The 57,671-nt window shown below is 32.1% G+C and carries 53 protein-coding genes and 1 pseudogene (2 of these 54 running past the window's edge); 8 read left to right on the top strand and 46 right to left on the bottom strand.

What is annotated here, in order from left to right; all coding sequences use genetic code 11:
• The 7 genes from ACRHNM_RS02040 to ACRHNM_RS02010 all read right to left on the bottom strand — a co-directional run.
• Positions 1–86, bottom strand: the 5' end (the start) of a protein-coding gene (locus ACRHNM_RS02040) for an AtpZ/AtpI family protein (RefSeq protein ID WP_431133142.1). Its footprint begins 187 nt before the window's first position; the window shows 86 of its 273 coding nt (coding positions 1–86); it begins with the start codon at positions 84–86; its stop codon lies beyond the left edge, outside the window.
• Positions 4–465: a bactofilin family protein gene (locus ACRHNM_RS02035; RefSeq protein ID WP_431133139.1), complete on the bottom strand. Its 462-nt coding sequence runs from the start codon at positions 463–465 to the stop codon at positions 4–6. The genes ACRHNM_RS02040 and ACRHNM_RS02035 overlap by 83 nt, the downstream gene beginning before the upstream one ends.
• Before the next feature lie 12 nt (positions 466–477).
• Positions 478–3,027, bottom strand: a complete 2,550-nt coding sequence (locus tag ACRHNM_RS02030; protein WP_431133137.1) for a tetratricopeptide repeat protein — start codon at positions 3,025–3,027, stop codon at positions 478–480.
• Between the two features lie 208 nt (positions 3,028–3,235).
• Complete coding sequence (locus tag ACRHNM_RS02025) at positions 3,236–3,943, bottom strand: ABC transporter ATP-binding protein (protein ID WP_431133135.1); 708 nt, start codon at positions 3,941–3,943, stop codon at positions 3,236–3,238.
• Between the two features lie 24 nt (positions 3,944–3,967).
• Positions 3,968–5,440 (bottom strand): DUF5687 family protein, encoded by a 1,473-nt coding sequence (locus ACRHNM_RS02020; protein WP_431133133.1) that lies wholly within the window; start codon positions 5,438–5,440, stop codon positions 3,968–3,970.
• A gap of 84 nt (positions 5,441–5,524) precedes the next feature.
• Complete coding sequence (locus ACRHNM_RS02015; RefSeq protein ID WP_431133131.1) at positions 5,525–6,184, bottom strand: hypothetical protein; 660 nt, start codon at positions 6,182–6,184, stop codon at positions 5,525–5,527.
• Positions 6,184–6,522 (bottom strand): PadR family transcriptional regulator, encoded by a 339-nt coding sequence (locus tag ACRHNM_RS02010; RefSeq protein WP_431133129.1) that lies wholly within the window; start codon positions 6,520–6,522, stop codon positions 6,184–6,186. The genes ACRHNM_RS02015 and ACRHNM_RS02010 overlap by 1 nt, the downstream gene beginning before the upstream one ends.
• Positions 6,523–6,683: 161 nt before the next feature.
• On the opposite strand from ACRHNM_RS02010, the gene ACRHNM_RS02005 reads away from it, so the two are divergent.
• Positions 6,684–7,739 (top strand): 2Fe-2S iron-sulfur cluster-binding protein, encoded by a 1,056-nt coding sequence (locus tag ACRHNM_RS02005; protein WP_431133127.1) that lies wholly within the window; start codon positions 6,684–6,686, stop codon positions 7,737–7,739.
• 207 nt (positions 7,740–7,946) lie between these two features.
• Here the strand turns inward: ACRHNM_RS02005 and ACRHNM_RS02000 are convergent, their stop codons facing one another.
• Together ACRHNM_RS02000 and ACRHNM_RS01995 are read right to left on the bottom strand one after the other, a co-directional pair.
• Positions 7,947–8,966 carry a glycosyltransferase family 9 protein gene (locus tag ACRHNM_RS02000; protein WP_431133125.1) on the bottom strand — a complete coding sequence of 340 codons (1,020 nt, stop codon included), beginning with the start codon at positions 8,964–8,966 and terminating at the stop codon, positions 7,947–7,949.
• Between the two features lie 89 nt (positions 8,967–9,055).
• Complete coding sequence (locus ACRHNM_RS01995) at positions 9,056–9,664, bottom strand: DUF4254 domain-containing protein (protein WP_431133123.1); 609 nt, start codon at positions 9,662–9,664, stop codon at positions 9,056–9,058.
• A 70-nt stretch (positions 9,665–9,734) separates the two neighbouring features.
• Here ACRHNM_RS01995 and upp point away from each other — a divergent pair, with 70 nt between their 5' ends.
• Positions 9,735–10,394: a uracil phosphoribosyltransferase gene (upp, locus tag ACRHNM_RS01990; protein ID WP_431133121.1), complete on the top strand. Its 660-nt coding sequence runs from the start codon at positions 9,735–9,737 to the stop codon at positions 10,392–10,394.
• Here upp and ACRHNM_RS01985 read toward each other — a convergent pair.
• Positions 10,383–11,306: a DUF6427 family protein gene (locus tag ACRHNM_RS01985; RefSeq protein ID WP_431133119.1), complete on the bottom strand. Its 924-nt coding sequence runs from the start codon at positions 11,304–11,306 to the stop codon at positions 10,383–10,385. The genes upp and ACRHNM_RS01985 overlap by 12 nt on opposite strands.
• A gap of 127 nt (positions 11,307–11,433) precedes the next feature.
• Between ACRHNM_RS01985 and ACRHNM_RS01980 the strand changes: the two genes are divergently transcribed.
• Positions 11,434–11,661: a DUF6341 family protein gene (locus ACRHNM_RS01980; protein WP_431133117.1), complete on the top strand. Its 228-nt coding sequence runs from the start codon at positions 11,434–11,436 to the stop codon at positions 11,659–11,661.
• Here ACRHNM_RS01980 and purD read toward each other — a convergent pair.
• Positions 11,656–12,927, bottom strand: coding sequence for a phosphoribosylamine--glycine ligase (gene purD, locus ACRHNM_RS01975; protein WP_431133115.1), 1,272 nt, complete (start codon positions 12,925–12,927; stop codon positions 11,656–11,658). The genes ACRHNM_RS01980 and purD overlap by 6 nt on opposite strands.
• Before the next feature lie 69 nt (positions 12,928–12,996).
• On the opposite strand from purD, the gene ACRHNM_RS01970 reads away from it, so the two are divergent.
• Entirely contained in the window at positions 12,997–14,313 is a 1,317-nt protein-coding gene (locus ACRHNM_RS01970) for a hypothetical protein (RefSeq protein ID WP_431133113.1), read from the top strand.
• Positions 14,314–15,474: a glycosyltransferase family 4 protein gene (locus ACRHNM_RS01965; protein WP_431133111.1), complete on the top strand. Its 1,161-nt coding sequence runs from the start codon at positions 14,314–14,316 to the stop codon at positions 15,472–15,474.
• Here ACRHNM_RS01965 and ACRHNM_RS01960 read toward each other — a convergent pair.
• The 5 genes from ACRHNM_RS01960 to ACRHNM_RS01940 all read right to left on the bottom strand — a co-directional run bounded on the left by ACRHNM_RS01960 (position 15,471) and on the right by ACRHNM_RS01940 (position 21,248).
• On the bottom strand, positions 15,471–16,829 hold the full coding sequence (locus tag ACRHNM_RS01960) for an undecaprenyl-phosphate glucose phosphotransferase (RefSeq protein ID WP_431133109.1): 1,359 nt from the start codon (positions 16,827–16,829) through the stop codon (positions 15,471–15,473). The genes ACRHNM_RS01965 and ACRHNM_RS01960 overlap by 4 nt on opposite strands.
• A gap of 1 nt (position 16,830) precedes the next feature.
• Complete coding sequence (locus ACRHNM_RS01955) at positions 16,831–17,820, bottom strand: UDP-glucuronic acid decarboxylase family protein (protein WP_431133107.1); 990 nt, start codon at positions 17,818–17,820, stop codon at positions 16,831–16,833.
• On the bottom strand, positions 17,817–19,130 hold the full coding sequence (locus ACRHNM_RS01950; protein WP_431133104.1) for a UDP-glucose dehydrogenase family protein: 1,314 nt from the start codon (positions 19,128–19,130) through the stop codon (positions 17,817–17,819). The genes ACRHNM_RS01955 and ACRHNM_RS01950 overlap by 4 nt, the downstream gene beginning before the upstream one ends.
• 78 nt (positions 19,131–19,208) lie before the next feature.
• Positions 19,209–20,321, bottom strand: coding sequence for a DUF1972 domain-containing protein (locus ACRHNM_RS01945; protein WP_431133102.1), 1,113 nt, complete (start codon positions 20,319–20,321; stop codon positions 19,209–19,211).
• A gap of 9 nt (positions 20,322–20,330) precedes the next feature.
• Positions 20,331–21,248, bottom strand: coding sequence for an SDR family oxidoreductase (locus ACRHNM_RS01940; protein ID WP_431133100.1), 918 nt, complete (start codon positions 21,246–21,248; stop codon positions 20,331–20,333).
• 264 nt (positions 21,249–21,512) lie between these two features.
• Between ACRHNM_RS01940 and ACRHNM_RS01935 the strand changes: the two genes are divergently transcribed.
• The gene (locus tag ACRHNM_RS01935; protein ID WP_431133098.1) at positions 21,513–22,511 is read left to right on the top strand and encodes a hypothetical protein; all 999 of its coding nucleotides are present in this window, start codon (positions 21,513–21,515) and stop codon (positions 22,509–22,511) included.
• On the opposite strand, the gene ACRHNM_RS01930 is transcribed toward ACRHNM_RS01935, so the two are convergent.
• The 22 genes and pseudogenes from ACRHNM_RS01930 to ACRHNM_RS01825 form a co-directional block, all read right to left on the bottom strand.
• Positions 22,463–23,671 (bottom strand): oligosaccharide flippase family protein, encoded by a 1,209-nt coding sequence (locus tag ACRHNM_RS01930; RefSeq protein WP_431133096.1) that lies wholly within the window; start codon positions 23,669–23,671, stop codon positions 22,463–22,465. The two genes, ACRHNM_RS01935 and ACRHNM_RS01930, sit on opposite strands and share 49 nt — an antisense overlap.
• Before the next feature lie 56 nt (positions 23,672–23,727).
• Positions 23,728–23,928 (bottom strand): annotated as a pseudogene (locus ACRHNM_RS01925) (DapH/DapD/GlmU-related protein); the annotation flags it as partial.
• A 497-nt stretch (positions 23,929–24,425) separates the two neighbouring features.
• A complete protein-coding gene (locus ACRHNM_RS01920) occupies positions 24,426–25,622 on the bottom strand; it encodes a glycosyltransferase family 4 protein (protein ID WP_431133094.1) in 1,197 nt (398 codons plus the stop codon).
• An 11-nt stretch (positions 25,623–25,633) separates the two neighbouring features.
• Positions 25,634–26,743, bottom strand: coding sequence for a glycosyltransferase (locus ACRHNM_RS01915; RefSeq protein ID WP_431133092.1), 1,110 nt, complete (start codon positions 26,741–26,743; stop codon positions 25,634–25,636).
• 7 nt (positions 26,744–26,750) lie between these two features.
• Positions 26,751–27,857, bottom strand: a complete 1,107-nt coding sequence (locus tag ACRHNM_RS01910) for an O-antigen ligase family protein (protein WP_431133090.1) — start codon at positions 27,855–27,857, stop codon at positions 26,751–26,753.
• Between the two features lie 73 nt (positions 27,858–27,930).
• Positions 27,931–29,238, bottom strand: a complete 1,308-nt coding sequence (locus tag ACRHNM_RS01905; RefSeq protein ID WP_431133088.1) for an O-antigen polymerase — start codon at positions 29,236–29,238, stop codon at positions 27,931–27,933.
• A 38-nt stretch (positions 29,239–29,276) separates the two neighbouring features.
• A complete protein-coding gene (wecC, locus tag ACRHNM_RS01900) occupies positions 29,277–30,488 on the bottom strand; it encodes a UDP-N-acetyl-D-mannosamine dehydrogenase (RefSeq protein WP_431133086.1) in 1,212 nt (403 codons plus the stop codon).
• Between the two features lie 21 nt (positions 30,489–30,509).
• Entirely contained in the window at positions 30,510–31,661 is a 1,152-nt protein-coding gene (wecB, locus tag ACRHNM_RS01895) for a non-hydrolyzing UDP-N-acetylglucosamine 2-epimerase (RefSeq protein ID WP_431133084.1), read from the bottom strand.
• Between the two features lie 3 nt (positions 31,662–31,664).
• On the bottom strand, positions 31,665–32,210 hold the full coding sequence (locus ACRHNM_RS01890) for a hypothetical protein (protein WP_431133082.1): 546 nt from the start codon (positions 32,208–32,210) through the stop codon (positions 31,665–31,667).
• Between the two features lie 21 nt (positions 32,211–32,231).
• Positions 32,232–33,485, bottom strand: coding sequence for a sulfate adenylyltransferase subunit CysN (gene cysN, locus ACRHNM_RS01885; RefSeq protein WP_431133080.1), 1,254 nt, complete (start codon positions 33,483–33,485; stop codon positions 32,232–32,234).
• 16 nt (positions 33,486–33,501) lie between these two features.
• A complete protein-coding gene (gene cysD / locus ACRHNM_RS01880; RefSeq protein WP_431133078.1) occupies positions 33,502–34,407 on the bottom strand; it encodes a sulfate adenylyltransferase subunit CysD in 906 nt (301 codons plus the stop codon).
• Entirely contained in the window at positions 34,404–35,003 is a 600-nt protein-coding gene (gene cysC / locus ACRHNM_RS01875; RefSeq protein ID WP_431133076.1) for an adenylyl-sulfate kinase, read from the bottom strand. The genes cysD and cysC overlap by 4 nt, the downstream gene beginning before the upstream one ends.
• A gap of 9 nt (positions 35,004–35,012) precedes the next feature.
• A complete protein-coding gene (locus tag ACRHNM_RS01870; protein ID WP_431133073.1) occupies positions 35,013–35,465 on the bottom strand; it encodes a DUF2061 domain-containing protein in 453 nt (150 codons plus the stop codon).
• A 1-nt stretch (position 35,466) separates the two neighbouring features.
• Positions 35,467–36,267: a 3'(2'),5'-bisphosphate nucleotidase CysQ gene (cysQ, locus tag ACRHNM_RS01865; RefSeq protein WP_431134005.1), complete on the bottom strand. Its 801-nt coding sequence runs from the start codon at positions 36,265–36,267 to the stop codon at positions 35,467–35,469.
• Positions 36,267–37,115: a dTDP-4-dehydrorhamnose reductase gene (gene rfbD, locus ACRHNM_RS01860; RefSeq protein WP_431133071.1), complete on the bottom strand. Its 849-nt coding sequence runs from the start codon at positions 37,113–37,115 to the stop codon at positions 36,267–36,269. Before rfbD ends, cysQ begins: the two co-directional genes overlap by 1 nt.
• A complete protein-coding gene (rfbC, locus tag ACRHNM_RS01855; protein WP_431133069.1) occupies positions 37,112–37,657 on the bottom strand; it encodes a dTDP-4-dehydrorhamnose 3,5-epimerase in 546 nt (181 codons plus the stop codon). The genes rfbD and rfbC overlap by 4 nt, the downstream gene beginning before the upstream one ends.
• Positions 37,654–38,523 carry a glucose-1-phosphate thymidylyltransferase RfbA gene (gene rfbA, locus ACRHNM_RS01850; RefSeq protein WP_431133067.1) on the bottom strand — a complete coding sequence of 290 codons (870 nt, stop codon included), beginning with the start codon at positions 38,521–38,523 and terminating at the stop codon, positions 37,654–37,656. The genes rfbC and rfbA overlap by 4 nt, the downstream gene beginning before the upstream one ends.
• Positions 38,524–38,526: 3 nt before the next feature.
• Entirely contained in the window at positions 38,527–39,573 is a 1,047-nt protein-coding gene (rfbB, locus tag ACRHNM_RS01845) for a dTDP-glucose 4,6-dehydratase (RefSeq protein ID WP_431133065.1), read from the bottom strand.
• On the bottom strand, positions 39,570–40,697 hold the full coding sequence (locus tag ACRHNM_RS01840) for a hypothetical protein (protein WP_431133063.1): 1,128 nt from the start codon (positions 40,695–40,697) through the stop codon (positions 39,570–39,572). The genes rfbB and ACRHNM_RS01840 overlap by 4 nt, the downstream gene beginning before the upstream one ends.
• Before the next feature lie 8 nt (positions 40,698–40,705).
• Positions 40,706–42,394: a DUF6909 family protein gene (locus ACRHNM_RS01835; protein ID WP_431133061.1), complete on the bottom strand. Its 1,689-nt coding sequence runs from the start codon at positions 42,392–42,394 to the stop codon at positions 40,706–40,708.
• Positions 42,395–42,422: 28 nt separating this feature from the next.
• Complete coding sequence (locus ACRHNM_RS01830) at positions 42,423–43,925, bottom strand: GH3 auxin-responsive promoter family protein (protein WP_431133059.1); 1,503 nt, start codon at positions 43,923–43,925, stop codon at positions 42,423–42,425.
• On the bottom strand, positions 43,925–44,791 hold the full coding sequence (locus ACRHNM_RS01825) for a M23 family metallopeptidase (RefSeq protein WP_431133058.1): 867 nt from the start codon (positions 44,789–44,791) through the stop codon (positions 43,925–43,927). The genes ACRHNM_RS01830 and ACRHNM_RS01825 overlap by 1 nt, the downstream gene beginning before the upstream one ends.
• 116 nt (positions 44,792–44,907) lie before the next feature.
• Between ACRHNM_RS01825 and ACRHNM_RS01820 the strand changes: the two genes are divergently transcribed.
• A complete protein-coding gene (locus ACRHNM_RS01820) occupies positions 44,908–45,096 on the top strand; it encodes a twin-arginine translocase TatA/TatE family subunit (protein WP_431133056.1) in 189 nt (62 codons plus the stop codon).
• 50 nt (positions 45,097–45,146) lie between these two features.
• Here ACRHNM_RS01820 and ACRHNM_RS01815 read toward each other — a convergent pair whose 3' ends face one another.
• The 3 genes from ACRHNM_RS01815 to ACRHNM_RS01805 form a co-directional block, all read right to left on the bottom strand.
• Entirely contained in the window at positions 45,147–46,121 is a 975-nt protein-coding gene (locus ACRHNM_RS01815) for a DUF4837 family protein (protein ID WP_431133054.1), read from the bottom strand.
• A gap of 17 nt (positions 46,122–46,138) precedes the next feature.
• A complete protein-coding gene (locus ACRHNM_RS01810; protein WP_431133052.1) occupies positions 46,139–47,731 on the bottom strand; it encodes a LysM peptidoglycan-binding domain-containing protein in 1,593 nt (530 codons plus the stop codon).
• 133 nt (positions 47,732–47,864) lie between these two features.
• Positions 47,865–49,052 carry a phosphoglycerate kinase gene (locus ACRHNM_RS01805; protein ID WP_431133050.1) on the bottom strand — a complete coding sequence of 396 codons (1,188 nt, stop codon included), beginning with the start codon at positions 49,050–49,052 and terminating at the stop codon, positions 47,865–47,867.
• A 116-nt stretch (positions 49,053–49,168) separates the two neighbouring features.
• Here ACRHNM_RS01805 and ACRHNM_RS01800 point away from each other — a divergent pair, with 116 nt between their 5' ends.
• Positions 49,169–50,320: an ATP-binding protein gene (locus ACRHNM_RS01800; RefSeq protein WP_431133048.1), complete on the top strand. Its 1,152-nt coding sequence runs from the start codon at positions 49,169–49,171 to the stop codon at positions 50,318–50,320.
• A 38-nt stretch (positions 50,321–50,358) separates the two neighbouring features.
• Here the strand turns inward: ACRHNM_RS01800 and ACRHNM_RS01795 are convergent, their stop codons facing one another.
• From ACRHNM_RS01795 to ACRHNM_RS01775, 5 genes are all read right to left on the bottom strand, one after another.
• On the bottom strand, positions 50,359–50,874 hold the full coding sequence (locus ACRHNM_RS01795) for an OmpH family outer membrane protein (protein WP_431133046.1): 516 nt from the start codon (positions 50,872–50,874) through the stop codon (positions 50,359–50,361).
• Between the two features lie 216 nt (positions 50,875–51,090).
• The gene (locus ACRHNM_RS01790) at positions 51,091–51,942 is read right to left on the bottom strand and encodes a class I SAM-dependent methyltransferase (protein ID WP_431133044.1); all 852 of its coding nucleotides are present in this window, start codon (positions 51,940–51,942) and stop codon (positions 51,091–51,093) included.
• Positions 51,943–52,044: 102 nt separating this feature from the next.
• Entirely contained in the window at positions 52,045–53,916 is a 1,872-nt protein-coding gene (gene mnmG / locus ACRHNM_RS01785; protein ID WP_431133042.1) for a tRNA uridine-5-carboxymethylaminomethyl(34) synthesis enzyme MnmG, read from the bottom strand.
• Between the two features lie 171 nt (positions 53,917–54,087).
• Complete coding sequence (gene ybeY, locus ACRHNM_RS01780) at positions 54,088–54,498, bottom strand: rRNA maturation RNase YbeY (protein ID WP_431133040.1); 411 nt, start codon at positions 54,496–54,498, stop codon at positions 54,088–54,090.
• Positions 54,485–57,671: the 3' portion of an ATP-binding protein gene (locus ACRHNM_RS01775; RefSeq protein WP_431133038.1), read on the bottom strand. It continues 290 nt past the right edge of the window; 3,187 of the gene's 3,477 nt are visible here — the last part of the coding sequence; its start codon lies off the right edge, out of view — the gene reads right to left on this strand; it ends in the stop codon at positions 54,485–54,487. Before ACRHNM_RS01775 ends, ybeY begins: the two co-directional genes overlap by 14 nt.

Raw genomic sequence — 57,671 nt, 5'->3', positions numbered from 1 at the left:
TGTTTAAGCGGACTGACCTTTTTCTGGTTGTCCTCCTGTTTGTTCTGGTCTTTGGATTGTAGATTGTTGTCCTGTTCTTGAGCCATTATTAAGTTCTTTTAAAGCACCTTTCATTGAGCAAGTAGCATTAAATGTGGCACCAGGTTCGACTGCTAATTTTCCAACAATGACTTCGCCTTCAACGTGAGCAGAAGATTTTAAAGACAAGGTATCTGATAGAAATAATTTACCGGTAAATTTACCTTCAATATCTGCATTAGCACTTTTAAGAGTTCCGTTTATGATTCCGGTTTTACCAATAACAACTTTTCCTGGTGTTTTGATATTGCCTTGAACCGAACCTTCAATTCTAAAGTCGCCTTCACTTATAATATCACCTGTAATGGTTGTTCCTTTAGCAATAGTGTTTTGTTGTGAGATAGTTTCTGTTGCCATTTTTCCTGTTTTTTTATCTGAAGAAAACATAGGTTTTAAGTTTTATTGAGATGCTAAATAATCATTTAAGTTTTTATGTCTTTGAATAATTTCATAGTTAGGCGATGAAATTGAATAGAAATCACGAACAATTTTGTGTTTATTCTCCTCTAGTATTTCTGCAAAACCAGAAGCACCTTCTGCGCTTTTTAATCCGTGAACTACCACAAAAACCGTGTTGGCATCATAGACATCTACAGAGGTTGTTAAATCAAAATAGGTTACCTTAGAAACAGCATCATTTAATTTTTTGACAAAAGCATCTATCTCGTCGGTTTCATTCGAAGCAAAAGGATACAATACATTAAAATGCGACGCATCATTATTGTCAACAAATTCTTTATTAGCTAAGACAGGGATGACTTCATTGATTATAATTTCGGCTCTTTTCCCTTCTTCAGAATTTGGATAGGTTAATGCAATGTAATTGACACCTTCCTTGTATGCTTCAAAACCAAGCAAACGTCCTTTAGCTGAAGCTTTTAATATTTCAAATTTAGGAACGATAGGGTCGCCTTCAAAATTAAGAATATTAGCTTCTGCCTCAGTAATTACCTCAGCGTAATCTTGATTATTGAATTTTTCATAAAGCCCTTCATAGATTCGCTCAGGACTGTTCTCATCCTTAGAAAATTCGGAAGAAGGATTTAATAAAATTTGAGCATATCTCGAATCTGGATGATTAGAGATGATTTCGTTTTTCATCTCTTCTGCTTTAACATCTAAACCAAGTTCAACATATATTTTATATAGGTTATACTTTGAAGGAAGCACTAAACGCTCCTCTGGATTATTCAAGAGTAATTTCTCTAATTTATCTTGAGCCAGTCTATATTCTTTAAATTTTTCCTTGTAAATAGAACCTAATTGGTAGTATGCAAAATTTCGATCTTTACTTATGCTATCTATAACTTTTTGATCTGTAGGAATCTGTGAAATGTAATACTCTGGCTCAAATAATTCACTATTTGAAGCATCAGCCATGATAGCACCATCTTTTAAATTCTGAGCTTTGTTTATAGCACTACTTGAAAGTCTCCAATTGTCTTTAAGTTCACGATCTCCCCAAATTTTAACAAATTCATTTTTACCAAAAGATAGTGTGGTTTGATTGTAGAAGTAAAAGTTTTGCTTTCCGTTTTTAGCGTTTGGATCAGCTCTTTGAGATTTACCAACTTTGTTGTTATCAACTGTTGCCATTCCGGAATTAATTCGTTCTGCAGCCTCAGCCTTTTCTTGCTCTTCTTCTGCTTTGATTTTTAAGGCATTGGTATATTCTGTAAAAATTGCCAATCGATCAGCATCAGATAAACTTACTAAATTTAAAATACTATCATTGACCTGAGCAACTTCTTCATAATAGATGACATCATCTAGATTTTCTCGTTTCCTTTTTATAACTCTATAAGGTTTTGAGTTTAACTTCAAATTAATCATCGTACTGTCGTAATACGCACCTGCAGCTCTATAATTAGCTTTATCGAAATTCATGTCTCCAAGCGTTGTATAATCAAACGCTTTTAATTGCTTATCTCCTGTATTAGTTCTAAGCGACTTATTGTAATATACTACAGCTAATGAATCTGAATCATTTGCTCTGTGATATTCTGCGATACGATAATATATTTTATCAAGAAACGGACGATTTTCACGGTTCTCTTCTAAATCTGTTAGGTATTCTTCAAATTCCAGTTTATTACCAGTGTTTATATCAAAGTTTGTCACTTTTGCCAGATGTGCATTTACGTAATATGGTCTTGGGATTTTACGATGCATATCTATAACCTTATCAAAGGCTATGTTGGCACTATCTTTATATCCAAACTCATTATGTAGTTGTCCGATTATAAAATTGTAGCGAGCTTTTTCTCTGTTTTTTTTGGTGTGCTTGGCAGCAACTTTTAAATGAGGTAAGGCACTATCTTTAGCCTTGATATTAATATAAGCCTGAGCCATCATTGCTGTGGCATCTGCCAAATCTTGGTCTTCTAACTCCTCCTGGTCTAAAAGACGCTTTAAGTTTTTGAGGGCCAATTCATTATTTTCTAATCTAATATTCGTTTTTTCCCTCCAGACTTTGGCTGTGTTAATTTTATCACTTGTAGGATAGCTACTAAGTATTTTATTAAAAGCAGCAAGTGCAGGTACAAAACGTTGATCAAAATAACGTGCTTCACCTAAAAGTATGTAAGCTTCATCAATTTGAGGATTGTGCTCTCGACCTTTAATGTTCATACCATGCTTCTGGACAGCTTTTATGGCTTTTTCTTCAGCGCGTTCGAAGTCTTGATTTCTGCTTTGTCCTGGCAGAAACACATCTTCCTCAAGCTGCATTCGTTCCACTGGCAAAAGCTCCCAAAAGTTATCAGTGGCAGCATTGTCGACAGTTTCACGTCCTTGTTCCAAAGCAATATAACCGTTATATAAAATGTTATATTTGGTTCCTAATGCGTGAAAATTTCTATTTATAAACGTATCGTTTTTACGCGAACAACTAGTAACAAGAATGGTCACGCAAAAGATAGAAATAATGATTTTAAACGATGTATTCAACGTGGTTGTATTTGGTTTAGGTATAACTAAAAACGACTACAAATATTATGTAATGCTGTAAAAATAAGCATCTTTTTGAATTATCGGTATGTTGTAGTGGTGTTTTTTGTGGAGTTGTATAGTTGCTCACTTTTATAGGAAAATAATAAAACGCTCTTTTGAATATCAATTTTACACCTCAACAACAAACAACTTAACAGAAAACACCTTACACCAGCTCAGAGCCTGAAAAATGTGCTTCCAGTTCTTTTAGCGTTGCTGTACTTGTTGCTAAATCTTTTACGATTTCTCCTTTTTCTAAAACCACAATACGCTCACAAACGTCTGTGACATGAAGTAAATCGTGACTCGAAATTAACACAGTAACACCTTGCTTTTCGGCTAAGTTTTTAATAATAGATTTGAGTCTAATTTGAGTGGTTGGATCTAAATTAGCAAAGGGTTCATCCAGAATAATAACTTCAGGATTACCGATAAGTGCCGCAACAATTCCTGCTTTTTTCTGGTTTCCCTTACTTAAATCGCGTAGGTATTTTTTTTGATTCAAAATTTCACCATGAAAAAAATCTGAAAACTGAGCCACTAAAGCATCCACGTCAGCTTTATTTTGTCCGCGAAGCTCACCAATGAAGTAAAAGTATTCTTCAGCCGTTAAATAACCTATCAAGAAACTTTCATCAATAAAGGAAGAGGTGAAAGGTTTCCAGTCTTCACTTTCATGAACCAGAACATTATTATTTTTAATGTGTCCTGTTGTTGGCTGAATTAGGTCTAATAATAAACTAAAATACGTTGTTTTTCCTGCGCCATTATTGCCTACTAATCCAAAACTTTGCCCTTTTGGAATCTCAAGGTTTTCGATATGTAATACGGTTGTGTCGTTATATGCTTTTGATAGGTTTGATGTCGTTATCATGATTTGTTGAGATTAAATTTCTATTTAACTTTTTTCAGCAAAAGCTGCAATGGTTTTATATTTTCCTTTTTGATAAATCTTTTCAATATATGCGAAAATCTGGTTTTTAAACACAATCCCTAAAACACCACTTAAGGCTATAGCGATTAAACCTGCTTCAAAATTTATAAGTTTGTATGGAATGTAAAACAATAGTATTGGCAGTAAAATTTTAGGCATTGCAATAAGCATTTGCGTTGGATTGAAGCCATTGGTATTGCTAAATGCTTTTGCTTTCACATTTAATTCAATAGGAACTCTATTAAGTGCACCTCCAAACAAGGTGATAAATGAATTTAGTCCTACATTAAAAATTGCTCCAGCAGCTATCATTCCGAAGATTTTCCATCCAAAATATAAATACGGAATGCTCAAAACAAATGATATGGAAACAGCAAATACCATCAAATACCATTTAGATTCCAGATATTGTCTGTAAGGAATATTTTGACTCATTAGCAGTTTATAATATTCACTATCCCAAGATGGCACTAGTTGACCGAAACTCATCAAAAATCCTCCTGTAACAAACATAGATGCAAATGCTAAAAAAGCTGGCATGTCTTTATAGGCATCTTGTGTATAAAATATTAATCCGTAAAAAAGAAACATAAAAGACATCATCATTACTTGTTTTGGCCTTGCATTTCTCCAAATTAGTTTTACATCATTTTTTAGGAAAGGTGCTACATTACCAAAACGATCCATCCAGGATAAATCGCTAGCATTAACTTCTTTTATTTTTTTAGACACTGCATCATCTAAGTAAAATCCTTTTCTGATATAAATAAAGTTTACATAGTACAATCCAACCATCAATAATAAAGGGATAATGATTAAATATGGCTGACTGTAAAGTGTGTTAAATGCAGTTCCAATAGGTTGTGATATCGCAAATATGCCATAATATTCTAATCCTATAAGTGCTAAAAGTGTAATTGCAATAATGTAAAAAACAGCATTATTTTTATTGATTAAAAAATTGAGATAATTAACCGATAACGTTAAAAACACGATCGACAAAAACCAACACAATACATTAACCACAGCATAACCTTCAACTAAAAGCACTACACAAAATGGTAAAAAGAGAAAAATGGCCAAAAAATTAAAAAAAGAAAAGCTGGTTTTTCCTAATAAGTAATGAATAACCGTATTTCGTTTAATTGGAATTGTCATTAATGGCTTGACGTTCATGACAGGGAGTTGCTGCATGAAAAACCTAAAGACCATTTCAAACAAAAACCAATAAACTATAAAGTTGTTTACTGTAACAACTGGATCTATATCTGGAAATGCTTTTCTAGCAATAAAAAATAAGCCTACTCCAAGCATTAAAGCAGCTCCACCAAAATTTAAAGCAGCAAAAACCAATAAGATTTTTATGGCTATTCCTTTTTGAAAATAAGAAGCTCTAAAAAATTGCTTCCATTCTAAACGAATAAAATGTTTGATCATGGTTGTGTTAAAAGGGTTTGTTCATATATGTAGTATAGTAGCAGAAAACGTTACAAAAAAATTATGGTTTCGAACGTATATATTCTATTGAGCTAAAAATTTGTAATCTGTTCTGTACTGTTTTATAATCCTGTATGAAAGCTCTAAAAGTGCTATCGTAAAAGTAATCATTAACGCAGACGTAATAGCCATAGCAAGGTAATTTATTGTTTCAGATTGCAAGTTCTTGTGTAAGAATATTGTAAAAAGATTTAGCAACTGATAAAAAAAGACATACACAAAACCCAAGCGTTCAACTCCAGAAAAACGAGACAATCGGAATACCTTTAGTGTGACTCCATACAATATAAAAACCGGAACAATACTCAGTACTGGAAGCCAAGAAATAATACTTATTAATTGGTCTTTTTCAATATCTCTTAAAAGATTAAAACACACATAACACATTAGAATGGTTATTACTATTGTTGAGGGTTTTATTAAAATTTTAAATAGCCTCTTTGATATAGACTTATCGACATCTTTTAAAAACTTTCTATTATTCTCTAACAGATTGGCTTTATTTTCAACCATGTAATTTTTAAAAATGATATAAAAATCATCATTAGTGTCGAGCTCCATTTTTGATTCTATAGCTGAAGCGACATGGTCTGTCATTTCCATGCGAATATCTGCATAGTATACATCTGAGTTTTCTAAATAATTTTCAATAAACTGAATATGTTCTTTTGTCAACTTTTTCATTACTCAAAGCTCAGTTTAGGATTAACTAATGCTTGCATGGTTGTAATATAATCTTGAAGTTCTTGAAGTTTATGCACTGTTTCGTGATTCCCTTTTTCAGTTAATTTATAGTACTTTCTAAGTCTGTTATCGACGTTTTTAATCTCAACATTCAATAACCCTTCTGCTTCTAATTTATGTAAAGCAGGATATAAGGCACCTTCAGTAATATTCAACTCTCCTTTTGTTAATACTTTTACTTTTTGTGTAATTTCATAACCATACATTTTGTCACTCTCTTTTAAAAGTTTCAAAATAATAGTCACCAAACTACCCTTAAAAAGTTTTGCATTTGCCATAAATCAAATATACATAATATTCTTATGTATGTAATTTTTGTATAATTTTTATTACTTATACCTAGACTGTTCTTATTTTTGAAAAACCATTTTACAGACTGCTGTAATTTATTTTATAAATAACGGTTTGTAAATTTTAAATCTGCTTAAAACACAATAAAATGTCAAATTTTCACTCACTTAAAATACAAAGCTTAGAACGAATAACAGAAAAGTCTGTTGCTATTAGTTTTGAAGTACCTCAACATTTAAAAACAGAGTTCACTTTTAAAGCTGGACAATATATAACATTAAAAACAACAATAAACGGTATTGAGATCAGACGTGATTATTCATTGTGCTCCTCTCCAAAAAGTGGTGAATTAACAGTTGCTGTAAAAGAAGTTGAAGATGGTACATTTTCATCTTATGCTAACAACGAGCTTAAAATTGGAGATGTGTTAGATGTTGCTCCACCCAAAGGTCGTTTTGTATTTGAGCCTAATGATTCTAAAACTAAACATATTGCTGCATTTGCTGCTGGAAGTGGTATTACACCTGTTTTAAGCATTATAAAATGTGCTTTAGAAGAAGAAGTAAAAAGTAATGTGGTTCTTGTTTATGGAAATAAATCAACAGAAGACACCATGTTCTTAGAACAATTATTAAAATTACAACATCAATATAGTAATCGATTTGCCATCCAGTTTGTGTTTAGTCAGGCACAAGAAGATGATGCTATTTTTGGACGAATTGAGAAAAGCACAGTTAACCTTGTACTTAAAAACAAATACAAACACCTTGATATTGATGCCTTTTACCTTTGTGGACCAGAAGGTATGATTAACACTGTAAAAGGTGTTTTAGAAGAACACCAAATCGATAAAAGCACTGTTTTTTATGAACTTTTTAAGGCTTCGAAATCTGAACCTATAACTACTGAAAACATCACAACTGGAAACACAAAAGTGACTGTAATTTTAGATGAGGAAACTACGACTTTTGAAATGCCTCAAAAGCAAACCATTCTCGAAGCTGCATTAGATAAAGATATTGATGCACCTTATTCTTGTCAAGGTGGTATCTGTAGTAGTTGTATTGCAAGAGTTACAGATGGCGAAGCTAAAATGAGACAAAACAACATTCTTACAGATGGTGAATTAGCTGAAGGGTTAGTTTTAACATGCCAGGCTCAACCAACTACAGAAAAAATTACAGTAGATTATGACGATGTATAATTCATATAAAAATGAATTTCGTCTGATTAATTTGTTTTTAGTCTATTAAAAATAGCCTTTCGTCGAATATTCGGAAGTTATTCTTACAAACATTTGATGCTAAAACTTAAACAAAATACATTAGCTGAAAATTAAGATGCTATTTTCATTTGGGATTATCTAAAAGCTCTTAATTAGAGCCTTACTCTTTTTGAGTGAGGCTTTTTTTTATTTGAGAATTGATTTTACTTTTTCAAGTATATCTTTGGGAAGAATTGTACTGAACACCTCTTCATAACCGTCTGGAAGTACATTACCATAAATAGAAGTAGGTATTTTTGAAAATGTTGTGCGATCTGCCAAAAGAGCATTAGTCTCATCCTGATAAAACGGATAAAATCCTGCATATGGATGTGTAATTCCCCAAATGGTTAAAACTTTTACACCTTGCATAGCTGCTAAATGCGCGTTACCTGAGTCCATTGAAATCATTAACCTTAAGTTTGAAATAACATCCAATTCATCATGAAGACTTAATTTGCCTGCAAGATTAATGACATTTTTGTTTTTGTTAGCAATATCTTCAAGTTGATTTGCTTCGGTTCCTTGAGCTCCAAATAAGACTACTTTATACTCTTTTGAAAGCTTTTCAATAACGGTTTGCATTTGAGACAAAGGATACGTTTTTCCTTTAAATGCAGCAAAAGGTGCAATACCAATAAGTGGTGTTGAATCGTCACCAATAACCTGAACGCTTTTGGTATTTAGTTTTGAAGGTTTTGGAACTATTGGATTCGATAAATCAATTGGATATCCTAAGTGTTCAAAAACATCAGCATATCGTTGGTGTGTTGTTTTTAGTTGCTGAAATAATTTTCCAGAAGTTAAGGCCTTTTTTTCAGCTCTACCTTTATCAATTTGTACGACCTTCTTTCCGAAGAAAAAGAACTTCAAAATATTACTTCGCAATACATTATGTAAGTCTGCAACACCATCAAAACCTGTTTTCTTTAGTAACTTTGAAAGCTTATAAAGACCCAAAATTCCTTTATGTTTGCCTTTTATATCTGCTGTAACAACAGAAATATGAGGTATGTCTCTAAATAAAGGTTTAAAGAAGGCTTTAGTGACAACCGTAAGTTTGACGTTTGGATATTGTTTGACAAACAGTCTTAACACAGGAACAGTCATAGCAACGTCGCCCATTGCAGAGAGACGAATGACCAGAATGTGTTTGGGTTTTGACATGGTATGACTCTTGTCATTCTGAGCACAGCCAAATTGTATTACAGCGTCTTTACTTAAAGGGCTTTATTGCATTCAGACTGACACTCAATTTATTTTTGTGAACGCAGCACAGGGTTAAGCTCATCGTCATTATACATTTTCATCTGCTTGTATACTTTCATGTATTTTTCTCCTTTACTGATATCTTCCAAAAGTGTATCAATAGCAGTAGATAAATCTACGCGTTGTTCTAGTAAAACATCCAACTTTTTCTGGCAGGTAGCTCTGTGTGCATCTGAAGCATTTTCACGAGTTGCTTCCTCGTTCATATGATACACTTTAAGAGCTAAAATTGATAATCTATCAATTCCCCAAGCAGGACTTTCAGTATTAATCGTTGCATCTGGTTTCACAGTTACATCTTTATATTTTTCGAGAAAATAACTGTCTATAAATTCGACCATATCCGTTCTGTCTTGATTTGAAGCATCTATTTGACGCTTTAATTTTAAAGCAGCAACTGGATCTATTTGAGGATCACGAATTATATCTTCATAATGCCATTGTACAGTATCAATCCAACATTTTCTGTACAATAAATGTTCTAATAAATTAGAGTCTTTATCATATACATTTGTAAATGGTTGGTCTACGGTATTGATAATGTGGTATTTTTCTATAACCTCCTGAAATATCTTATTTGCCTTATCTGAAAACATAATCTGTAAATTTAAAGTGCAAATATATAAGTAATTATTAACTTTATTCCCTCAAAAGTTAAGACACACTATGCATATTCACAATCTATCTGAAAAAAATTCTATTTTAAATTCCTTTATTGCTGAAATCAGAGACGTTACTGTTCAGCAAGATCGCATGCGTTTTAGAAGAAATATAGAACGTATTGGAGAAGTTTTAGGTTATGAGATGAGTAAAACTTTAGATTTCAAATCTAAATCCATTCAAACACCTTTGGGACAAAAGCCTACAGAACTATATCAAAACGACATTGTGTTGTGTTCTATTTTAAGAGCAGGTGTCCCTTTGCACAACGGATTATTGAATTATTTTGATGATGCTGAAAATGCTTTTATTTCTGCGTATAGACACCATAAGCACAATCCTGAAACATTTGAGATAATAGTTGAGTATCTGGCTTGTCCTGATTTAGAGGGCAAAACGTTGATACTTGCAGATCCAATGTTAGCTACAGGACAATCTATGGTAGCTACTTTTGAAGCTTTAAAACCTTTTGGAACACCTAAAGAAATTCACCTAGTAAGTGTTATTGGTGCTCAAGCTGGAGTCGATTTTGTTGATTCACATTTTAATAGTGATTCACATTTATGGATTGCAACTATTGATGAACAACTTAACGACAAAGGTTATATTATTCCCGGACTTGGAGATGCTGGTGACTTAGCTTTTGGAAAGAAGCTACAGCAATAATGTAATCATTGGTGTTAAAATTAATACCCAGAGCAAACTCTCTTTAAACCATTTTTCGGAAATTACTTCTAAATAATTTGTCATAATTATAGCTAAAGGTGCGAAAAGAAAGATGAATTCACTTCCATCTTTTACTGGAGACACTACAATAATAACCAGACCAATAATAGCTGCGATAACGATTAATGAAAATGAAGGTCTAGAGTTTTTGGTTTTAGATTTTAGGTTCTTGATATAATAAAAGAGTGACCAGACTCCAAAAGACAATAAAATTGTAGCACCTATAATAATTCGTTTGGAATTCAATGAACTAAAATCAAAACTTACATCGACAAGATTAGTAAAGAAATTATAGATATCAATATTCATGACAATCATGTAAGATGCTCCTATTATGGCAACAGTTAAAGTACCTATTACTGGAATTAACCAGTTTTTTACATCTGTGATAACATACACAATTAATGCCGCTAAAATCAAAATAAAAAACAATATTGACCAAAAGTAAAACAATGAAGCAATTGTTACCCAAAACGCAGCATCAAAAAGTTTCTTTTTTATCTCTTTTTTTGATCTTAAACTAATAATACGTCTGAGTGCAAATAGGATAAATAAATTAGCTATAAGCACATTAGGGTTTAATAATGTTTCAGGTAAGATTGCAAAAAACAAAACATACACTAAAATTTTATAACTATTTTTTTTAGTAAGATTGTTTTTATTTACAAGAAAATCAAAGATAAAAACTGAAAACAAACAGACTCCAAAAAGAAGGGTTTGTTTCGTAATTGAAAAAGTGTCTGTTGGTGTATCAAGCATCATAAACCTTGTGATGCCAAATACCATAAAAAGTATGATACTAACTACTACGAAGTTAATAGGTTTTGATTGGCTAAAAAAACTTGATATCATTAATTAAGTTAAAACGTAAAAATACAGCATTAATATTTTTAGATTTTTTCAATTTTAAATGGAAAAAACGTAATTTTGTACTGTAAAGATATAATTTAAACCTACAACAGTATTAATTTTTAGACTAATGAAAGACTTTTTTTACGCTATAGAGGATTTATTTGTGGATATATTATTCGCTCCGTTTGATGCTTTAAGAGCACTTGAACTTGAAAACTGGTGGTCTGCAAATTTTATATCTTGGATATTTATTATTGTAGGTTTTGTAGCCTTTGTTTACTGGATGCTCGAGTTGAAAAAATACAATGCAAGTGGAGAGGAAGATAAAAGTATTACATCACACTCTTACTTATAAATCGAACCCAATATCCTTTCGGTAATACATCTTATCAAAATGTAATTGATTTATATTTTGATAGGATTTTTTTATGGCTTCTTCGTATGTGTTACCATAAGATGTAATAGCCATCACACGACCTCCTGACGTCACTACTTTGTCGTTTACTATCGTTGATCCAGCATGAAATACCAGAGAGTCTTCTACCTGTTCTAAACCTGTTATTTCTTTACCTTTTTCATAAGTTTCCGGATAACCTCCAGAAACCAACATCACTGTTGTAGCAGTTCTTTCATCTATTTCCAGATTAATTTTATCGAGACGTTCTTTAGAAATAGCTTTAAAAATTTCAACTAAATCTGTTTTTAATCTAGGCAATACGACTTCGGTTTCAGGATCTCCCATTCTAACATTATATTCTATGACTTTTGGGTCATCTCCTACTTTTATTAACCCGATAAACACAAAGCCTTTGTATGGTAAACTGTCTTTCTGGAGTCCTTGAATAGTTGGTTTAACGATGCGTTCTTCAATTTTATTCAAAAAAGTTTCTGTCGCAAATGGCACTGGAGAAACTGCTCCCATTCCACCAGTATTTAAACCCGTATCACCTTCACCAATTCGTTTATAATCTTTAGCTGTTGGAAGTATTTTATAGTGTTTACCATCTGTTAAAACAAAGCAGCTAAGTTCAATTCCATCTAAAAACTCTTCAATAACAACCTTAGAGCTTGCCTCTCCAAACTTAGCATCAACCAACATGTTTTTAAGTTCGGCTTTTGCTTCATTGATATCATTTATAATTAAAACACCCTTACCTGCTGCTAATCCATCAGCTTTTAAAACATAAGGCGGTTTTAAAGTTTCTAAAAAAGCATAACCTTCTTCTACATTTGAAGCACTAAAACTTTGATATGCAGCAGTGGGAATGTTATGTCTGTATAGAAATTCTTTGGCAAACTCTTTACTTCCTTCTAATGCTGCAGCCGCTTTTTGAGGTCCGATAACTGCAACGTGTTTCAACTGGATATCGTTTAAAAAGAAATCATGAATGCCCTGAACTAATGGGTCTTCAGGACCAACAACAACCATGTCTATTGTATTTGTTAAAACTGCTGTTTTAATCGCTTCAAAATCAGTAACCTTAATGTTTAAGTTTTTAGCAATTTGTGATGTTCCCGAATTACCTGGAGCTACATAAAGTGAATTGCATAAAGGACTTTGAGCAATTTTCCAAGCGAAGGTATGTTCTCTTCCACCAGAACCAAGAATTAAAATATTCATGTAATTTATTGTTTGCACAAAAATAATTGCTTTTACGCTTAAAAAATAATTAGTTTTGAAAAAACGTATATGAGATTTTATAACTGGCTATTAAATAGTGTGGTATTACCTATTGGTGACACGGTTTTAGGTGGTAATTATTTAAAGTACATAAAACAATGGCAGGATTTTGACCAAAAAAATGAAGTTGAATTAGAAATCATTCAACAAAATCGACTTAAAAGCATGTTGGATCATGCTATTAAAAATGTGCCTTATTATGATAAAATAACTGAATCAGACTTAAAATCCTTTCCGATACTTACTAAATCTAATTTAAGACATCACGCTCAAGATTTAGTTTCGAAAACTCATCAGATATCTAAACTTGACAAGCATCATAGTAGTGGAAGTTCTGGCATACAATCTTTTACCTACATGACTCACGACCACAAGTTTTTTTTGCGTGCCTTACAAACACATTGGTGGACTTGGAGTGGTTATCATATTGGTGATCCTTTATTGCAATTTGGAATTTCACAACAACGCAACTTTGTAAAACGCTTAAAAGATTTATTTTATCGTTGCACCTATGTAAAAGCTTTTGGTCTTTCTGAAGAAGAATTAAAAGAAACACTTGTTAAGGTTTCAAATAAAAAAAATTTGGTAGTGGCTGGATATCCTTCTGTTATAAATCAACTGGCTATATCCAGTCTTCGGGAAAACATACAACCAAACCTAAAAAGCATCATTTGTTTTGGCGACAAACTATTTGATCATTATCAAGAAACTATGGTTTCTGCTTTTGGTAAAAGTGTCAAAATAGTTGATACCTACGGCTGTGCAGAAGGACTTCTTATGGCATGTAAACAAGACTTAGAGTATTATTACATCATGTCTCCTCACGTATTTATTGAGATTGTTGATGACAATGGAGCTCCTGTTGAAGATGGTAAAATGGGTCATGTTTTAGTTACAAGTCTAACGAATAAAGCAATGCCTTTAATCAGGTATCAATTGGGTGATTTGGCTATTAAATTACCTAAAGAATTATATCCTAAACACCGATTAAAACAATACCCTTTACTTCAAAAAGTTGTAGGTCGAGAAACAGATATAGTGAAAACCACTAAAGGTATTACACTAAATGTGCACAGTTTTACAGGTGTATTAGAATACTTCCAGGACATAAAACAATATAAAATCATTCAAAACAACCTAAATAACATCATTATAGAATACATTGTTGATGAAGCATCACGTTTTAATCCTTCTGTATTAGAGACTATAAAACACAAATTAAATACACTTACACACCATAGTTTAGAGATAACATTCAGAAAAGTTCAAGTTATTAAGCCAACAAAATCTGGTAAACCTCAAATAATCGAATCTAATATTGTTTAAATGAAAGATGTTCTGATTATAACAAGTTATTTTCCACCTGAAACTGGAGCAGCTTCAAATAGAATTTTTCACTTAGCTGAAGGTCTTAAAGAACACCGTTTTAATGTTTCAGTATTAACACCTTTACCAAATTATCCAACAGGTGAAATCTTTAAAGCCTACAAAGGCAAGTTTCAACACACCTCAACTGAGAATAGTATTCTAATTAACAGGCTTTGGATTTATGCGAGCAATTCAAAAAACAAACTCTTACGATTAATTGCTATGTTATCTTACAGTTTTAGTTTGGTTTGGTTTTTTATTTGGAACAAGATTCCGAAAACCGTTATTGTGCAATCTCCTCCATTAATAGTTGCTTTTACTTGCATGCTTTTTCTTAAGTCTAAGAAACGTCACCTCATTTTAAATGTAAGTGACCTCTGGCCTATAGCTGGATTAGAATTAGGTGCCTTTAAAAAGAATTTTAGTTATCAATTATTAGAGCGTATTGAACGTTTTAATTATAAGAGAGCAGACTTGGTCTTGGGTCAAAGTGAAGAAATATTAGCACATGTGAGGTCTGTAGTTATGGAAAAGAATACTTTTTTATATCGCAATTATCCCGAGTTTGAAAGTCCAGACTTAAATTACAGTCCTTCAAATGGGAACATAAAAATGGTTTATGCAGGATTGCTTGGTATAGCGCAAGGTATTTATAGGCTATGTCAGGAACTAGATTATACACATATTGAATTTCACATCTATGGTTCTGGAGCTGAACAAGAAAAAATTGAAACCTATATTTTAAATCATCCTGAGTTACCAATTACATATCATGGTCATGTTTCAAGACGTGAGTTACATAATGTTCTTTTACAATATGACCTTACAATTATTCCACTTTTAAAGCGAATTTATGGTTCGGTTCCATCCAAGATTTTTGAATATGCCAAACTAGGACTGCCTATGTTGTATTTTGGAGGTGGAGAAGGTGAAACTATAATTAAAAAGCATGACTTAGGTTGGGTTGCAGAAGCTGGAAATTATGAAGAATTAAATAGGGTTTTAGCTTCTATTGAAAATGAAATGCTTTCACGAACAATGCGACAAAACATCATTGAAAACGGGAGAAAGGAATTTGATTTTAAATCGCAACTCAAACGATTAAAAGATATCATCTAGTAAGCTTTATCTTCTCCTTTAATCGCATTTACAAATGTTTTAATAATAATTTTGAGGTCTAAGAGTAAAGACCAGTTTTCTATATAAAATATATCATATTTAACACGACCAATAATATCTTTATCTGATTCTACCTCTCCTCTAAAGCCGCTTATTTGTGCCAAACCAGTAATACCTGGTTTCACAAAATGACGTACCATAAATTTATCTATTTTTTTAGCATACATGTTTGTATGGCTTACCATATGAGGTCTAGGGCCAACTACAGACATGTCTCCAAAAAGCACATTAAAAAATTGCGGCAATTCATCAATACTGGTTTTTCTAATAAAACGACCAATTTTAGTAATTCTATTATCGCCTCTGGTTGCCTGATATAAATGTGCATCTTTATTAGGCGTCATAGACCGAAATTTATAACAGTCAAATTCTTTGTAATTAAACCCATTTCTGGATTGTTTAAAAAACACAGGGCCTTTAGATTCTAACTTAATTAAGATGGCTATTAAAGGTGTTAACCATGATAACAAAAATATAATAACTAAACTTGAGAATATAATATCAAAAGTTCGTTTTAAAACCATATTAATTGGTTCTTCTAAAGGAATATCTCTTAATGTTAAAATAGGTATGTAATCATAGTACTCATATTTTAACTTTTTGGAGTATATCTCTTTATTATCAGGTAAGAATTTTAATATTTTTAAGTTGTTATCTGCAAAATCTGCAACTTCATTAATTTGACTGTTTGTGAGTTCTGATATTGAGCAGTAAATTTCATCAATCCCTTCTTTTTGAATATATTCAAAACAGGTATTGAGGTCAGATGTTTTCTTGTCTTTAAAATTAAATGTTTTTTTATGAACATATCCATATTCAGGGTTTTTAGTAAAGAAATTTTCTAAAGCTAAGGTTTTCTTATTGACACCAAAAATGACTGTTTTTCTGTAATTACCACCAAAAGAAACTCTATACTTTTGGAGTAAATAATATAATGTGAATTTAAAAAAGATAATGCCTAAAAAACTAACCAAAACATAATTAAAAACTGTTACTGGATATATATTTAGATCGTGATAAAATCCTGCAAAAGCAAAAATGATTAACGTAAAGAGCACCATCTGTCTTAGCGCTAAAGAAAAAACAGTGACCTCTCTGGTGTACCTGTAAACTTCATAAAATCTTGAATAAATGGAAAGTATAATCCATGATAATGAAATAAAAAAAACAAACATCTTAGGATCAATATCCTTAAAAAAGTATAAGATGGCCAGACCATTAATAATACTTAAATCAATTAAGTATGAAATTGGTCTCAAATAACCCGAATATCTTCCTTGTTTAAATAAGCTCAACTTATGTCTTTATGTGTTTTGAAAAATCTCTATGTTCACTCCTGTAAAGCTCATCATGAGATAACCCCTTAAAGTATTCGAATGTTATTTTCATTCCCTCTGCTCTCTCAACCTTAGGCTCCCAGTTTAGCATTTTTTTTGCTAAAGTAATGTCTGGTTGTCTTTGCATAGGATCATTAACCGGTAAGTCTTTGTAGATGATTTTTTGATTGGTATTGGTTAATTTGATGATTTCTTCGGCAAAATCCTTTATAGAAATTTCATTAGGATTACCAATATTAACAGGATATGCGTAATCGCTCAAGAGTAATTTATAAATCCCATCAACCTGATCATCAACATAGCAAAAAGAACGTGTTTGTGAACCATCTCCAAATATTGTAAGGTCTTCTCCTCTTAAAGCTTGTCCCATGAATGCAGGAATAACTCTTCCGTCATTTAATCGCATACGTGGTCCATATGTATTAAAAATACGTACGATTCTTGTTTCAACACCATGAAATCTATGATAAGCCATGGTAATAGATTCTTGAAAACGTTTAGCCTCATCGTACACACCTCTTGGACCAATGGTATTCACATTACCATAGTAGTCTTCGGTTTGAGGATGCACCAGTGGATCACCATAAACTTCAGAAGTTGAAGCAATTAACAATCTTGCTTTTTTGGCTTTAGCCAGACCTAAAAGATTATGTGTTCCTAAAGAACCTACTTTAAGTGTTTGAATTGGTATTTTTAAATAATCTATTGGACTTGCAGGTGATGCAAAATGCAGTATATAATCTAATTCCCCATCAATAGTGATGTGTTCTGTAACATCATGTTTAACGAACTCGAAATTTGGATTATTACTTAAATGCTTCATGTTTTTAGGATCTCCTGTTATAAAGTTATCCATTCCAATGACATGATAATCTTCAGCCAAAAATTTATCACATAAATGTGAACCTAAAAAACCTGCTGCTCCAGTGATGAGTACCTTTTTTTTCATTTTCTAACACGTTTTCGTCCTATTGATATATAATTGAACCCTTCATTTTCAATGTCTTTTATATCATAAAGATTACGACCATCAAAAATTATTGGCTCTTTCATATTATCCTTTAGTTTTGAAAAATTTGGTGTTCTAAATATACTCCATTCTGTACAAATAATCAATGCTTCTACTTCAAGTGCTGCATCATACATACTGGTTTTATAATGTAATTGATCTCCATATTTCTTTTTAACATTAGGCATTGCCTCTGGATCAAAAACATTAATTTTTGCGCCACGATTTAATAGCTCATCAATCATATATAATGCAGGAGCCTCTCTAATATCATCTGTTTCAGGTTTAAATGCTAGTCCCCAAATTCCAAAAGTTTTACCTTCTAAATCATTATTGAAATAAGATACAATTTTTGGAATTAAAATTGTTTTCTGTTTACTATTAACTTTTATAACAGAACTTAAAATTTCAAAATCGTGATTGTGCTCTTTTCCTGATTTATGCAAAGCTTTGACGTCTTTTGGGAAACATGAGCCACCATAGCCTATTCCAGGAAATAAAAAACGTTTTCCTATTCTAGAATCTGTTCCCATTCCTATTCTAACCATATCTACATCTGCGCCAACTTTTTCACAAAAATTCGCAATCTCATTCATAAATGTGATTTTAGCTGCCAAAAAAGAATTTGAAGCATACTTAGTGAGTTCTGCAGAACGTTCATCCATGATTAAAATTGGATTTCCAGATCTCACAAACGGTTTGTATAACTTGTACATCAGCTTTGTCGCTTTTTCAGAGCTAGAGCCTATAACAATACGTTCGGGTTTTAGAAAGTCATCAACAGCAAATCCTTCACGTAAAAACTCAGGGTTTGAAACAACATCAAAATCTACATCAGTTTCATTAGATATTGTAGCTTTTACTTTATCTGAGGTTCCAACAGGAACTGTACTTTTATCGACTATGACTTTATATTCTTTTAAGTGTTTTCCGATGTCTTTTGCAACTCCCAACACATATGATAAATCTGCAGAACCATCATCATCTTCAGGCGTTGGTAGGGCCAAAAATATAATTTCACCATGTTCTAAACCTTCCGTTAAAGAGGTAGAAAACTTAAGCCTGTTAGCTTTTATATTTCTTTCAAACAAAACATCTAAATGCGGTTCATAAATAGGAACCTTCCCATTTTGCATTTGTTCAACTTTATTTGCATCAATGTCTATACATAAAACTTCATTACCTGTTTCTGCTAAACAGGTTCCTGTAACTAAACCCACATACCCTGTTCCTATTACTGATATTTTCATTTATATTTGATTTTGAAACAAAAATAGGAAAGTAAATAATATTCTTCGTTATTTAAAAGCTAAATAACTCTTGTATGCTTATTTTGTTAAATGGTTTAGAATCTGAATATATTCCTGAGAGATTGTTTCCCATCTGTAATTGCTCTGGACATGTTGATAGCCTTTCATAGCCATGTCATCAACAAACTGGGAGTGGTCTTCGCAATATTGCCATTTATTCAGTAAATCTTCATAGTTGAGTTTATCAAAGGCAATGGCAGCCGACTGTATAGTTTCTAGATTTTCTTCTATTCCATTAACTAAAGCACATACTTTTGCTCCCATAGCAGCTAAAAGTGAAGGTGATGTTCCTTCTAATTCACTTGCAGAAACATAAAGGTAGGCATTTGACAAAAGGGCTTCATATTCATCATTGTATAAGAAACCAGGCATGATGATATTTGAGTCTTTTTCTCCTTTTTTAAATATTTCGTTTCGATAGTGAGTATTGGCAGTATCATCTCCAATAATGACCAGGCGTTTTTTTGTATTTAGTTTTTGGTAAGCTGCAATTAAATGGTGTAATCCTTTTTCTTGTACAAACCGACCAATGAAAATATAATACTCTTTAGGTTTGAGGTTATACTTTTTTAGATAATCATCATTAATATTGGATTTTTCAATAAATTTAGCTCCATACTTAATTATTGAAGACCCTTTACCAAATTGGCTTTTATAAAAATCGTGAACTTCTTTGTTATCTGTAATAACTTTGTCAGAAAATTTTACGGCCATTCTCGCTCCAACTTTATGAATTGTCTTTGCTATTAAACCCCATTTTTCTCTTTTCCATTCGATACCATCAACAGATATAATGACTTTCTTGTTAAACAGTTTAAGTAATGGTATAAAGATACCGTTACCAGAATTATACAAATGAACATGTTTGTAATCGGACTCAAAAAAAATCAGGTTTAAAATTGAAAAAAAAGCGTGTGTTAAGGTATCTACTCCTTTAATATTAATGGAGTTAATGTATTTTAATTTAACACCATTTACTTGATCAAGATGTGTTTTATAATGAGATTTTCTGCAGTATACGAGAACATCATGTCCGTTTTCAGCCCAATACTTGGTGGTATGTTCTGCACAGGTTTCAAATCCTCCATAATTAGCAGGAAGCCCTCTAATACCTATAACGGCTATTCTCATGTAATCTGATTATGAGTTTTTTAAATCCTCAACAAACACTTGTGCATAATCTTTTAGTGCATCTTTCCAGTGTGGCATAAAATTAATCCCTCTTGCATTAAGTTTCATGTTTACGAGTTTTTCTGAAGCAGGTCTAGGAGCGAAATATTCCGTTTTAAAGTAGTCTGAACTCACTTTTGTTATTTTCAACTCATCTTTAAGTCCGAGAAGATCAACAAGTTCAACTGCAACTTCATATCTACTGCAATCACCTTCGCATACTTGATTGTAAACACCATAAAGTTCAGTTTCAACGACTTTAAAGATTCCTTCAGCAAAGCTATGAGTATAGGTTGGTGTTCCTAATTTGTCATCTACAATAAACAGTTCTTTTTGTCCTGACTTTATCTGCTGATATATTTTATTAATAAATTTCTTATCTTTATTAGGTCCTCCTCCCATCATCCAACCTGCTCTAAACACGAAAAATTTTTCTAAATAACTTTTTACAAACACCTCTCCATGATACTTAGATTTTGCATAAATCCCTAATGGATTAGGTGTGTCGAAATCATTGTAAAGATCTTGTTCACCATCTACAATTCCTGCGGTACTAATATATACCATAGGAACATTAAGTTTTTTTGAGATTAAGGCAATATTTTCTGCTCCTAAAGCATTAGTTAACCAGGAATTTTCAGCGTTGTTTTCACAGAACTCTAAATCGGTAAGAGCTGCCAGATTGATTATAAGGTCTGGTTGAAATTCATGTATAGATTCCTCCATGTTTTTATAATCTCTAACATCTGCATACTCTAACCATTCAATATTAAGATCAATATCAGTAGCTTTAACAAGAGTTCTCTCAGAAAAATAAGCATAAACCGCTCTACCTAACATTCCGCCACAGCCAGCAATGTATACCTTCGAGGTTTTATCTAATTTCATAATCTATTTAATTATTGTAGATTTAGCGGCAAATATAATTTAAAAAATATCTATCACTAATTTTTATCTTATAAATTTATGGTTTCTCCCGTATTTACTAAGTCTTTTTGGTGCATAAAAAAAACAAATATTTTACTATATATTCTTGTTTTATTTTATGCTTCAGAATTTCTAACAAAACTACTGGACTTTTACGGAGTGGAAAATTATAGGGTAGGTGTCATTTTTAAAGTGTGTTTTATTGCTTTTGTTTTTATAAAAAAATTGATTCCTTTTTCTTTAATAAAAGGCTTATTTGTTTTAGGTAGCTTATTTGTTTTATCTCAATTTTTTATAAACACAGATATCCCTTTTAAATATAAATTACTGGATAACAGTTTATACTTCGCAAAGTATGTTTTTATATTTCTGATGGCTGTTTATGTGACAGGTATTGAAGATAGTAAAGAAACAATACATAAAGCAATTACATTAATTCTTGTTTTTTTGAAAATAAACTTTGTCGCTATCTTGTTGGGAGTTGTTTTTAAAATAGATTTATTTCTCACTTATGGTCATAACAGGTTTGGATATGACGGACTAATTCAAATTAATAGTCATGCTTCTTATATTTATTGTTTTGCAACAATTTACGTTATTTATAATTTTATTAAAACTAAAAAAACCACATTAGATTTTTGGGTTATTATATTGAGTAGTTTACTGATTGGAACTAAAACACTGTATCTCTTTTATGCATTAATTGGGTGTTATCTATTCTTCTATTTTAAGCTTTATAAAAAACTGGTTTTTTATATTTTTAGTTTTGGACTGATAAGCTTTATTATTTTTTATAATGAAAATGTAATTACTTTTTTGAACACTCATTTTAGAGCTTTTTTTAAACTCTATTATGAGTGTGGTTTTTTTACAGCCATTACATCTACCAGAAATTTATTACTAGTTGAAACCCTCTCTTTGGCTTTTAATGAGTATTGGGTGCCATTAAATTATGTTATAGGTGGTAGCTTTTTTGCCGAACTAAGAACCGAAATGGCTTTTATAGATTTGCTTTTATTTTGGGGAATACTTGGAACAATCCTGTACTTGTACTTATACTACAAACACATCATTAGATATTACATGCATCATTCTTTTTTAAAATATGCCATTGTAAGTGTTATGGTCACTGCGTTTCTAGGAGGTAATTTTTTTACTAATGCTGTTATTGCGATTTACATTGTTGTTTTTACTTCTTTTTTTAAATTAAACAGCAAAGTATAGACTATAAGTATTATAAAATCTACCAAAACAACTAAGTAGCTAAACATATAAATGTCTTTAGAAAACATTAATAGTATAACCTTTAGAATAAATAAAGAACCTAAAACTATAGCATTCGTTTTTACTCTATGGTGGTAATTATTGTTTAAGATGAAAAAATATATAAAAGGCGTAAATAAAAGAGACATTGAAATTATACTTAAGATTTCTGAGCCATTAGCATAACTGTCTTTATAAAAAATTGAATAAATAATATCTGAAAACAGATATAAAAAAACAACACTTGCCAGACATAGTATGACAATCATTAATACATTTTTTTGTTTTACTTTAATACTTGAAGCATAGTGTTTTTTTATTCCTACTAATATTAAAGATGTAAAAAATAAATAGGCGGAATTATAAAAATTGTCCGCTGAAGAATATAGCCCAGAATCGAATTCACTGAACCTGAAATCTGCAATAATGATTTCAACTCTTTTCAAACCAACCAGAAACAAATACATGACTAAATAGTTTTTAGTTTCTTTTAAGATGTCAAACATCTCCTTGAACGTAATTGAGCTTTTTATTTTTAAAGGTATTTGCTTTTTGAAATAAATAAATGACAGAAAAAAGGCTGTAAATGCAGTGATAAGCAACACGATGAAAATATTGCTTAAATCAATTTTAGATACAAAAAAGTATAACACCAATAGTATTAAAACTCTTATTGATGGTTCTAAAATAATGGTTACAATATCAAGTTTAATTCTTCCTTGTGTTCTTGCGACAATTTTGAAGAATGCTGTCAACAGAATAAATAAGAACGAAAAAGAATAGAGCAAAACATATATTATGTTTTCTGGCTTAAAAACACCTACAATGCTACAAAGAATGAGTATTGTTATTATTGAAAAAGCGACTCTGCTCGTTAAGTAATAACCAAGGTTGTCTAGTTCGTCTTTTACACTTTTATTGATAATGAAATAACTTATTCCTCCATCCATAAAAACAGATGCCCAAGCCACAATAGAGACCACATAATAGTAAACACCAAAATCTTCAACACTTAAAATTCGGGTAATAATAATAACACCTATAAAACTTAAGGCTTTGGTAAAAAGCTCTATAAAAGGCACTATTTTGTTTATATGTTTAAATAGACTTTCTCTACCCATTTATTGGTAATTAATTATTTATTTAAGACTATTTAAAACACATCTGTTTATTCATTGCGATACTTAATAACCTTAGCTGGTACACCACCAACAATTGCTAAAGATGGAACATCTTTACTTACCACTGCTCCAGCTGCAATTATAGCACCATCACCTATTGTAACTCCAGATAAAATTACGGAGTTTGCTCCAATCCAAACATCATTTCCAATTGTAGTGCTATTTCTAGTTTCTCCTTGATCTTTAATTGGAATGTCGAACCGATTGGAATTGTGGTTCTCAGAAAACACACTCACTCTTGGTCCAAAAATAACATTATCACCAATCTTAACTGGACCTCTTACACCAATGAAGCAATAATGATTAATTCCAACATTATTTCCAATTTGCAATGATTCACCAATTGATCTCAAAACACCTGTGCATTCTATAATAGCAAACTCCCCTAAAGAAAAATTATCACCTATAACTATACCTTTATTTGATAATGCATAAATATGACTATTTCGTTTTAAAAGTAAATTTTTACCACAGGTTATTTTATTTTTAAAAGATATTTTCGCTCCTTTTTCTTTAAAAACAAATCCGTTTGAAGATTTTAAAAAAGGTTTTATAAAAATCATGCCTTTTACTAATGCAACAGATTTTTTAGAGAGAATTAAAATAGTGTCCCAAGTAGAAAAACTTTGATTTACATCATATTTTTCTCCTTTAATTTTTGAAATAATTTTTGTGAGTAAGCTTTGGCTCATACTTAAGTTAGTAACGATTCATAAATCTTAACAACTTTACTCAAATGTTGTTGTTTTGATAAGGTATCAACGTAAAAATCAAATGCTTGTTGTCTCAAATTTTGTGTGTAAATTGAATCAACTCTCAATAGTTCGTTTTCTAATGTCTCTTTATTTGTGAAATCAAGTATAAAACCTGTTTTACCGTCTTGTATTAGCTCTTTAAAACCACTATGATTTGCGCCAATCACTGGAACACCAAGTGAAAAGGACTCGACAATTGTCATTGGACAGTTTTCAAACCATTTTGAAGGCTGTATCACATACTTGGCATTAGCTATTACAGAAAATAATTCTTCTCCATATTTAGGACCAAGGTAGGTAATATATTCTGATTGCTGTATTTGTGAAACTTCATTTCCGTTACCAACAATATAGAGCTTTAGTTTTAACTTTTCAAATGTTGGAATGATATCAATAATTCCTTTTTCTTTAGAAACCCTTCCGTAGTATAAATAATAAGAATCTTTGTTATTGTTAAGGCCTTCTTGATTCAGTAAAACGTCAACAAAATTAGGTATTACTTCAATTGGTTGATCTACTCTTTTACTTACCAGATTTTTTAAGAACTGACTTGGACTGATGTAATAGTCAATATATTTGTTATAATAATCTAAACCATGGTAAAGGTAAGATTCTATTGCTCCAACGGTACTTTTAAATAATGAATTATCAAAACACCTGTCTTTAATACAATTAGAAAAACTACCTTCAACACACTTTACACATGTTGATTCTCTTTGGAAATTATATAACCGATGATACGGACAAACCATTTGGCTATCATGAATAGTTTGAACTACTCTAATATTTCTTTTATGGAATACTTTAAGAATCGAAGGAGTAAGCTGAAAATTATAATTATGAATATGTACAATATCAGGTAGCCATTGATCTAAAAAATGATTTATTTTCTTAATATTCTTCTTAGAATAAATCGTATTGTAGGTAGAGCTTATTTTTTGAATATTTGAAAGCTCATAAAACTCAATGCACTCTGCAAAACAATCAAATTCATCTTCAATTATATTTTTTGAATGTTTCATTCCCCAAAACTTAACATCATGGCCAAGTTCTTCAAGAGCTTCTGATAGTTTAAACATATAGGTTTCTGCGCCACCCATATTATATAAAAACTTATTAATTTGTAAAACTCTCATTACGGCTGTGTTTATTGATTTGGAAATGCTTTAATTAACTTTTCAATCCAAAATTTTGAAGATACTTTATCTACATAGTCTAAATAGTGTGTCCTATCAATGTTTTCAATATTTTTTAGAAACTCGTAAATATCTTCAGTCTTTTGCAATAAAAACGTTTTATCTTGAATATAATCTTCCTCTGTTCCATCAGCTCCATAAAGGCAAAGTACTGGTAAGCCATATAACAAGGATTGCAGTATCGCTAAGCCTCCATCTCCAGGTAGCACAAACAAATCACTTTTAAAGTAAAATTGTTTTAATGTTTCCTTGTCGTATATTGGTCCATGAAAATGTATCAGATTACTTTGATATTGACTTTTTAATTCTTCCAACTGATTTCCTCCTCCAACAACATCTAAAGTGTATTGTCGATTACTATTCTCGGAGTTTAAGCTGTTGACTTGATCAATTAATTCTTGTATTTTTTTTCTCTTTTCTACTACGCCAACATATAATAATTTAACCAAATTAGAGTTAAAGCTATAGTTCAAGATGGATGTTTTAACCTCGTTTCTAATGTTCTCAAAATATGCTGTATCAATCGTATTTAGATTTGTAAAAGCATTCTTTCCTCCCATATGCGCTCTTAAATATTTCTCGCCTTTTGAAGAGTAGGCCATTTGTTTATCTGTCAACAAAACCAACGGTTTGATAACCGTATCAATAAATTTTCTTCGAAGTGTTCTCTTTGATGGAGAATATCCCGAATCCCACCAGATTATATGTTTATTCATTGCTTTTGCAATTGGAATAATATAACTATTATTTATAATATTTGTTGTGCCTTCTATAATTAAGAAATCATATGCCTTTATTAATTTAACAACACTCGGGTAAACAAAAAGACTTGTAGATCTTGATTCTCCTGTATAATTTATTTTCAATGATTTAAGTTCATGTATCTTTAAATTATCAAAACCATCAAGATTAAGATGAGCTTTTTTTAAAGTTCCTTTTTCTTCTCCAGACGAAGTTACAATTCCCACTTCTAAAAAATGATCACAGAGTCCTTTCAGAAGCTCAAGTCTGTAAGACGTAATAACCCGCTGAACAATTAAAATTTTTTTTGAATGTAACATGAATTAACTACTGCTTTTTGGTTGCCAATATTAAAGAAACTGGCAGGAAAAATGAATATAATTGAATACCAAATTGACGATTAAAGATACATTCTGTAAAGGAAAAAACAGAAATAATTAAAACTATCATTACTGTATATACCGTTTTTGATCTGTAACTGATGTAAAGCAAATATAACATTGTAAACACATATAATAAACCAAATATTCCATTAGTGATTAAAAACTCCAGATATTGATTATGAGGATTATAGCCATAAGTTCCTCTTTGAGAATGAATGAATTTTTCTGGGCTTCTTTTAATTCGATAAAAATCACCTATTCCTGTGCCTGTTAGCTTATGGTTTGAATATTTAATGACTTTATACGAATTATCCCATAACCAGGCTCTTGGAGAATCCCAATACGAAAGTGTATTTATTATTTTTGTTTTTAAAACTGTATTAGAAACACTTAAAAAAACAATTACGCCCAAACTTCCTAAGACAAGTAGTCTATAGGTTTTATGGTTTTTAAAAAATGAAAAAATAGTATACACTAAAAAAAGTAACAAGAGAAGAATGGCTGTTCTGGACGTAGAAAGAACAACTCCTACACTAAAGAAAACCAATAAAAAAACTCTAACTTTTTTTTGCTTGATAATACTTCCATAAAAATACAATGTTATAATAGCCACCAAGGTAAAAATCCCATAATAAGGATGTTGAATTGGAGTGATGTAGTCTCTGGTTAAGTTTGGGTCTAAGAAAAGGCCATGTTCAAAGTATATTTTAATGGCATTAACATAGGAAATAACCGTTGCTAAAAAAGCAGCAAACACGTACAAAAGAAAAGCGTAATCAATATCCTTTTTCTCTATGTTATTTAAATTTAAAATCATTAGTGGAAGCACAAAAAGAGGTGCTCTTAACCATAAAAAATCTAACGAATAGATGGTATCGTAAGAGTTTAAAAACGATATAAAAGTTAATAAAAAAGGGGTGCAAATAAGGAGGTATATTTTTAATGTTTTCTTAGAAAAACTAAAGCTAATCTTTCTTGAAATTAGTCCGCTTACAAAAATAAGAATGCTTAATCCTAAGCAAATATTTGAAATGGCTGGCGAAAAGAACACAAAACAAACATATAATACTGATAGGAAAAAAAAAGTCCTGTTAAAATTTAATTCCGTTTGCTTAAACATATATTTAGTTTGTTACAGAGGTATCTGTACTTGGCTTAAAGTTATTTATAAGGTTGATAAAAACAAATACTATTATTACAGTAAGTAATACCTTACCAAAACCAAATTGAATAATTGATTCTGTTCTATTTAAAAAATACAAGAATAGAAAATAAAACCCATAAGAATAGCTTCTGTGATTAAATAAAACAGCTAGTATAAGTCCTAGAACAAAAAAATTAACCATAACACCAATTAAGCCATACTCCATAAAACCTTCACCTATCAAAGACATTGACGCTCCTCCAACATGTACGTTAATAGGTGAAATATCTTTTATCCAGATTTCAAAACCTACCTGATGACCTGGTAATAAAATAGCCAGAGCCATTGTTAATGGTTTTAATCCAAAATAACCCGTTTCTTCTGTCATTCCTATATAATGGGATAAATTCCAAGTATGAATTCCTATTTCGTTTCTCAGAATTTCTATAAAATCACGGTTAATACCTCTTACTGCTGGAATTATCGAACCAAATAACAATACTGAAACAGACCCATACTTAACTAGTTTTTTTACTGGGATGGGTCTTTTAAAGTCGTTGAAAATAAATAAATATGTTAAAAAAAGAGTGAGCACTGGACCTCTGTGCAATGGTATTATTACTAAAAAGAAAGAAAGAAATATTAATAGTATATCAAACCAATTAACCTTTAAACCTTTATGAAACTTAATCATAAAAAGAAATGGTAGTGTATACGTGTGAAAGGAACCTAAGACATTTAAATACCCTCGACCAAAAATCATGGTTATTCTGCTTCCAAAATAATTTCCTTCAATTAAAGCTTTTATTATAGGATAATTGTAAACAACAGAGGATGCCATTGAAAATAAAATAATTATATATAATATTAAAGCACCACTTTTATAATCTAAGTAAAAATAAGAACGTTTTATTTTAGGAAATTTAATTTTTTTTCCAGCAGCTAGTCCAACCAAAAGCATTAAATAAGAAATACTTATTAGCAGTGTGATCTCATAATAATGTTCTTTGTCTGTATATTTTGTTAAGAGTACATTGAGAAAATTACCAATAGACATCCAAAAAATGAACACTACAGACGCAAAGAATACAGGTGAAGTTAATCTGTTGTTTTTAAATAAAATCAGATAAAACTTATAAAGGTTAAATAGTAAAAATACATATATAAAGGAATGAATTGAAGCTTTAAAAATCATTAAGAGGAGTATTTCCAAAGAGGTAATAAGCATTAACTTATTTAAAACGCTCCCAGATTTGGTTTCTCTTATTTGATCTATATATGATTTCATTTTAAGTTACTATAAAAGAAAACTGATTGTTTACTCTTTTATTTTAAAATACCACAAAAATCTAAAACAACTTTGTCTTGAGGTATTTTTAAAGTTTTGAATTCATCATGTGCAACCAAAAATACAATAATGTCTGCTGCTTCTGTAGCTGTTTTATAATTTGTTAGCTTAAAAACGTTATGCGAATCAATATTGGGTTCTACGATGTAATATTCTTCATTATTTGCATTTTGAAGAACTTTCTGAGCAATATATTTTGCAGGAGATTCTCTAAGATCATCTATATTGGGTTTAAATGCCAATCCCATTAATGCAATTTTAGGTTTGGAACCATGTTTTAACTCAAACTCTAATTTAGCGGTTTGCACTTTTTCTGCACACCAAAAGGATTTATAGTTATTAATCTCTCTCGCTTTACCAATTATTTTAGATTCTAAAGGATAATCTGAAACAATAAAATACGGATCAACAGCAATGCAATGACCTCCAACGCCACAACCAGGCTGCAAGATATTTACACGAGGATGTTTATTAGCAAGTTCTATAAGTTCCCAAACATTTATATTAGCTTTATCACAAATTAATGATAGTTCATTAGCAAAAGCTATTTGTACATCTCTTGATGAATTCTCAACAAGCTTACACATCTCTGCTGTTCTTGCATTTGTTTTATGCAAATCTCCTTCAATAAACTGGCGATAAAATGCTACTGCTTTATGAGTTGATTCAGAATTAACGCCTCCAATAACTCTATCATTATTAACGAGTTCATACATCACATTGCCAGGTAAAACACGCTCTGGACAATAAGCCATAAAAAGTTTGTCTTCGAGATCAGGTCTTTCTGAATAAATCAACCTCATCATTTTTTCTGTGGTTCCAATTGGTGAAGTGGACTCAATAATGTATAAATCTCCCTCTTTCAATAACGGTATTATTGCTTTGGTTGCAGATTCTACAAAAGAAATATCTGGTTCATTTTTTGCCTTAAACGGAGTTGGTACCACAACTAAATAAACGTTAGCTTCAACAGGTGTTGTTGCAGCTTTTAAATACCCTTCTTTAACAGCATTTGCGACAGCGGTATCTAATTCTGGTTCAACAATGTGAATTTTTCCGGCATTTATTGTTTCTACAACATCAGGATTAATATCAACGCCGTGAACTTTGGTTTTTTTTTGTGCAATTAATGCTGCAGTTGGCAGACCAATATAGCCCAACCCTATCATGACTACTTCTGGTTGATTCATCAAGGTGTATGGTTAATTATATTAATTATTGTGACTTATTTTGTTTGAGTCTTCTAAAATATATTCTAAAATTCGGGTACATGCATTTCCGTTTCCATAAGGATTATGAAGTTTACTCATATTAAAATAAGTGTCTTCTTGCAATAACAACTCTTTGGTTTTATTAATTATTTCATCTGTATTTGTACCAACTAAAAGAACTGTTCCTGCATCAAGTGCTTCAGGTCTTTCTGTTGTGTCACGCATTACCAACACTGGTTTTCCCAGACTTGGTGCTTCTTCCTGAACACCACCACTATCTGTAATAATTAAATACGATTTTTCCATTAACCAAACAAAAGCAGGATATGACAATGGAGAAATAAGTTTTATATTATCGATACTATTAAGTAAATCATATACAGGCTTTTGTACATTAGGATTTAAATGTACAGGATATATAATTTGTACTTCGGGATGCTCTAAGGCAATTTGCTTTAAAGCATTGCAAATATTTATAAAACCTTGTCCGTGATTTTCTCTACGATGGCCAGTAACCAAAATTATTCTCTTATTGTTATCTAAAAATGGTTTTAAATCCTCTATTTCCTGATCTTTAAAATTAGGATGATTAACCTTATCTACACTAAAAAGCAAGGCATCAATTACTGTATTTCCTGTAACGACAATGGTATCTTGTTTTTTGTTTTCGTTTAGTAAGTTTTGTTTTGAAGTTTCTGTTGGAGAAAAATGAATGTTTGTTACAACTCCTGTTACAGATCTGTTCATCTCTTCTGGAAAAGGAGCGTTTAAATCAAAAGTACGTAAACCTGCTTCCACATGGCAAATTTTAGCACCAGAATAAAAAGCTGCTAAACTTGAAGCCATTGTCGTGGTTGTATCTCCATGAACGTAAACGTAATCAGGCTTGAACTCTTCTAAAACAGGCTTTAAATTTGTAATGATATCTGAGGTTAGGCTGTATAAGTTTTGGTTTGGCTTCATGATATCAAGATCATAATCAGGAGTAATTTCAAAAAAAGACAATACCTGATCCAGCATTTCTCTATGTTGCGCTGTAATACAAACTTTGGTTTCAAACTTTTCAGAAAAACTTTCAAATTGTTTTACTAGAGGAGCCATTTTTATCGCTTCGGGTCTAGTACCAAAAATTATAAGGTTTTTTATTTTCATTAATTATAACTTTATTAGCTCGTTGTCTAATTGAGATGAGCTAACAATATTAGGGTCATATAGATTATCAACTTCTTTTAGGTATAACTCATAACCGTCTGATGTAGAAATAAATTTGCTAAAATTAAAATAGTTTACAAAATTAGAAGGGTCAATGGTAAGCACGTTTTTAGCTTTAGAAATTTTAATTTCCTTAAGTTTTATTGTGTTTTGATCCTTATTATTACTGAATCTTATTTTAATGCGTTCTGGGTAAACTTCTTTAGGAAACTCAAAACTTACCAATTGAAACCCCTCTTTACCTTTCACAGATTTTTGTATTGCGTTTTCTACGGGAAAAGAATACTCCTGATAATCTTCTGTATAAAACAGCCAAATATTATCATTTTTTAAATATTCAACATGTAACTCAACCACCAATTCCTCTTTAATGGACCTGGCATTTTCTTTTTGTTGGATCTCTGCTTTGTTATCAGTTTTTTCAGATTTATTCTCTTTACACGATGTAAGTGCAATTAATAAACAAGCAACTAATAAAACATTTTTCATGGTATAATTTTTATAATTTGATTACACAATCATTCCAGCTGCAACGGTTTCATTTGTGGTATCATCTACAAGAATTATGCTTCCAGTAGTTCTGTTCTCTCTATAAGAATCAACCATTAATGGTTTCGTTGTTCTTATTTTAACTTTTGATATGTCATTCATGCCTAACTCTTTATCATGGCTATTTCTTTCCAAAGAATTGATATCAAATTTGTAAACGACTTCTTTAATCATAGCCTTTTGTTCGTTTGAGGTATGCCTGATACTATATTTTGCCCTTGGTTTTGCATTATCTTTGTGTAGCCAGCATAGCATAACTTCTATATCCTGTGAAGCTTCTGGTTTGTTATTAGATCTGACTATCATATCACCTCTGCTGATATCAATATCATCTTCTAATGTTATTGAAACCGACATTGGTGCATAAGCCTCTTCAAGAGATTTATCCAGTGTATCAATACTCTTAATGATAGATGTAAATCCTGATGGCATTACCGTAATCTCATCTCCAACCCTAAGTATACCACTAGCAACCCTTCCTGCATAGCCTCGATAATCTCTATGCGTTTCACTTTGTGGTCTTAAAACGGTCTGAACAGGAAAACGTGCATCTACTTTATTGATATCGCTACTAATATGCATGGTTTCTAAAGTATGTAATAAAGGTGCTCCTTGATACCAATCCATATTTTTTGAACGATTTACTACATTGTCTCCTAGCAAAGCACTAATTGGAATAAAACGAACATCCTTAACCAGCATTTTTGAAGAAAATTCTTCAAATTGATTAATTACTTTATTATATACTTCTTCTGAAAAATCAACTAAATCCATTTTGTTAACACATACAATAACATGAGGAATTTGTAATAAAGAGGCAATAAACGAATGTCGTCTTGTTTGTTCAATCACACCATGGCGAGCGTCAACCAGAATAATTGCGGCATTAGCTGTTGATGCTCCAGTTACCATATTTCGTGTGTACTGAATATGACCAGGCGTATCAGCAATGATAAACTTACGTTTTGGTGTTGTGAAATATCTATAAGCAACATCAATCGTTATTCCTTGTTCTCTTTCGTCTTTTAGTCCATCCGTAAAAAGCGCCAAGTCTACACCATCATGTCCTTTCTTTTTACTTGAGTTTTCTATTGCCTGTAATTGGTCTTCAAAAATAGATTTAGAATCGTAAAGTAAGCGACCTATTAAAGTGCTTTTACCATCGTCTACACTTCCCGCTGTTGTAAATCGTAATAATTGATTGTTATCTAACATTGTCTTTGTTTAATTATTAAAAATACCCTTGACGTTTTCTATCTTCCATAGCAGACTCAGAACGTTTATCATCACTTCTATTGCCTCTTTCGGTTTGACGCATACCAGAGACTTCATCAGCGATTTTTTCTAATGTATCTGCATCAGATTCTATTCCTCCTGTGATTGTGATATCTCCTAAGGTTCTAAAACGTATTCTTTTAGTAACGATTTTTTCATGATCCTCGAGTACTAAAAATTCAGAGTTTGGTATCCAGGAATCTTGTCTCCAAACCACTTCTCGTTCGTGAGCATAATATAAAGATGGAATAGCTATGTTTTCACGTTTGATATAATTCCAAACATCCATTTCTGTCCAGTTGCTAATTGGAAATGCTCTAAAGTGTTCTCCTTCAAAATGTTTTCCATTAAAAATATTCCAAAGTTCTGGTCTCTGGTTCTTTGGATCCCATTGTCCAAAATCATCTCTATGTGAAAAAAAGCGCTCTTTAGCTCTTGCTTTCTCTTCATCTCGGCGACCTCCTCCAATAGCACAATCAATTTTATTAGATTCAATAGCATCGAGTAAGGTTGTGATTTGAAGTGCATTTCTGGTTGCATTTTTTCCTTTTTCTTCAGCTACTCGTCCCTCATCAATAGAGTCTTGTACAGAGCCCACAATGAGTGACACCCCTAAATCTTTGATAATATCATCTCTAAACTGAATGGTTTCAGGGAAATTATGTCCTGTATCAACGTGCATTAAAGGAAATGGAATTTTAGCAGGATAGAATGCTTTTTTGGCTAAATGAGTTACAAGAATTGAATCTTTTCCTCCAGAAAATAAAATCACTGGGTTTTCAAATTGAGCCCAAACTTCTCGTAAAATAAAGATAGCTTCGCTTTCTAATTCATCTAAATAATTTAAGTAATATTTATTCATAATTGCCTTGACAATTTTGGTGTTATATAATCAACTATTCTTTTTACCGCATCTTCAACAGTTTCTACCTCTGTTTTTATTTCTATATCAGGGTTTTCAGGAGCTTCATAAGGTGCAGATATACCTGTCATGTTCTTAATTTCTCCTGCTCTAGCTTTTTTATAAAGCCCTTTAACGTCTCTTCGCTCACATTCTTCAACACTGGTATTGATAAAAACTTCAACAAAGTTAACATCTTTAACGATAGTTCTAATATTCTGTCTATCTTTTTTATAAGGAGACACAAATGCGGCTAGTACAACCAGTCCTGCATCTATCATTAAATTTGCAACTTCTGCAATACGTCTTATGTTTTCTGTTCTGTCTTCTGGGGAAAAGGTTAAATCATTATTAATTCCCTTTCGGATGTTGTCGCCATCTAATGTGTATGTTTTTATTCCAATTTTAAATAATTCTTGTTCAACGACATTTGCAATAGTTGATTTTCCGGAACCTGACAATCCTGTAAACCACAACAAAAAAGAATTGTGCTTGTAAGCTTCATTTCTATCTTGATTTGAAATTTGATAGCTATGTGGTGTGATATGATCTTTCATCAATAATTTTTATGTTCTTTTAGAGAAAAAAGTACGGATTTTACCTAATGGTATTTTTAACCATAATTTTTCATGTATGTAATACAATATAAATTTCGTAAACAATTCAGTAAGTGCAATATAAAGAGCTATTTCATCAAAGGCATTTAAGATGGTTCCAGATATAACAAACGTCATTGAAGTTGCTATTATTCGCCAAGAAATGGTTTTATGTAAAAGCACCTTTGTGATTGATTTTGCTCTAAATAGAAAACGCTGCCAAATACGCTCATGAAAATAATATATTATTAGTTTAATAAGAAACTCCGCTGCACCAATTTTTAGAGCGTTGTCTATACTACATTCTCCATTAAGGCAAGTAATAAACAAGACAACAAAAATAGTGTCTGCTGTTGCTACAGCACGCCAAGAAATACCCTTTATAATACTTCTTATGTGAGATTCTTTTTTGTATGCTGTCATTTTAGTTTGTTTTAGAAACTAAAAACCAAGGGTTTAATAAATTTTGTTTATTGTATAAAAGTGGTTTATGAGTTTCTTTGGAAATGACTTCTATTCCGACCGCATTGCAAATAGCTTGTCCGGCAGCCGTATCCCATTCCATTGTTGGTGCAAATCTCGGATAAATATCGGCATTCCCTTCAGCTACTAAACAAAATTTTAGAGAGCTTCCTTTTGAAACTACCTCTACTTGATTGCCATCACCTTTTAAAGATTCCATGAAATCCATAGTTTCTTGACTCATATGAGAGCGACTTCCAACAACTTGAACTGGATTAGAATTTCCTTTTTTGGGTTGTAATGGCTTTGCTATGTTCAAAATGTCTTCAACACCTGTTTGGTGGGCGTTTAATTCAGCTTTAAAACCTTCGTTTTTAGAAACATCAGCAAAATATAAAACTTTAGTTGCTGGCACATAAATAACACCCAATAATGGACTGCCTTCTTTTACCAAAGCAATATTCACCGTGAACTCCCCATTTCGTTTGATAAACTCCTTTGTCCCATCTACAGGATCAACAACCCAACACGTATTCCAGGTTTTTCTAACACTATACTCTGTTTGTTTATTTTCTTCAGAAATTATAGGAATTTCAGTAGCTGTTAAATACGAATTAATAACATCATTAGCTTTCTTATCTGCTTCGGTTAATGGTGATTTATCATCTTTTAGCTCTACATTGAAAGCTGTGTCATATACTTCCATGATAACTTTTCCAGCTTCTAATGATGCTTTAATGGCTAGTTGTAAATTTTGTTCAATCATAAATTTGATATTGCTTTTTTCAGACTGTTTGTCCAATGAGGAATCTCTACTTTGAGAGCTTTTTTTATTTTTGATTTATCAAGCACACTATAGCTTGGTCGTTTTGCAGGTGTTGGAAAATCTTGAGTGGTAATTGGGTTAACTGTTATTTTAATTTTATTTAAATCAAAAATAGCTAAAGCAAAATCATACCAACTAGCAACACCTTCATTACTATAATGATAAATACCATAGCTGGTATTGTTTGTTTGAATGATTTTCAGAATGACACGCGCTAAATCCATGGCATAAGTTGGAGTACCTATTTGGTCTGAAACAACCCCTATTTCATCTCTGTCTTTTGAAAGTCTGAGCATTGTTTTTAAAAAATTATTTCCAAATTCAGAATATAACCAAGAGGTTCTTAAAATAAAATATTTGTCTAAATGGTGTTGTATTTTTTGTTCTCCCTCCAGTTTGGTAGATCCATAAATATTTAGAGGGTTTGTACTGTGTGTTTCATTGTAAGGCTTTTTTGATGAGCCTTCAAAAACGAAATCTGTTGAAATATGAATTAGTGTGGTGTTAAATTCATGACACACTTTTGCTAAGTTTTCAGAACCTTTAACATTCACATCATACGCTTTATCTGAATCACTTTCTGCAGTATCAACTGCGGTGTAGGCAGCACAATTAATACAATAATTTATGGTACTACTTTTAAAAAGGGTTTTAACAGCTTCAATATTTACTATATCGAGTTCTGAAGAATTTTTATAAATAAAATTATAGTCAATATTAGAGTGATCTAAACTCCGTATACATGTCGCTAGTTGCCCATTTGCACCTGTGACTAATATATTCATAATCTAGCGTTTTCAAATGAAGGAAGTTGTGTGTCTTTCTGTGAAATAATTATTTCATTTGAATTCAGTAACCAATCTATACCCAGATTTGAATCATTGTAAATAATTCCGGCTTCAGATTCTTTATTATAAAAGTTATCACATTTATATGTGAAGATAACAGTATCACTTAATACCACAAAACCATGTGCAAATCCGCGTGGTACAAATAGTTGTTTTTTGTTTTTACTTGAAAGTTCAACTGAAAAATGTTGTCCGAATGTTTTAGACTCTTTTCTTAAATCAACAACAACATCTAAAACTTTTCCACTGATAACTCTTACAAGTTTTGCTTGCTGGTGCTCTCCTGTCTGATAATGTAACCCTCTTAAGACACCTTTTGAAGAAAAGGACTCATTATCTTGGACAAAATTAATTTGATAACCTAATAGGTCATTAAATTTGTTTTGATTAAAACTTTCAAAAAAATAACCTCTTTTGTCTTCAAAAACCTTAGGCTCCAATATGAAACATCCTTCAAGTTTAGATTCTTTTATATTCATTTTTTTTCTTTGAGTAGTCCTAATAAGTTTTTTCCATATCCACTTTTCATAAGTGGTTCTGCTAACTTTTTAAATTCTTGCTTATTAATATATCCCATTTCAAATGCAGCGGCTTCAATTGCTCCAATTTTTAAGCCTTGACGTTCTTCAATAACCTCAACAAACTGAGACGCTTGCATTAAGGATTGAAAGGTTCCTGTGTCTAACCAGGCAGTACCTCGATCAAGAATGCTAACACTTAATTTATTTCTTTTTAAATACTCTTTATTAACGTCTGTGATTTCAAGTTCACCTCTATGGCTTGGCGCTATATTTTTTGCAATCTCAACAACGGAGTTATCATAAAAATAGATACCTGGTACTGCGAAGTTAGATTTTGGTTTTTTTGGCTTTTCTTCAATAGAAATGGCTTGACCTGTACTATCAAATTCAACAACACCATAACGCTCAGGATCATGTACTCTGTATGCATAAATGATTCCTCCATCAGGATCATTATTAGCCTGTAATAACTTAGATAAACCTGATCCGTAGAAGATATTATCTCCCAGAATAAGCGCTACTTTTTCGTTTCCAATAAAATCAGCACCAATTATAAATGCTTCTGCTAATCCGTTAGGAGACTCTTGAACAGCATACTCAAATTTGCATCCGAATTTCTTTCCATCTCCAAGTAATTCTTTAAATAATGGTAGATCTTTTGGAGTTGAAATAATTAATATTTCATTAATACCAGAATACATCAGTGTAGAAAGAGGATAGTATATCATTGGTTTGTCATAAACAGGCATTAGTTGCTTACTTAATGACAAGGTTAAAGGGTGTAGTCGTGTTCCTGATCCTCCTGCTAAAATAATTCCTTTCATGTTTTAATTGTATTGCTTTTGGTAATATGTTTTATAAGCTCCGCTTGTTACGTTGTGTAACCAATTTTCGTTACATAAATACCATTTAATTGTCTTTTCTAATCCTTCTTCAAAAGTAACAGAGGGTTTCCATCCTAATTCATTTTTAATTTTTGAAGCATCTATTGCATATCTCAAATCATGACCAGGTCTGTCTTTTACATAAGTAATTAGCTTTTCAGAAGCGCCTTCAACTCGGTTTAATTTAGCATCCATTTGCTGACATAACAGCCTAACTAAATCAATATTTTTCCACTCGTTAAAGCCTCCAATATTATACGTTTCCCCTAATTTTCCTTTGTGAAAAACTAAATCTATTGCAATGGCATGGTCTTTAACGTATAGCCAATCTCGCGTATAATTACCATCTCCATAAACAGGTAATGGCTTGTTGTTTATAATATTATTAATGAACAACGGAATGAGCTTTTCGGGAAATTGATTTTGCCCGTAATTATTTGAACAGTTAGTAATTACATACGGTAAACCATAGGTTTCACCATAAGCTCTTACAAAGTGATCTGAACTTGCCTTTGATGCAGAATAAGGCGAATTAGGATCGTATGATGTGGTTTCAGTAAACAGGCCTGTTTCTCCTAAGGTGCCATAAACTTCATCTGTACTTATATGGTAAAATAATTTGTCTTCGAAATTATCACTCCAACATGTTTTGAAGGCATTTAATAGAATCATTGTACCAATAACATTGGTTTTTACAAAAGCCAAAGGGTCTGTAATGGATCTATCTACATGCGACTCTGCAGCAAGATGAATAACACTATCAAATTTGTGAGTGCTAAATAATTCATTTATAAAATTCTCTTCAGTAATATCGCCTTTAATAAATGTATAATTAGGTGCATTTTCTATATCGCTTAAATTCTCTAAATTTCCAGCATAGGTTAATGCATCTAAATTATAAATGTGATATTCTGGGTATTTTTCAACAAATAATCTTACAACGTGAGAACCAATAAAACCAGCACCTCCTGTAATTAATACTTTCTTCATAACCATTTTGATTCTTTAGATAGTCTTTCTTTTATTCCGTGTTGATTAATAAAACCAAGCACATTAAATTCTTTTATTAAATATAGTAACATCAAAATAATAAACACCGTTATGATAGCTGCATTTCGGTTTTCTTTGTAAAAGTTGTCCACTGATATCGCTTCAGAAAAGCCTTTCTGTAGCCTTAAAATAGATTTATTATTTTCAAGTTTTGCTTTTAATGTTGCGATTTCTAATTTGATACTTTTTTGATCTTCAAGCAAATCAAATTCTTTTGTATCTACTTTTTCTTTGGTGTTGTTTAGGTTCACATTTAAGTTCGTCTCAGGCATACCTTTTGAGGTATCAGAAATATTGTAATAACTCTTTAAAATACTAACATATTCATTTTGTAATGTTTCTGATTTCTCCAGCATACTCTGATATGCTACCAATTTGTCATTGATGATGTCGATAGTTTTTAAACGTTCTTCGTTGTAATAAACATTACTTTCAAACATTTTTATAATCGCATTCGATAAATTTGAATTGTAAATGTCTGTTGACTCAGCAAATATTGTGATACTCTGAGCTGGAAAATTTTCATAATCAATTTGAGATTCATAGTCCTCAATACTCATTCTTTTTAATGAGTCTTTGGTATTCATCATCTCATAGTAATCGCGTTCTAATTGGTTTTGATTCATAAAGTCCTTAATTCTAAAGCCTTTAATCTTAGACGCTGTTTTTATTGGAATATTGAGTTCTTTACTTATCGCTAAAGAATCGTTCTTTTTAGCTAATCCGTCTAATCTGCTTATGGTTGTGTATAATAATCTTCCCGTTGTGAAATTCTGACTTACAACCATATTGGATTTATATTCTTTATCAGAATATTTATTCATCAAAAAGAAAAACACAAACACCAGTGCGCATAAAATTCCAATTTTTATAAAATTTCTTTTTAAAACATTAAGAATTATTAAAATTAAAACTCCTAACTTTTCAATTAGTAGTAACAGAAACTTGAATATTTTGACAATAAACTCACCTAGTTTTTTAAAAAGTCTTTCGATTAAAGAGAATAGTTGTCCTAAATCAACTTCTTCAGGTGTATTATTATTATTCTGTATTTCTTTATTCATAATTGGTATTAATTAAATATTTGTTGCAATATTTTTCTTGTTATCAGATAGGTTGGTTTAACTCCCGAAGTCCCTAAACCTCCTGAAGCCAGTGTGCTTCCCGTTTCTAAAGGGTTATCACTAGCATAATAAGCATATCTAACTTTAACGTTTGGATTTATACTTCCTCTAACTCTTGAGGCGGCTTGAATGGCTTTTTGGTAATGTGCACCTTCCATTTCGAGGCCGATAACATTCCATGTCGAATTGTAAAAAAACTTTAATATCTCTTTGTTTTGAAGCGAAGTTCCCAAAACAGTTATCATGGAACCTTCATATACAGAAACTCCTTGTCCTTCTAAATCAGATTTACTTAATTCGTTTTTAAACGGATAATTATCTGCTGTACCTTCAAAAATATGTGCTGAAGGAATCATAATATCGCCTTTACCTCCTTCTAAAATACCTGCTTTACCCATTACAGAAACCGATTCAATATTGAGATGTACTTTTTCACCATCGGTTTTCACAGGTTTAAACAATTCATCAATGGTCTCATAGGCTTGTTCTCCAAACGCGTAATCCATTACAAAAATGACTGGTTTTTCGGTATCATTGAACGCTTTTCCAATGTCAATATCTGTTTTTGAAAAGTCTATCTTATCTGTATCAAATATCTGAACATCAATGTTGGTTCCAGAAGTATCCTCAATGTATATCATTCCATTCTGCAACGCTTCTTTAGTCACTTTATTGCGTAAGCTTTGATTATCTTTTTGGCTTAACGCTTCATAAACCTGAAAAATACTCTTTTTCGCTTTTAAACTTTTCAATGCACTTGGCGCGAAAATAGAATTCATAACGCTATGCATGTTGGCACTTATAACATGAATTGGTCGCTTTAAAAGGTCGTGTTTTTGTAACACCTCTTTAATGTGATCAGACCAAACTTCTCCATGAATATGATGGCCTAGTCGCTCTCTTAAAACTGGACTAAAAGTCACAGTGCGTTTATCGTTATTTATAACTTCTTCAATGGCTAATTTGCCTAGCCAGTATATGATATGTAATAAACGGTCTGGCTTTGAACTCGACGTAAATTGTTTATGTGCTTCGGTAAGTTCATTAAATGTTCTCCCTAAAATATTTGCGGTATGCGTAATTGCTATCTCTCTTTCTTTTTGGGTAAGATTGTCTTTTGAAAGGACTGCTTTTTCCAGCTTAATCCAATCACGAGTTGTAGCTCCGTTTTCATCTATTAAAACACGCTTACTTATTTTATGAGACTCAACAAAAAGAAATGTGAGATGTGTTAAGATGTCGTAAATTTCTGAGCGACCTCTTGTGATTTCAATATTCATCTGTTCATCATCTATTCGATAACAATTGCGACGTCTTTTAGGTGGAATAATTGGCTTAAAATGAGAATTGCCGTAACCTTCATCACTTGTAAGGTTTATAAATCGGCACTCTTCAATCCCTTCTGGAAGACGGTCAATAACGTATAACAAACCTTCTAACTCTGCTTTTTCTTCAGCAATAGATCCATAAATTTCTGGTCTTAAAAGCAATAGTGCTTCGCGAAGCGTCTCACCAGAAACTCCCATAGGCTTATAAAATCCTCGATTAAATAAATGCCTCATGGTAATATACATTCTTTCAATAGCACTTGAACTCTCTTGAGCTCTCGTTCTTTCATGATGTTTTTTCTTACTCATAGTCAATGTTTAGCGAGCAAATATAACATTATTTAGTCAATTTTAGCGTGTATAGAGTGTCTGCAATTTTTCGGTCGTTAGAAAGTCTTGGTAGCTTATTTTGTCCTCCTAACTTTCCTATAGATTTCATATAATCTTGAAATCCGTTTTTTCGGATTACTTTAATTTTTAATGGCTGAAGTACTTTTCCTTTAATTAAATCAAAATAGTAACTGTTTTGTTGTTGTAACGATTTATCTATGTGTTGCGCTAAAGCGGAAAGGTTATCTGGAGCATTTTCAAATTCAATAAACCATTCGTGATAAGGCAAGCCTGATTCTGGATTGATTTGTGGTGCTACTGTAAATTCTGAAACTTGTATGTTTGAACCCTCTGTAGCTTCTTGAAGTGCTTGTTCTACTTCCTTTCCTATAACATGCTCACCAAAAGCTGAAATAAAATGTTTTATACGACCTGAAACAATAATACGATATGGTTTTACACTTGTAAACTGAATGGTATCTCCAATATTGTAAGCCCAAAGTCCAGCATTGGTTGAAATAATCATCACATAATTGACATCAATTTCAACATCTTTAATCGTTAAACGTGTTGGATTTTCATTAAAAAATTCATCTGCTTTAACAAATTCATAGAATATTCCTGAATTTAACTGAAGTAACATTCCTTTTTCATCTTGCTGATCTTGATAAGCAAAAAAACCTTCGCTTGCAGGATACAATTCAATGCTATCCACTTTCCTTCCTATGAGGTTTTCAAACTTTGCGCGATACGGTTCGTAATTTACACCTCCAAAAATAAACAGGTTAAAGTTTTTAAAAACCTCTCCTATTTTTTGTCCAGTTCGTTCTTGAATTTTCTCAAAATACATTTGTACCCAAGATGGAATGCCAGAAATAATGGTCATATTTTCAGGTAAAGTTTCGTCTACTATGGCTTCAACTTTAGTTTCCCAGTCCTCAATACAATTGGTTTCCCATGAAGGCATTCTGTTTTTTTGAAGATATTTTGGCACGTAATGCGCTACAATTCCAGACAGTCGACCAAGCTGAATTCCATTTTGTTCTTTTAAAACCGGACTTCCTTGTAAGAAAATCATTTTGCCATTAACAAATTTACTCTTGCCTGTTTCAGCAATGTACATAAGAATCGCATTTCTGGCTGCTTCAACATGCGTTGGCATGCTTTCTTTTGTAATGGGAATGTATTTAGCTCCAGAAGTTGTGCCTGAGGTTTTTGCAAAATAAATTGGCTTCCCTTTCCATAACACGTTTTCTTCTCCAGCAACGACACGCTCTACATAAGGTTTTAAAGCTTCATAATCTCTTATAGGAACTTGTTTTGCAAAGTCTTCATAAGATGAAATATCATTGAATTTATGGTCTTTTCCAAACTGTGTGTTTGAGGCCTCTTTGATTAGCTTTTGAAATACGGTTTCTTGAGTTTCTATAGGATTATTAACCCAATTTAAAACTGATTTTCTGACGCGTTTAGCAAAAGGAATCGCCAATAAGGATTTTATAGATTGCATTACTTAAAATCGATAAAGTTAGTTGGATTAACAGGATAGCCTTTATTCCAAAGTTCAAAATGTAAATGTGGTCCAGTTGTTAGCTCACCTGTATTTCCTGCTAAAGCAATCACTTCGCCTGCTTTGACCAGATCGCCTTGTTGCTTTGTAAGTGACGCGTTGTGCTTATAAACAGAAATTAAATCGTTGCTGTGTTCTATAATTGCTACATGACCTGTTTGTGCAGTCCATTCTGCAAAAATAACAGTACCATCTGCGGTTGCTTTTACTGGTGTGTCTTTTGCAACCACAACATCTACAGCATAATGCTTTTCTTTAACATTGTAAGCTTCTGAAATGGTTCCGTTAACTGGAGGAAATAACACAAAATTTGTATTAGATAATCCCGATTCAAAAACGTTATACTTATCTTCTTTATCAACGAGATCTCTTAAAAGGGAATCTTCTTTTGTTGGTGTTAGATTTAATTGTCCAGCATCAATACTAGCTGCATCAATTATAGAGTCTCTGTTAAATTCTACAGTTCCAACATCGCCAGTTAATACTCGCTTAATGGAAGCATAGTATTGTTCATTTAAATTGATAACCTGTTGTAGTGAATCTGTTTTATAGTTAAGTTCTGTTGCTTTCTTTTTCAAAGCTGTTGAAGAGTAACCAGGAATAAATTCCTTTAAGGAGGTAAATGCAATTAAAAAAATAGTACCAGCAACTAATAAAATTGTTGAAATGGACGCAATAACAAAAACGTTTAACCGTGTTAACTTAATAGCAAAACGTTCTTCAAAAGTGTCTTCATTTAAAACGACTAAGCGATACTTATGAAGTAACTTTTTAGCGATTCTTTTTTCTTTCCGTTTTTTTGTCATTGCTCAACAAAATTAAATAAAATTTACGCTACACGGACAACCCTTATCTTAAAGTTTGCTTTAAAACGTTTATTCTGAAGTTTAATTATTAAATTTGCAATTCAAAATTAATCATTATGATAACATCAAGCATATTTTTAGCTTTTGGAGCATGGCAAATTGTTTTAATAGTTGTTGTGGTATTACTAATGTTTGGCGGAAAGAAAATCCCTGAACTTATGAGAGGTCTTGGAAGTGGTATTAAAGAATTTAAAGATGCCAGTAAAGATGAAGATAAACCTGCAACAAAAGATAAAAACGAATAAGATTTTATAACCAATAAAAAAGCCAATATTTTAAAATATTGGCTTTTTTATTACTTGATTGTAATGGATTTAATAATCGCTTCCAGTTCAAACATATAATCTCGTTTTTCAACTGAAGGCGCAAACACATAACCTTCAACAATTACCATTCTGTTATTTACTTTGTCTTCAATAGCATAATTGATAAAAGGTCCAGACATAAAGGCATTTTTAACATCCCAAAGTCCTTTGGTTTCAAAAGCAGGTTTATTATCTATAATTGTTTTAGAAATAAAAGGTGTATACTTATTTTCTGTGGCCATATACGACCCTTCAAGAGGCCCTTCTATGTGAATTTTACCAACTGAATCTCTTACTCTTACAACGTCAACTACTGTGCTGTCTCCTTTTCGTATTGCAGACATTGGAACTTCATATATCATCAAATCAACTGTTCCTGTTTCAATATCTCGTCGTAACCAGAAGAAACCATCTTCGTTTTTAGCAATTCTGTAGGCTGTTGGGAATTTTAAGGATAAGCCTAATTCCTCTTGAATAGCTTTATCATTAAATAGCGACTTGCGAATTCTTCGTTGTTTTTCTTTGAGTTCTTCCTTTTTAAACGCATCAATGATTTTTGCTGAATTGCTTGTGATTTGATCAATAATTTCAGCATTTGTTTGTCCTGAAATTACAACAACTGTTTGAGGTTTCGCAAACTCATCAGCAAGAATTGAGGTGTTGGCAGGCTTTCCTTTTTCAATTTTTAAAACCGTTCTATTCTTAGTAGCAAAGCCTGTAAAAACTGAAGGAGGCATTTGTCTTAATCGAAATTGAGGTTCTTCGACCGACAAACCTTCGACAGGAGCTGCTAATGTATCTCTAATAACTTCTCCTACATTGTTTTCCCAAAGTAAATTGTCTACTACTACAGTAATGTCATTTAAACTTCCTCCTGAAGATTTAGGAACTATGCGTTTAGCGTTTTCGTCATTACAACCATAAAATAGCGATATCGCTATTATTAATCCGAGTATTTTTTTCATTAAAATTATAGTTTTACTTAGTTAGACACAATAAGCGTCATTCCAATTTTTAGCTTGTTACTGCTAATATCGTTCCAATCTTTAATATTCTGAACAGAAACACCTGGAAATTTTTGAGAGATACTCCATAAGGAATCTCCTCTTTCAACTTTATAAGTTGATTTACCGTTTGTATTTATTGTTTTCTTTACTGGAGTTGTGCTTGCTGTTTTTGTGGTTATTACAGGTTTTCTGGGATAAATTGTTAGTCGTTGTCCAATCCTAAGGTTATTACTACGCAAACCATTCCATTGTTTTATCTGACTAACGCGAACACCATACTTACGCGCTATTTTTCCTAAAAAATCTCCTGAACGCACACGATATCTGACTTTTGAATCTGAATCAAAAAATTGCGGTAATGGTTTTTCTCGCTTGTTAAATTCATGTTCAGCAAACGCATAAATCTGTGCTTCATTAGTTACAAATTTGCCAACAACATTACGTGGTAATCTCAACGTATAATTTTCACCTTTTATAAATGGAATAATGTCTAACTTATATGAAGGATTTAAAAACTGAAGTTGTTCAATTGGAACCTCAAGTAATTCAGAGACCTGATCTAAAGTAATCATTTTTTTCACATGAATCGTATCCGTTTCAACATAGTGATACTTTGGTCGCTCTTTTTTAAAACCATGTTCCTCAGCATATTCAAAAATATACATGGTTGCTAAAAATGCTGGTAAATATCCAGCTGTTTCACGTGGTAAGTATGGTCTAATATTCCAATAATTCTCATAACCACCTGATCGTCTGATTGCTTTACTAACATTTCCTGGTCCAGAATTGTAAGCTGCTAATGCTAAATCCCAATCGCCAAAAATACCATATAATCGAGCTAAATATTTACTGGCAGCAACTGTAGATTTAATAGGGTCGCTGCGTTCGTCAACATAACTACTTACATTTAACCCGTATTCTTTTCCTGTTCCAAACATAAATTGCCATAAGCCTGTTGCTCCAACTCTGGACTTCGCTCTTGGTTTTAATGCAGACTCAACAATTGCAAGATATTTTACTTCTAAAGGGATATCATAATTATCTAAAGACTCTTCAAACAATGGAAAATAATAATCACTTAAAGACATTAAGCGTTCTATGGATTGTCTTCGGTTTTTTAAATAGGATTTTATAACACTCTCCAGGGAAGGATTGTACTCAATATTAAAAGGTGTTCGAGCGTTGAGCTCTTGAAGTCTTGCTTTTAAGGTGTCTGTTGGTAGTTCAGGATAATCGACAGGTTCATATTTTAATTCTGAAACGGTCTTGTAAATTGTGTCAAAAAGGGTGTTACTATAAAGTTCTTCCAGCCATTTTTGATCTATTTCTGATGCATGTTGATGGTCTTCTAAGTTTCTTAATGCTAAAGAGTCTAGCTCTGCTTTAATTTCAGCAGTTATTACTTTATTACCATCTATAAGCGAATCAACACTTTTTTTGCTTTGCTGTTTAGCTACAGAATCTATGGGTTGCTTAATTTTTTCAGGCTTAGGAATACTATCTTGACCAAAACCAAAGATACAACACAATAAGATGCCAGATGTTAGGGTTTTAAGCTTTAGGTTCATTGGTAGATGATTTAATTATCTAAACGATAGGTCAGCTAAAATCGTATTTTTTTGGCTAAAATGAAAGTTTAACAAGACAATTAACAAGGCTTGTAAGATTCTTCCGAAACACACGCAAGCAAGTAAAATAATTCTAGTCTAGAATAGCAGCAATTCCAGGCAGTGTTTTTCCTTCAAGACTTTCAAGCATTGCGCCTCCTCCAGTACTTACGTAACTCACTTTATTTTCGAATCCAAATTGTTTTACGGCAGCTACAGAATCACCACCACCTACAAGAGAAAAAGCTCCATTTTTTGTAGCTTCGGCAATAGCGTTCCCTAAAGCAATGGTTCCATTCGCGAATTTTTCCATTTCAAAAACACCAAGTGGTCCATTCCACAATATAGTTTTACACTGCATGACTACATTGTGAAAATTCTCTTCAGATTTTGGCCCAGAATCTAAACCTTGCCAGCCATTTGGAATTTTAGTTACATCCGTAATTTGAGTATCGGCATCATTACTAAAAGCATTAGCCGCAATGACATCAACTGGTAAATGGATTTGCACATTTTTAGCTTTAGCTTGTTTCAGAATATCTAGTGCAAGTTCCATTTTATCATCCTCGCAAATAGAGTCTCCAATAGAGCCTCCTTGCGCTTTAATAAACGTAAAAGTCATTCCGCCTCCAATAATTAAATGGTCAACTTTATCTAAAATGTTTTCAATAATGGTGATTTTTGAAGATACTTTTGCGCCTCCAAGTACAGCTAAAACAGGCTTTTCTCCTGTTTCCATGACTTTTTTAATACTCTCTATTTCTTGAGCTAATAAATGCCCGAAACATTTATGTTCTGGAAAAAACTGAGCAATAATAGTTGTTGATGCATGTGCTCTATGGGCTGTTCCAAAGGCATCATTCACATAAATATCACCTAACTTTGATAAAGCTTCAGCAAAATCAACATCACCTGCAGTTTCTTCAGAATGGAAACGTAAGTTTTCCAGCAATAAGATTTCACCTGGTTTTAAATTTTTGGCAGCTTCCTCTGCTTTAGAGCCAACACAATCCTCAACAAATTTGACTTCAACACCTAAGATATCTTCAACCTTATATATAATATGGCGTAATGAAAATTCATCCTGAACACCTTTAGGTCTTCCTAAATGTGACATTAAAACACAACTTCCTCCATCTTCAAGTATTTTAATAATAGTTGGTTTCGCAGATACAATTCGTGTAGCATCGGTAACTTCAAACTCGTCATTTAAAGGTACATTAAAGTCAACTCGAATTAATGCTTTTTTATTATCAAAATTAAAATCGTTTATAGTTTTCATAAGTCAGTTTTTAGAGAATTATTTCGCAAATGTAACCAATAAAACAAAGTGATAAAAGTTGTTTTTTACGAAAACGTTTCCATGAATTAATAGTTTAAAAAAAGTATCTTTGCCACATGTTATTTTCAGAAATTTTAGGACAAGAACATATAAAAAACCACCTTACTAAAAGTGCAGATCGTGGTCGTGTTCCGCATGCGCAATTGTTTGTTGGTCCTGAGGGCTCTGGAACGCTTCCCATGGCTATAGCTTATGCGCAATACTTACTATGTAAAAATACTGAAGGAGAAAATACCAATGGTAACGATGCTTGTAATACTAAGTTTAAAAACCTGTCGCATCCAGATTTACATTTTGCATTTCCTGTTGCTACTAATGATAAGATAAAAAGTCATCCTGTGTCTAATCATTTTATGGAAGAATGGAGACAACTCATTGAAAGACAACCCTATGGTAATTTATTTGATTGGTATCGAATTTTAGGTATCGATAACAAACAAGGTCAAATAGGTGTTGACGAAGCTCAGGATATTGTTAAGGCTTTGTCTTTAAAATCTTATGAAGGAGGTTATAAAGTGATGTTGATTTGGATGGCTGAAAAACTAAATATTCCTGCTTCAAATAAATTATTGAAACTTATTGAAGAACCACCTAACAAAACTATTTTTATTCTTATTGCTGAAGATGAAGAACAAATCATTAATACGATTAAATCCAGATGTCAGTTATTACATTTTCCACCTTTAGCAGAGGATGTCATTAAAAACTCATTGATTAAAAATTATCAAATTCCGGAAGCTGATGCAACTAAAATTGCCCATCAAGCCAATGGAAATTATAATAAAGCTTGTGATTTAGTATACAGCGACAGTGAAGACACCCAGTTTGAAGACTGGTTTGTCTTTTGGATTCGATCTGCATTTAAGGCTAAAGGAAATAAAAGTGCCATTCACGATTTAATTTCATGGAGTGAAACCATTGCCAAGACTGGTCGTGAAACTCAAAAGCAGTTTTTAAACTTTTGTCTTGATTTTTTCAGACAAGCGTTATTATTAAATTACAATGCGGAAAGCTTGGTTTTTATGGAGCCGAAGACCTCATTTAAACTTAAAAATTTTGCACCATATGTGCACGGAAACAACATCATGGATATTTCAAATGAGCTTCAAGATGCTATTTACCATATTGAGCGCAATGGAAATTCAAAAATCATTCTAACTGATTTATCTATAAAACTAACGCGTTTATTACACCAAAAAGCCGATTGACTTGCAACCGGCTTTTAATATATTTATTGAATAAGTACTTACTCTTTTTTTGAATCCGTATTTAGCGCATCAATAATTGTTTGTGTAAGGTCATTTGACTCTTCGCCATACATAACACTACCTGCATCATTTGCTCCGAGAATATAATCATATCCATTTCTTTTGCCGTAATCTTTAACAAATGTTCTTACTTCTTTGATAAGCGTATCTATTTTTGTTTGACCTTCTTCTTGAAGCGTTTGTTCTTCAGCTTTTAGCTGATAATCTTGCATTTGCTTTTTTTGAAGTAATGTCTGATATTCTGTTTCGGCATCTTTTTGAGACATTTTTGCGGCTTTGGTCTGGAATAATTGCGCCTCCATTTGAATGGCTTTATCTAAACTGTCTGCTTTTTTATTAAACGCTGTCACTTTAACTTGAAATTTCTTTTCGAAATCTATTTTCTTTTGATATTCATTTACAACTTTAGCGTTATCGATATATGCTATTTTTTGTGGCTCTTGACAAGAGGTTAAAACAAGTACCAGCGTAAGTACTCCTAATATTTTTTTCATTTTAAGTTATTTTAATTTTTGCAAATGTATGAAAGTGGATGAATTAAATTTTGAAAATCTATAACTATAAATAATATATATGGTTTTTAAAAAAAGCATTAATTATAGTTATAAAAAACCAATACTTTAAATCTAATCTAAATTCATTTCACCAAAAAACCATAGGAAGAGATATGTACAACACAAAAACACTCTTAAATGGCTTAAAAAACGTTTTTAGTACTTTTTAATGATGTAAATCAGAGAAGAGAACTCACCTGAGCGCTTTGCCTTAAAATTAGACCACCATCCAATGCAAATTGCCTTGATAGGATTCATAGATCCATTTTTATACTTTTCTGAAAGTAATGATACATAATAAGCATCAAATACCATTGGAACTGTTTTTAAGACTTCCATTCCATTTTGCTGCATTAATTTGGATATAGCATTTTGAGAAAAATGCCATAAGTGCCTTGGAACATCAAAAGCTGCCCAATAACTTTTATAAAACTTAGCATCATAACTTTTATAGTTAGGAACCGCAATAATTAACCGACCATTAGGCTTTAATAATGATTCTAAAACAGCAATATGATTTTCTAATTTTGGAAGATGTTCCAGAACATGCCAAAGCGTTATCACATCAAAGCTGTGTTTTCTAAATTTCAATAATTGCTCAATATCAAAAACCGAATGATTTGTTTTTTGATTAGCGATTTTTCTCGCATTTACATTTGGTTCTACTCCTGAAATATCCCAATGATTCTCTTTTGCAATTTTTAAAAAATCTCCTGTTCCACATCCAACATCTAAAAGCTTTTTTTCATCTGATGCCAATGAATTTATAAGTTTTAGTTTTCGTTTTAAAGCGATGTTTTTGACCGCATGGTAAACTTTTTCAAACCAATTTCGTTTTGCATCTGTATGAGAAATATAATCTTCACTTTGATAATATTTCGGCAATTGGGCTTCTGAAGGCTGCGGAAAAGTCTCCAGCATTTCTGACTCATCATTATAGATCAATTGAAATTCCTCTCCTGAAACAGAGTGATCTTTTACCGTTAAATATGCAGAATTATTTTTCATTGAAATAGACTCTTCTCATAAACACTTCAACTGTGTGCAGTATATCATTTTTGAATATTTAAAAGACATCTTGTTAATGTTCCACGTGAAACATCTTCGTAATTATCGACCTAAATAAACTAATAATACAGAAATATCAGCAGGTGATACACCTGAAATTCTTGACGCTTGAGAAATGGTTACAGGTTGAATTTTTGATAGTTTTTGTTTTGCTTCAGTGCTCATGGATTTCAATTTTTCATAATCAAAATTCTTAGGAATTTTAACATCCTCTAAGCGATTTAACTTATCTGCATTGTTCTTTTCCTTAGCAATATAACCAGAATACTTGATTTGAATTTCTGTCTGTTCAATCACTTCACGATCTAAGCTGTGTTGTTGAATATAAGTTTCTACAGCTTCAAACTGACGCATATCATCAATAGTGATGTTTGGTCTGGCAAACAATTTAAACATCTTATCAGATTGCTTTACTTGAGCAGAATTTTTAGCTTCTAAAACAGGATTTGCATCTTCTGGTTTAACACTTGTATCTCTAAAAAAATTGACAAAATTTTCAGAATGTTTTTGCTTTTCTTCCATGCGTCTAAGACGTAATTCACTTGCTAAACCTAAATCATATCCCTTAGGTGTTAATCTAAAATCGGCATTATCCTGACGCAACAATGTTCTATATTCAGCTCTTGATGTAAACATACGATAAGGCTCTTCTGTGCCTTTTGTAATTAAATCGTCGACCAAAACGCCTATATAAGCCTCGTTACGCTTTAAGATAAACTCTTCTTTTTCCTGAACTTTTAATGCTGCGTTTATACCAGCCATTAAACCTTGTGAAGCTGCTTCTTCATATCCTGTAGTTCCGTTAATTTGACCTGCAAAAAACAAACCATCAACCAACTTGGTTTCTAAAGTATGCTTTAATTGTGTAGGTGGAAAATAATCATACTCAATAGCATAACCAGGTCTGAAAAACTTAACATTTTCAAATCCTGCAACAGATTTCAAAGCCTTGTACTGAACATCTTCCGGTAGAGACGTTGAAAATCCATTCACATATACTTCTACAGTATTCCAGCCTTCTGGTTCTATGAACAACTGATGACGGTCTTTATCTGCAAAACGGTTAATTTTATCTTCAATTGACGGACAATACCTTGGTCCTGTACTTTTAATTCTACCATTAAACATAGGCGACCTTTCAAAACCCTCGCGCAATAAATCATGAACTTCCGGACTTGTATATGTCATATGACATGAGCGCTGTTCTTTTAGAGGTCTGATGTGTTCTAAGTAAGAAAATTTTTCGGGTTGTTCATCTCCTGGCTGTTCAATCATTTTTGAATAATCTAAAGAACGACCATCAACTCTTGGAGGTGTTCCCGTTTTCATTCTTCCTGATTCAAAACCTAATGCAATTAACTCTTCAGTAATTCCGGTTGCAGCTCGTTCTCCTGCTCTTCCTCCTCCGAAATTTTTATCACCAATATGAATTAGTCCATTTAAAAAAGTACCATTAGTAAGGACTACTGTTTTTGCTTTAATTTCTAATCCTAGAGATGTTTTAACACCAACTATTTTATGGTTTTTCACTATTAAGCCAGACACCATTTCTTGGTAAAAATCAAGATTATGCGTTTGTTCTAACAGCAACCTCCAATCTTCTGCAAAACGCATACGATCGCTTTGTACTCTCGGACTCCACATTGCTGGTCCTTTAGATTTATTCAGCATTTTAAACTGTATTGCTGATGTGTCACTTACAATACCACTATAACCACCCAAAGCATCTATCTCTCTTACAATTTGTCCTTTGGCAATTCCTCCCATTGCAGGATTACAAGACATCTGTGCAATGTTTTGTAAATTCATAGTGATGAGTAATGTTTTGCTTCCCATATTGGCTGCTGAAGCCGCAGCTTCACTTCCTGCATGACCAGCACCAACTACTATAACATCATATACGTCGTTGAACATAATTTTCAATAGTGTTCCACGTGGAACATTTTAATCCCTTACATAGGGAATTTATTTTAAAATAAAATTATTTTTTATATCATTCGTAAAACAAAAAATACTTTTCTTTAGAATGAACTCTCTGCTTCCGCAGAAATAAAGTTTGCAAATATACGTCGAAATCTTAATATACTAAGACCACTGGCTAATGTAGAAATCCTCTTTAGAACGCATCAGTTCTTGATCGTGTTCTGACTTGTCTTTATAGCCACAATAGTGGAGAACACCATGCACCATTACCCTTCTGATTTCATCTTTAAAATGTACTTCAAAATCTTTAGCATTTTCTTTGACACGATCTATAGAAATATAAATATCTCCATGTAGCTCTTTTCCTACCGAATAATCAAAGCTTATAATATCTGTAAAGGTATCATGGTTTAGATACTTAATATTAATATCTAGTAAATAGTCATCATCACAGAAGATGTAGTTTATCTCACCTTCATTACAATTTTCAGAAGTTATAACTTTAGAAATCCATGATGAATATTCCTGTTCATATGGTAACTCAAAATTTGTTTCGTAATTAAAGCTGATCATTAGTTTTCTTAAAATACTCTTGAACTTTCTTTTTGTAAACGTCCTGCAAAGGTAATGCTTGCCTATTTAAAATTTCAGTAGTATTGAAATATTCTTTAGCTGTTGGTAATTTATTATTTGTGGTATTCTTAAATGAAGTATTATCTGTTTCAGACTTACGCTTATGATCTTCACCTTGCATAAATGTCGCATTTTCCATTTTCAACAACTGATGTTGTAAGTCCATCATTTTTTGAAGTGTTTGGTTTGTGAAGCCTTTATTGATTAAGTCCAACTCAACTTCTTCCATATCTTTTAATAGTTTTTCACCCTGACCTTGCTTACCTTGTTCACCTAATTTATTCTCTAATGCCTGACGCAGCTGTTGCTGTTGCTGATATATACGATACAACTCACCATTTAAATCTTCGTTACTTCCTTCACCTTCACCTTGAGAGTTTCCGTTTTCTCCACCTTCACCTTCTTTACCTTGCTTTCCCTCTTTTCCTTTTTTAGACTTCTCACTTTCGCCTTCCTTTTCTCCTTCTCCTTCTTTCTCACCTTCTCCTTCCTTAGGTTTTCCTTGCTGGCTTTTTTTCATGCCATCTTTCATTTGTTCATTGAGTTGTTCCTGACTCATGATGATGTCTGGCAGCTGCATATCTCCTCCTCCTTGTCCCATGGAAGGGTTCATTTGAGCATTCATATTATCGAGAATATCACTCAAAAAGTTCGCCAGCTCATTGGTAGCTGTAATTGTGTACTGTTGGGCTGCAACTCCTTGATACAAACGATTTTCAGATAATTGTCCGAGGGATTTATCAATATTAAAAAATACTTCTGTGATTTGTTTATTAACTTGTTCTGAAATTTTAGGTTGTCTTAATGACAAGGCAAACAAGCTATCGTCAACATGCTCAAAATGTTCTCTTAAATTACTCTGCTTTCTTAAAAACTTTCCATATTCATTATGGTTAATTTCAATGCTTTTAAATTGATCCATTAGATTTTCCTGATCAAAAGAAAACAATACCAAATTGTCTAAAACCTGTCTTAGCATTGTTGCATCTTCCTGCATTTGATTGCCTCCTCCCATTTGCATCATCTGAGCCATCTGACCACTCATTTCCTTCATTTTTTTTGCGGCTTGCTTTTGTTTCTTTTTGGCTTTTTGTTGTGAGTCTTGAGGTTGACTGTCCTGTTGTTCACCTTGCTCTTGCTTTTCACCTTGTTCACCCTTTTCGCCAGCCTCTTTCTTATCTTTAGCTTCTTTCTCCTTTTGTTCTAAAGCATCTGTGGCCTCTTGCTGATCCTGTTTTATAGATTCTTCAGTAGGCTTATCCTGAGGAAGTTCCATAGGCTTTTTAAGCTCCTTGTTTTCTTTTTGAAGCGCATCCATCTCCTTTTGAAAGTCTTCAAACTTTTTATTTAACTTTTCTTGCTCTTCTTTTGTATTGTTTTCTTCACTTTCTTCAGAAAGTTTTTCTTGTTCTTCAGCTAATTGTTCTAATTCCTGCTGAAGTTTTTCAGCTTTTTTAGCTACATAATAGCGTTTGGTCAGTTCCAGAAGTTGTTTTAAACTGCGCTCTTTGTTTTTATTTTGTTTAGCTAATTCTTCAAGTTTTTGAGAGAGTTCTTCCTTTTGGATTTTCTCTTGCATTTTTTCAAGCTCCTCTAACAACTTTTCATCTTGTTTAAGTTGTTCTTCGTTTTCTTCAAGACGTTGTTTTAAATCTTCTTTAAACTGGTCTTTTTCTTCATTTTCATTTTGAAACTCCTCAAGGTTGTCTTTCAACTTTTTGTTGAAATTTTGCATGAGTTGTTCTTGCTCTTTCTGTCGCTTTAAGAAATTTTCAAACTTCTTTTTATCATTAAAATTGAGCTCCTCTTTTTCCTTTTGGGTTTTAGAAAACTCTTCAAGTTGCTTGTCTTGTTCTTTGAGCTTATCAAATGTTTTTCCTATGTCTTTAATGGTTTCATTTTGCTCCTGAAGTTGCTTTTCCTCTTCTTCTTCTTTCGTTAATTTTCTATAATTATAAACGGTACTCTTGGTGCTTTTATAATTATGAAGGGCGTCATTATCAAAAACCTGAAAGTAAAACTCATAATCAATGCCATCTGTTAAGTTCAGCTGATTTGGGAACGCACTGACAAACTCATCAAAATTTGATTTAGCGACTGGTATAGGCTCAAAAGATTTTTCGTTAGGATTTGTGGAAGGGTAATACACCAGCTGCAATTTACTAAGTCCGTAATCATCACTAACCTGACCAAAGAAATAAAGGGTTTGATTGTCTAAAGAATCCTTTTCCATCTTTAAATTAAGTTCAGGGTAGCTGTCCTTAATAACGTTTAAAGAAAAGGCAAGGTTTTCATAATCTTTTAAGTTTTTATTACTTGTACTAATGCTGTAATCTGTATTGTTAAAAATTTGCTTAGATGCTTCAAATTTACCTTGATTGAGGTTGTCAAAATTAATGGTGTCTTTTGCATAAAGCGCAACTTCGTCTGTAGATCGTGTAGACACCTTCCATGTCACATTTGTGCCTTCAGGAATGGTTGAACTGCCTGTACTTTTTAAAACCTCATCTTTCTTTTGAGTATAAGCAGGATAATCCAACACCATTTCAAAATTCACTAAAGTTGGTACTTTAGTTACATTGATACTATACTCTTTTGAACGGACTTCATTAGCTGATAAATTAAAGCTTAATGCATCTTTTAATTGAGGAAACAGGTATTCGAATTGACCTGGAGCAGATTGTTGTAAAAAATAAGATTGTCCGTTATAATGAATTTGAGCATTTTCCGGAACCACTTCACCAGCTGTATTTACAAAGAGTTTAAATTCTTTGTTTTCAATAGCATTCATGTCTTCATTAACAACAAAAAACTGAAAAGGTGCTGGTGGCTCATATGCTGTCTTGTAATTCACAACACGTTCATAACTATCACTAAACCAATTAATTTTACCTGTAAAATAAGATATCAATAAAATAGCAATCGGAATTGCTGCGTATTTTAGGTATTTCGTGTTCTTTTTAAAATTAATGGCTAATTTGAAAGGAATCGGACTTAATTCAGATGATTTTTGTTCGATACTTGCTTCCAAAAGTTCAGATTGCGTTTTGTTGTGCTTCAATTGAAGTACATTGAGTAGCTTATCACTTACTTCTGGAAAATGATTACCTATA

The organism is Psychroserpens mesophilus (assembly GCF_050617655.1).
Taxonomy (GTDB): domain Bacteria; phylum Bacteroidota; class Bacteroidia; order Flavobacteriales; family Flavobacteriaceae; genus Psychroserpens; species Psychroserpens mesophilus_A.
The sequence above is the reverse complement of the archived record's forward strand: the minus strand, read 5'-3'. Positions and strand labels throughout refer to the sequence as shown.

Bases quoted from the DNA above. Each gene is read 5' to 3' on its own strand.
- ACRHNM_RS02035 (WP_431133139.1), bottom strand. From the start codon at position 465: ATGTTTTCTTCAGATAAAAAAACAGGAAAAATGGCAACAGAAACTATC.
- ACRHNM_RS02025 (WP_431133135.1), bottom strand. From the start codon at position 3,943: ATGATAACGACATCAAACCTATCAAAAGCATATAACGACACAACCGTA.
- ACRHNM_RS02020 (WP_431133133.1), bottom strand. From the start codon at position 5,440: ATGATCAAACATTTTATTCGTTTAGAATGGAAGCAATTTTTTAGAGCT.
- ACRHNM_RS02015 (WP_431133131.1), bottom strand. From the start codon at position 6,184: ATGAAAAAGTTGACAAAAGAACATATTCAGTTTATTGAAAATTATTTA.
- ACRHNM_RS02010 (WP_431133129.1), bottom strand. From the start codon at position 6,522: ATGGCAAATGCAAAACTTTTTAAGGGTAGTTTGGTGACTATTATTTTG.
- ACRHNM_RS02005 (WP_431133127.1), top strand. From the start codon at position 6,684: ATGTCAAATTTTCACTCACTTAAAATACAAAGCTTAGAACGAATAACA.
- ACRHNM_RS02000 (WP_431133125.1), bottom strand. From the start codon at position 8,966: ATGTCAAAACCCAAACACATTCTGGTCATTCGTCTCTCTGCAATGGGC.
- ACRHNM_RS01995 (WP_431133123.1), bottom strand. From the start codon at position 9,664: ATGTTTTCAGATAAGGCAAATAAGATATTTCAGGAGGTTATAGAAAAA.
- upp (WP_431133121.1), top strand. From the start codon at position 9,735: ATGCATATTCACAATCTATCTGAAAAAAATTCTATTTTAAATTCCTTT.
- ACRHNM_RS01985 (WP_431133119.1), bottom strand. From the start codon at position 11,306: ATGATATCAAGTTTTTTTAGCCAATCAAAACCTATTAACTTCGTAGTA.
- ACRHNM_RS01980 (WP_431133117.1), top strand. From the start codon at position 11,434: ATGAAAGACTTTTTTTACGCTATAGAGGATTTATTTGTGGATATATTA.
- purD (WP_431133115.1), bottom strand. From the start codon at position 12,927: ATGAATATTTTAATTCTTGGTTCTGGTGGAAGAGAACATACCTTCGCT.
- ACRHNM_RS01970 (WP_431133113.1), top strand. From the start codon at position 12,997: ATGAGATTTTATAACTGGCTATTAAATAGTGTGGTATTACCTATTGGT.
- ACRHNM_RS01965 (WP_431133111.1), top strand. From the start codon at position 14,314: ATGAAAGATGTTCTGATTATAACAAGTTATTTTCCACCTGAAACTGGA.
- ACRHNM_RS01955 (WP_431133107.1), bottom strand. From the start codon at position 17,820: ATGAAAAAAAAGGTACTCATCACTGGAGCAGCAGGTTTTTTAGGTTCA.
- ACRHNM_RS01950 (WP_431133104.1), bottom strand. From the start codon at position 19,130: ATGAAAATATCAGTAATAGGAACAGGGTATGTGGGTTTAGTTACAGGA.
- ACRHNM_RS01945 (WP_431133102.1), bottom strand. From the start codon at position 20,321: ATGAGAATAGCCGTTATAGGTATTAGAGGGCTTCCTGCTAATTATGGA.
- ACRHNM_RS01940 (WP_431133100.1), bottom strand. From the start codon at position 21,248: ATGAAATTAGATAAAACCTCGAAGGTATACATTGCTGGCTGTGGCGGA.
- ACRHNM_RS01930 (WP_431133096.1), bottom strand. From the start codon at position 23,671: ATGGGTAGAGAAAGTCTATTTAAACATATAAACAAAATAGTGCCTTTT.
- ACRHNM_RS01920 (WP_431133094.1), bottom strand. From the start codon at position 25,622: ATGAGAGTTTTACAAATTAATAAGTTTTTATATAATATGGGTGGCGCA.
- ACRHNM_RS01915 (WP_431133092.1), bottom strand. From the start codon at position 26,743: ATGTTACATTCAAAAAAAATTTTAATTGTTCAGCGGGTTATTACGTCT.
- ACRHNM_RS01905 (WP_431133088.1), bottom strand. From the start codon at position 29,238: ATGAAATCATATATAGATCAAATAAGAGAAACCAAATCTGGGAGCGTT.
- wecC (WP_431133086.1), bottom strand. From the start codon at position 30,488: ATGAATCAACCAGAAGTAGTCATGATAGGGTTGGGCTATATTGGTCTG.
- wecB (WP_431133084.1), bottom strand. From the start codon at position 31,661: ATGAAAATAAAAAACCTTATAATTTTTGGTACTAGACCCGAAGCGATA.
- ACRHNM_RS01890 (WP_431133082.1), bottom strand. From the start codon at position 32,210: ATGAAAAATGTTTTATTAGTTGCTTGTTTATTAATTGCACTTACATCG.
- cysN (WP_431133080.1), bottom strand. From the start codon at position 33,485: ATGTTAGATAACAATCAATTATTACGATTTACAACAGCGGGAAGTGTA.
- cysD (WP_431133078.1), bottom strand. From the start codon at position 34,407: ATGAATAAATATTACTTAAATTATTTAGATGAATTAGAAAGCGAAGCT.
- cysC (WP_431133076.1), bottom strand. From the start codon at position 35,003: ATGAAAGATCATATCACACCACATAGCTATCAAATTTCAAATCAAGAT.
- ACRHNM_RS01870 (WP_431133073.1), bottom strand. From the start codon at position 35,465: ATGACAGCATACAAAAAAGAATCTCACATAAGAAGTATTATAAAGGGT.
- rfbD (WP_431133071.1), bottom strand. From the start codon at position 37,115: ATGAATATATTAGTCACAGGTGCAAATGGGCAACTAGCGACATGTATA.
- rfbC (WP_431133069.1), bottom strand. From the start codon at position 37,657: ATGAATATAAAAGAATCTAAACTTGAAGGATGTTTCATATTGGAGCCT.
- rfbA (WP_431133067.1), bottom strand. From the start codon at position 38,523: ATGAAAGGAATTATTTTAGCAGGAGGATCAGGAACACGACTACACCCT.
- rfbB (WP_431133065.1), bottom strand. From the start codon at position 39,573: ATGAAGAAAGTATTAATTACAGGAGGTGCTGGTTTTATTGGTTCTCAC.
- ACRHNM_RS01840 (WP_431133063.1), bottom strand. From the start codon at position 40,697: ATGAATAAAGAAATACAGAATAATAATAATACACCTGAAGAAGTTGAT.
- ACRHNM_RS01835 (WP_431133061.1), bottom strand. From the start codon at position 42,394: ATGAGTAAGAAAAAACATCATGAAAGAACGAGAGCTCAAGAGAGTTCA.
- ACRHNM_RS01830 (WP_431133059.1), bottom strand. From the start codon at position 43,925: ATGCAATCTATAAAATCCTTATTGGCGATTCCTTTTGCTAAACGCGTC.
- ACRHNM_RS01825 (WP_431133058.1), bottom strand. From the start codon at position 44,791: ATGACAAAAAAACGGAAAGAAAAAAGAATCGCTAAAAAGTTACTTCAT.
- ACRHNM_RS01820 (WP_431133056.1), top strand. From the start codon at position 44,908: ATGATAACATCAAGCATATTTTTAGCTTTTGGAGCATGGCAAATTGTT.
- ACRHNM_RS01815 (WP_431133054.1), bottom strand. From the start codon at position 46,121: ATGAAAAAAATACTCGGATTAATAATAGCGATATCGCTATTTTATGGT.
- ACRHNM_RS01810 (WP_431133052.1), bottom strand. From the start codon at position 47,731: ATGAACCTAAAGCTTAAAACCCTAACATCTGGCATCTTATTGTGTTGT.
- ACRHNM_RS01805 (WP_431133050.1), bottom strand. From the start codon at position 49,052: ATGAAAACTATAAACGATTTTAATTTTGATAATAAAAAAGCATTAATT.
- ACRHNM_RS01800 (WP_431133048.1), top strand. From the start codon at position 49,169: ATGTTATTTTCAGAAATTTTAGGACAAGAACATATAAAAAACCACCTT.
- ACRHNM_RS01795 (WP_431133046.1), bottom strand. From the start codon at position 50,874: ATGAAAAAAATATTAGGAGTACTTACGCTGGTACTTGTTTTAACCTCT.
- ACRHNM_RS01790 (WP_431133044.1), bottom strand. From the start codon at position 51,942: ATGAAAAATAATTCTGCATATTTAACGGTAAAAGATCACTCTGTTTCA.
- mnmG (WP_431133042.1), bottom strand. From the start codon at position 53,916: ATGTTCAACGACGTATATGATGTTATAGTAGTTGGTGCTGGTCATGCA.
- ybeY (WP_431133040.1), bottom strand. From the start codon at position 54,498: ATGATCAGCTTTAATTACGAAACAAATTTTGAGTTACCATATGAACAG.